Raw genomic sequence first — 57,671 nt, forward strand, 5'->3', positions numbered from 1 at the left:
CCTTCCATCTCGAACTTGATCAGGCGGTTCATTTCTACAGCGTATTCCATTGGTAATTCTTTCGTAAATGGTTCAATGAAGCCCATTACGATCATTTCAGTCGCTTCTTCTTCTGAAATACCACGGCTCATTAAATAGAATAATTGTTCTTCAGATACTTTCGAAACTTTCGCTTCATGTTCTAATGAAATATTGTCGTTTAAAATTTCATTATATGGAATTGTATCAGAAGTTGATTGATTATCCATAATTAATGTGTCACATTCGATATTTGAACGTGCGCCTTCAGCTTTGCGGCCGAAGTGAACGATTCCACGGTATGTTACTTTCCCACCGTGTTTTGAAATTGACTTAGATACGATTGTGGAAGAAGTGTTCGGTGCTAAATGCATCATTTTCGCACCTGCATCTTGGTGTTGACCTTTTCCGGCAATCGCAATTGATAATGTCATACCGCGTGCGCCTTCACCTTTTAATAGTACTGCTGGATACTTCATTGTCAACTTAGAACCGATATTTCCATCAATCCATTCCATCGTTGCATTTTCTTCACAAACTGCACGTTTTGTTACTAAGTTATATACGTTATTTGCCCAGTTTTGGATCGTTGTATAACGGCAATAAGCATTCTTTTTAATAATAATTTCTACAACCGCACTATGAAGTGAGTTTGTTGTGTAGACAGGAGCTGTACATCCTTCAACGTAATGAACATGTGCACCTTCGTCAACAATAATTAGTGTACGTTCAAATTGTCCCATATTTTCCGAATTAATACGGAAATATGCTTGAAGTGGTGTATCTACTTTTACACCCGGTGGGACATAAATGAATGATCCACCTGACCAAACTGCTGAGTTTAATGCAGCAAATTTATTATCTGTTGGCGGGATAACGGTTGCCCAATGTTCACGGAAGATATCTTCATTTTCTCTTAAAGCGGAATCCGTATCTTTAAATACAATTCCTAACTTTTCAAGATCTTCTTTCATATTGTGATAAACAACTTCTGATTCATACTGTGCAGATACCCCTGCTAAATATTTTTGTTCTGCTTCAGGAATTCCAAGTTTATCAAATGTATTTTTGATTTCTTCTGGAACCTCATCCCAAGAACGTCCTTGAGCTTCTGAAGGTTTAACATAATAAGTGATTTCATCGAAATCTAAACCATTCAAATCGCCGCCCCATTGAGGCATTGGCTTATTATAAAAATGCTCAAGTGATTTAAGTCGAAAATCTAACATCCATTGTGGTTCATTTTTCATTCGTGAGATTTCTTCGACGATTTCTCGTGTTAAACCTCTTTTTGAACGGAAAACGGAGACGTCCTTATCATGGAAGCCATATTTATAATCTCCGATTTCAGGCATTTTTTTTGCCATATCAATCATTCCTCCATCCTATTCGCTTTACATTTATGAAATCCAGTTATTGACTAGAGGATATTCTATTTATTAGTGTTTAGGAATTACTTGGAATCTAATCCCTTTTCCATCGCTTTCCATGCCAATGTTGCACATTTAATGCGAGCTGGGAATTTCGATACTCCTTGTAATGCTTCAATATCACCTAAATCTTCGTCTTCGTCATATTCCTTGCCTTGGATCATGTCGGAAAAAATATGTGAAAGCTTAACTGCGGTTTCTGCATCTTTTCCGATAATCGCCTGAGTCATCATCGACGCAGAGGCCATTGAGATTGAACATCCTTCTCCATCAAACTTCGCGTCGACAACTTTTCCATCCTCTACTTTCATCGTTAAATGAATACGATCTCCACAAGTTGGGTTATTCATATCAATGATGACACTGTTTTCATCAATATGCCCCTTATTTCGAGGGTTTTTATAATGATCCATAATTACTTGGCGATAGAGAGTATCTAGATTGTTAAAAGACATCGCTGAAATACTCCTTTGTTTTTAAAAGTCCAGCAACAAAACGGTCAATATCTTCTTCTGTATTGTACAGATAGAAGCTTGCTCTTGCAGTAGCTGAAACTTTTAACCATTTCATTAGTGGCTGTGCACAATGATGTCCTGCCCTCACGGCAATTCCTTCTGCATCAAGTACAGTAGCGACATCATGCGGGTGGACATCATCTAAATTAAAAGTGAGCACACCTGCACGTTTCGTTGCATCTTTCGGTCCATAAATGGTTACGCCATCAACAGTAGATAGCTTATTTAAAGCATATTCCGCTAAGGCGTGTTCATGATTTAAAATATTATCCATTCCAATTTCTTCAAGGAAATCGATTGCCGCACCTAACCCAATCGCACCTGCAATAATCGGTGTACCACCTTCAAACTTCCATGGAAGCTCTTTCCAAGTTGAATCATAAAGGTCGACAAAGTCAATCATTTCTCCACCAAATTCAACTGGCTCCATGTTTTCAAGAAGTTCACGTTTGCCATATAATACGCCAATTCCAGTAGGTGCACACATCTTATGACCTGAAAATGCGTAGAAATCACAATCAAGGTCTTGAACATCCACCTTCATATGTGGCGTACTTTGAGCACCGTCTACAACGATATATGCTCCATTTTCATGGGCAATTTTCGTAATTTCTTTAATTGGATTAATTGTACCAAGAACATTAGACACATACATTATGGCAACAATTTTTGTTTGGGAGGTTACTGTTTTACGTACATCCTCAAGCGTAATTGTTCCATCTTCCTGCATCGGGATATATTTCAATGTAGCCCCTTTGCGTTTGGCAAGTTGTTGCCATGGGATTAAATTACTATGATGTTCCATATAGGAGATGACTATTTCATCTCCCTCTTTAACATTATCACGGCCAAAGCTATTTGCAATGGTATTTATTGACGTTGTTGTACCGCGTGTAAAGATCACTTCACTTGTCGAAGAAGCATTAATGAATCGGCGAACCTTCTCTCTTGCACCTTCATATTTATCCGTGGCTCTTGTACCTAATGTATGAACACCGCGGTGAACATTAGAATTATCTTCTTTATAATAACTATCAATCGATTCAATGACAGAATAAGGCTTTTGAGATGTCGCAGCACTATCTAGGTATACAAGCGGATGTCCATTGACTTCTTGGTCAAGAATCGGAAATAATTTACGAATCTCTTTCGCATTCATTACTTAACTTTCCTTTCAATTACCTCTATAAGTGCACGTTTTACACCTTCGATAGGCAATTGATTTACTACAGGAGCAAGGAATCCATGAATGATTAAACGTTCTGCTTCTTTTTTCGAAATTCCACGGCTCATTAAATAATAAAGCTGTACTGGATCAACACGGCCAACAGATGCAGCATGTCCAGCCATTACATCATCTTCATCGATTAAAAGCATTGGATTGGCATCACCACGTGCTTTTTCACTTAACATTAAAACGCGTGATTCTTGTTCAGCATCTGATTTAGAAGCACCATGTTCGATTTTTCCGATTCCGTTAAAAATAGATGAAGCGGCATCTTTCATTACGCCATGTTTTAAAATAAAGCCTTCAGTGTTTTTACCAAAGTGAGTAATTTGTGTTGTAAAATTTTGTGTTTGACTACCACGGCCAACAACGACAGTTTTTGAGTGGGAAGTAGAACCATCTCCCATTAAATTCGTCGTGTTATTTGAGATTGTATCACCATCGTTCATCATGCCCAATGCCCATTCAATATTGGCATCACGATAAGCAACTCCGCGACGGTTTACATAGGTAGTTACACCTTCTGCTAAATTATCAACAGAACCATACTCAATTTTAGCATTGCCGTTTGCAATGATTTCAGTAATGATATTCGCAATTCCTTTAGCTTGTTCATTTGTTGAAATATAGTTTTCCACATAGGTTACTGAACTATTGTCGTCAGCAACAACAAGTACGTGGTTAAATAGTGGTGCCTCTGTATGATCATGTACATAAATTGTTTGGATTGGCTCAGCAACTTCTACATTTTTAGGAACGTATAGGAATACTCCACCGTTCATAAGTGCCGCATGTAATGCTGTTAATTTATGTTCATCAACTTTTACTGCATCTTTCATAAAATATTTTTGAACAAGATCAGCGTGTTGTTTTACAGCAGTTAAAATATCTGTAAAAATAACACCTTTATCTTTTAGCTCATCTGATAAAGTTAAAAATGCAGCAGTTTGATTATGTTGAATATATAAGTTTTTATTCGCATTTTCTAAATCAATTAAGGATTTTACCGCTTCAGGTAGTGAATCTAATGTTTGATAGGTATCACTTTCGATCGTATGCTGTGTAAATTGAGTAAAATTCCATCTAGTAATTCTTGTTTTATCAGGCTTAGGCATCGGAAGCTCTTCCGATTTAGCAAATGCTTGAATACGAAGCTCCGTAAACCAATCAGGTTCACCCTTTCCTTCTGAGAAGGAGCGAACATAAGCCTGATCTACTGAAAGATTTGTTTCTACAGTCATGTTAAGTCCTCCCAACTTTATGCTTCTTGCCCTACTCCTACTGTTTCGTCTTCAATTCCAAGTTCATGCTTAATCCAGTCATATCCTTCAGATTCCAAGCGAGCTGCCAATTCCGGACCGCCGGATTTAACGACACGACCTTGCATCATTACGTGAACATAGTCAGGAGTAATATAGTTTAATAAACGTTGATAGTGAGTAATGATTAAGCAACCAAAATCATTGCTACGCATTTCATTGATTCCTTTTGAAACAACTTTAAGTGCATCGATATCTAGACCTGAATCGATTTCGTCAAGAATTGCAATTTTTGGTTCGATCATCATTAATTGAAGAATTTCGTTACGCTTTTTCTCTCCGCCGGAGAAACCTTCATTAAGATAACGTTGTGCCATATTTGGATCCATTTCAAGCAATTCCATTTTTTTATCCATTTCACGAATGAATTTCATTAAAGAAATTTCATTGCCTTCTTCACGACGTGAATTGATGGAAGAACGTAAAAATTCAGCATTTGTTACACCGCTTATTTCACTTGGATATTGCATCGCTAAAAAGAGACCTGCACGTGCTCTTTCATCAACTTCCATCTCTAAAACATCTTTACCATCAAGTGTGATGCTGCCTTTTGTTACGATATATTTAGGATGGCCCATAATAGCAGATGATAATGTTGACTTACCAGTACCATTTGGACCCATAATTGCGTGAAATTCGCCGCCCTTAATCTCTAAGTTAACACCTTTTAAAATTTCTTTACCTTCGATCTCAACATGTAGATCTTTAATGATAAGTGTAGAACCTGCCATGATTATACCTCCGTTGTATATGAAAATTTCAAAACTCATTCTCAATTTATTCTCATTATAATCTTATAACAAATTAAAACTATAAGCAATAAGGAAAGTCCGCCCTTTGATTTTCTTTGAAAGTCCTCATTTAATCACTATAGTTTTACCTTTATATAGCAATTCATTCAAGTTGTTAATTCGTTAAAAAGATTATGTATTTGGTCATTGTATAGAAGGAAAAAACCAGTGTAGTCAACACTGGTTTCTCCTACTTTTATATTATAAATTACTTAACATTTTTCGTCCAAGGTCTGCTACCATTCGTTGGGATTTAATATACTCATTATCTCTTCTTCTTTCAACGAGCATCCTCACTTTATGCCTTCTTTTGTACACCTCATAGCCAACTCCATGTGCACCTTGTAATGCCTTTTCCATGTCATTTGTGTACTGTAACTCAAGAGAGTTAATAACGAATCATCCCTTCCATATTTGCTTTAAAACTTACGAATACAATCGTAACAAACATCAATAAAACAAACAAAAGGCATATGAAAGGTTTATTTACTTCATCAAACGTTTTAAGAGCTTGATGGCAAAATTATTTTACGTATACTTAAAAATCATTACGAATCCTTCATTATAGTAAAGAATGCTCCGGTATGATAAACCGAAGCATTCTTTTATGATTATTTATTTGAAATAGGATAAATGTGGAAGCGCCTTGGATAGCCCCCTTAACGTCAAATAAAAAGTTTTTATGCGATTTTGTATTCTCTGCATAACCATAATATAGATTCTACTAGTAACGAATACCGATATGATCCCCTTATTTGAACTTCACCATATTTAACCAATTGATATAGACGAATATCTCCATTTAAAAGTAATGGTAATGCTTGTTTAGAAACATGTATTTCTAAGTCAACTTTTTCATCTATATTTGATGTATAATTGCTTTGTACCTTTGAAAGATTCATAGCCCATATTCTATCTTCACATTTGAACGATATTGAAATTTGATGACTTGGAAGGAGTGTTTGTAAATGACTTCTTCTATTTATTTCAACTAATACCCGTTTGAATAATGTGTCCACACAGATCCCCACCCTATGCTTTTTACATTATTAATTCACGAAACAAACGATATATCCTTTAGCAATCGTTCAACAATGTTTTTAAAAATAAAAAAATAGATAGCTTATCTTGTCAAAACAAGGCACTATCTAGTTATTTCCCAAGAAATTTGTCGAGAAACAATTAAAATTTCTTTAACACATCATATAAATTCGTAACCGATTGAAATGCATATATTTTTTCCTTACATTCTCCATTTTGGAATATCAATAAGCAAGGAACACTTTCTATGGAATACTGTTCGGCAATTTCGGGCATATAATTTAAATCTGCTTTGCTATATTCAAATTCAGGAACGATTTTTTCTACTATCTCTAGCATTTTTCCTGCTACCTGGCATGTTCCGCAAAGTGGAGTGTAAAAATAAAGCGCAAGATTATCGGCATTCTCTGTATTTTGAATAACTTCTTTCTTTGTCCATTCTTTCATAAAAATATTTCATCCTTTATATAACAAACACCTTGGATCTAACCCCAAGGTGTTTTCATTTATTAATATTTATTAATCTTCTTTAATCATTTCTCCATATTGCTCAGCTGACATTAACTCGTCTAATTCAGCCGTATTACTTGGTTCAACAACAATCATCCATGCTTTTTCATATGGTGATTCATTGACAAATTCCGGGCTGTCACTTAATTCCTCATTTACGGCAACAACTTTCCCGCTAACCGGTGCATATAATTCAGAAACTGTTTTTACAGATTCGACGCTGCCGAATGGTTCGTTAGCTTTCACTTCGTCCCCTACTTCCGGTAGTTCAACGAAAACGATGTCGCCAAGCTCAGCTTGAGCAAATTCAGTAATTCCGATTCGCAAACTTTGCCCTTCTTCTTTCACCCATTCATGTTCTTCAGAATAACGTAATTCACTTGGTAAACTCATAGTAGAAATACCTCCAATGATTATTTTGAAAAAAATAGTTACATAACTCCAAACGCAAGTAGGCTAACTGGTGCTAAACTATAGCCATGTCTTTTCATACATCTCTTCATTAAAACCGACTGTCACTTTATCATGATCTGTTAGAATGGGGCGTTTAATGAGCATTCCATCTGAAGCAAGAAGGGCTAACAGCTCATCTTCGGATGCCGTTTTTATACGATCCTTCATTCCAAGTTCACGATATTTTTGCCCTGATGTGTTAAAAAACTTCTTCAACTCCAGGCCACTTTTTTTATAAAGTTCTTCTAATTCTTTTTGAGTCGGTGGATTTTCAGAAATATGTATGGCTTCAAAGGAAATATTATGTTCTTCTAACCACTTTTTTGCTTTTCGACATGTCCCGCATTTTGGGTACCAATAAAATGTTAATGCCATCATGATTCACCACCTACTAATCAAATATATGATTCGACACTAATTTTATTTTACCTTCTTATTTATTGAAATTCAAAGGTATTATTTTAACCGTACCTCATCATTTCCATTTCCTCTCCATTTTAAAAAACTCTTGTATATACCCATACGTCGAAACTGGGGACATTATGATTTGGTAGAAAAGAATAAAACAAATAAAACCAATTGTATTGTTTCTTATTTTTAAGTTTAATGGACGAAACACAAAGCGCTTTTGATATAGGTAAAGTACTCCAAAGCTTATTAAAGTTAACGGTAAAACGAGTAATGTCATTGGTCCGACAATCCAATAATGTCCAAACAATGCTAGAATTAATCCAGGTATCCAAAAAAGCGTGTAAGTGATATCTATAAAAGGCATGATCAAATTTACACCCGTTAAATATTTGGTATATAGTTGCGGTTGCTCCCAAGGTTTAATTGCTTGTAATCCTTCAATCATTCCTCTTGCCCATCTTGAACGTTGGCGAATAAATTGCAGCAAAGAAGTGGGAACATCGGTGAAAGCTACTGCAAGGGGTTCAAAATAAACTTTTCTCTTTTTTTCGAGTAATCTCCAAGTGACCACAATGTCTTCGCCAATGGCATTTGGCCATCCACCAATTTCTTTCAAATCCTTTATGCGATATATGCTAAACGCACCTTGTGCTACTAATGTTCCTTGGTATAAGCCTTGCAGTCTTTTAATTGAAGCTATCCCTAAGAAATAATCCCATTCTTGAATTTTCGTCCATAGATTCTCACGACTGTTTCGGACGAGTATTGAACCTGCAACAGCGGCGACATCATTTGGACTACTTTCTATTCTTGCGATAAGATTTCTTACCGCAGATGAATGGAGGATGGTATCTGCATCCAATGTGATGACAAAGTTGGTTTTCGCCCACTGTAATCCATAATTTAATGCATAAAATTTTCCGCGTCTCTTCTCATGTAACAATTTAATATTCAATTGTAATTCATCTATCGCTCTATTTACTTCAGCCACTGTTTGATCATTTGATGCATTATCGATTACAAGGATAGTAATCTTTCCATGATAATCTTGGTTCTTAATGTATTTTAACGTATTGTAAATTCTTTTTTCTTCGTTAAATGCTGCAATTAAAATAGTAACTGGTTCTGTTGGATTTTCATTTTTAAATTTGGGTTGTTTATCGAACAATAAACTGATAATTAGAAATGCATTTAAATATCCTGGAATATAAGAGATTCCGGAAATAATTGCTATTGCTATAGGATAAGTAACAATTTTTGCTAAATCATGAATCCAAGGAAAAGAAATAATTACAGAAAAAGCCATCCAAAGTAAAGCGATGAAATGGCTTACCCAAAATTTAAACTTGACGGTTATATAAATTTTTTGCTGGAGTTTATTGAGAAGATTCCACGAGTTGTGCATTTAAATGCCTCCAAATTGTAAACAACAACTTTATACAGTCATTAATTTTATCATGTGACATTTAATTTTAAAAAATCCCTGATGCGATATCAGGGATTTTCATGAATTTTATTAAAGGACAAAACGTTCAGCTTCAATAAGCTTCACAGATGCCTCACGTTTTTTAGCAATGACATTAATTGGTGTATGGCGAGTCAATTTTCGAAGTGCAGATAGCATCATTCGTAATGTATCACCATCTTCAATGGCAACAACTGATTCTTTTGCCAATTGTTCAATTTCATTGATTGATTCCTGACAGAAGATTTGTGTATAAAGAATTTTTTGCTGGCTCTTTTCAACACCTTCTTTAGCAATTGCTTTTTCTGTACGAAGAACGACAGATTCCATTGCATAGGCTAAAGAAATAATATCCGCCACATTAACAAGAACTTCTTGCTCTTGTTCAAGTTTCGTTCCGAATTTTTGTGCGCCAAGTCCAGCAACCATAAGCGCCACTTTTTTCGCACTGCGTGTTAAATATTTTTCTTGATCTAATGCGCCATCTCCAATTTCTTCCGGCATCATCATCATAAGTTCTTCCTGTAAGCTTTGCACTTTTTGAAGTAGTGGTAACTCGCCCTTCATTGCCTTTTTCATTAATGTTCCAGGTACGATTAAGCGGTTGATTTCATTTGTTCCTTCAAAAATACGGTTAATACGAGAATCGCGGTAAGCTCGTGAAATTTCATATTCATCCATAAATCCATAACCACCATGGATTTGGACACCTTCATCTACTACATAATCAAGAACTTCTGAGCCAAATACTTTGTTTAATGAACATTCAATTGCATATTCAGCAATAGAATTAGCAATCTCTTGACCATCTTTTACATCGACATGGCTCATTCTTTCGTCAAAAAGACCTACTGTACGGTATACAGAACTTTCAGCAGCATAAATTTTCGAAGCCATTGTTGCTAATTTTTCTTTTGTTAAATTGAATGCTGAAATCGGTGTTTTAAATTGTTTACGTTGATTTGCATATTTCACAGTAATTTCAAATGCGCTTTTTGAACCGCCAACTGTACCTACTCCCAATTTGTAGCGGCCAATATTTAAGATGTTAAATGCGATTTTATGCCCTTTACCAACCTCACCAAGTAAATTTTCAACAGGAACTTCTGCATCTTCTAAAATTAATGTACGTGTCGAAGAGCTCTTAATTCCCATTTTCTTTTCTTCTGCACCTGTTGATACTCCTGGGTATTCGCGTTCTACGATAAAGGCTGAAAATTTATCCCCATCGATTTTTGCGTATACAACAAATACATCCGCAAATCCAGCATTGGTAATCCATTGTTTTTCACCATTCAAAATATAATGTGTCCCTGCTTCATTTAATTTAGCAGTTGTTTTTGCACCTAACGCGTCTGAGCCTGAGCTTGGTTCTGTTAATGCATAGGCAGCTAGTTTTTCACCTGTTGCAAGCAGTGGCAAATATTTTTTCTTTTGTTCTTCATTACCGAATAACACGATCGGTAAGGATCCAATCCCTACATGTGCACCATGGGAAATGGAGAAACCGCCGACTTTGGCCATTTTTTCAGAAATTAATGCTGAGCTTACTTTATCTAATTCTAAACCGCCATATTCTTCAGGTACATCTGCACCTAACAACCCTAAATCACCTGCAGATTTTAATAGTTTAACAGAGCGGTCAAATTCATGCTTTTCCAAATATTCTACTTGTGGGACAACCTCATTATTTACATAATCCTCAGTTGTTTTTGCGATCATTTTTTGTTCGTCGGAATAATCCTCTGGAGTAAACATTTGCTCATAAGAAATATCCTCAATTAAAAAGCTTCCACCTTTAATTAATTTATCTGTTTGATTAGCCATTTTTACTTCCTCCTAAACGATGTTATTTTTCTAAATTAGTTCAAAAACACCTGCAGCACCCATGCCGCCGCCAATACACATAGTCACAACACCGAATTGCACATTGCGTCTTTTCATTTCATGAATCAACGATAATGTTAATTTTGTCCCTGTGCATCCTAGTGGATGTCCGAGGGCAATCGCGCCACCGTTTACATTGACAATTTCCTCATTCAAACCTAACTGGCGAATAACTTGAATTGATTGAGAAGCAAAAGCCTCATTCAATTCGAATAAACCAATATCAGCTAGTTCTAGTCCTGCAATTTTTAATGCTCTTGGAATCGCCTCAACTGGCCCAATTCCCATAATTTCGGGTGGTACACCGGCTACTGCAAATGAACGGAATTTAGCCATTGGCGTAAGTCCATGTGACACAGCTTTTTCACGATCCATTAATAACACAGCGGCTGCCCCGTCACTCGTTTGGGAAGAGTTGCCTGCCGTCACGGATCCTTTAAGATTAAATGCCGGTCTTAATTTTCCAAGTACTTCTACACTCGACTCAGGACGAACCCCTTCATCCTCGCTGAATACTACATGTTTCTCTACCAATTTATTATCTGCACCGACAGAACGAAGTGTGACATCTACCGGTACGATTTCATCGGCGAATTTCCCTTCAGCAATGGCTTTTGCGGCCTTTTGATGGCTTCTCACTGCAAATGCATCTTGATCTTCACGTGAAACGCCGAACTTCTGCGCAACTTGTTCAGCTGTATGCCCCATTCCCATATAATATTCGGGTGCCGTTTCTGCTAGAGTAGCATTCGGGCGGACAACATGGCCCATCATTGGTACTAGACTCATAGATTCCGCTCCACCTGCTAGTACTGTATCTGATGATCCAAGCATGATTCTTTCTGCACCGTAGGCGATTGATTGAAGACCTGATGAACAGTAACGGTTAACCGTTACCGCAGGTACCGTATTTGGAAGGCCTGCCAATGCACCAATATTACGCGCCATATTTAATCCTTGTTCTGCTTCCGGCATCGCACAGCCAATAATTAAATCATCTATATTCCCTTCATAATTCCCCGCACGTTTCAAAGTTTCTTTGACAACTAGTGCACCTAAATCGTCTGGTCTAACATTTGCGAGTGTCCCTTTGCTAGCTTTACCAACCGGTGTTCTAGCACCTGCTACGATTACTGCCTCACGCATTTGATTCCCCTCTTTCATTTAGCAATTCGTATCTAATCGTTAATTGATAGGCTTAGTTTCTTAATGGTTTTCCTTTTACAAGCATGTGTTGCATACGTTGTTGTGTTTTCGGTTCAGCAATTAAACTTAGGAAAGCTTCTCTTTCTAAGTCAAGTAAGTATTGTTCATCTACTTTTGAACCGTATGGCACTTTTCCGCCGGCAATGACATAGGCAATTTTCTTTGCAATTTTTAAATCATGCTCAGAAATATAACCTGATAAATACATTCCTTCTGCACCTAATAATAATGTCGCATAGCCGGTTTCACCTACGACTGGCACTTTTTGTCGGACAGGTGGTTTATACCCTTTTGCATCCAATGCAAGCACTGCCTGTTTTGCATCATATAATTGATGATCCGGATTCACACTTATGCCATCAGCATTACTTAGGAAATTATTAAGTCTTGCTTCTTCCCCGGAAGTAGATACTTTCGCCATCGCAATCGTTTCAAATACTTTATTTGCTACTTTTTGCAAGTCAAAATCAACACCATTTGGAATGTTTTTCAAGTGTTTAATATAAAGTTCTTTATTTCCCCCGCCACCCGGCAGCAATCCTACACCACACTCAACTAGTCCCATATACGTTTCCATTGTTGCTTGGATGTGTGCGGAAGGTAAACATACTTCAGCCCCTCCACCTAATGTCATTGCAAAAGGTGCGGTCACAACAGGTTTAGGGCTATATTTGATTTTCATCATTGCATTTTGGAATTGCCTAATTACCATATCCAGTTCAAAGAAGTTATCATCCTGTGCTTCCATTAGCATCAATGCTAGGTTTGCTCCGACACAGAAATTCTTCCCTTGGTTCCCAATCACTAAGCCTTTATAGTTTTTCGCCACTTCATCAACGGAAAAATTAATCATTTGAATAATATCTAAACCGATGGCATTATTTGGTGAATGGAATTCTAATAGCGCGACGCCATCTCCTAAATCAATTAAGCTTGCACCTGTATTTTTCTTAATAAGTTTCCCTTGATTTTTTAATTGCTTTAAATTAATTACTTTAGGATTTTGTTCAATCTTTTTATATTCTCCAGCGTGGTAAAAGTAGGTTCCATCATTTTCTTCCTTATAGAAGGCTGTAGTCCCTTTATTTAACATCTCCTCCACCCAAGCTGGGATTTCAATTCCTTCTTGCTTCATTTTTGCTACTGATTTTTCAACCCCGATTGTATCCCAAACTTCAAAAGGACCTTGTTTCCAACCAAATCCCCATTTCATCGCATTATCAATGGAGACAATATCATCCGCAATCACATTTACTAACTCGGCCGAGTAAATGAGCACAGGCGCGAAGATATTCCAAAGTAGTGAGCCTACTTTATCCTCTGCATAAACAAGCGCTTTCATTTTATTTGCTGAACCTTTAATTTGCTTCACCATTTCTAATGAAGGTGCTTTTAATTTTTTTCGTTCTCCGTATTCAAGTGTGTGTGGATCAAGTTCTAAAATCTCTTTTCCTTTTTTCAAATAAAAGCCTTGGCCGCTTTTACTTCCTAACCAACCATTTTCGAACATTTTCTTCATAAATTCAGGTACATCAAATACTTCTTTTTCTTTTCCTTCTACTTGTTCATATACATTGTTGGCCACATGAATGAATGTATCTAATCCGACGACATCTAGCGTTCTAAAGGTAGCACTTTTTGGACGACCGATTAGCGGGCCTGTTACAGAATCTACCTCACCAACGCTATACCCGCCTTTGAGCATTTCTTGAACAGTTACTAAAAGTCCGTATGTGCCGATACGGTTTCCGATGAAATTAGGTGTATCCTTTGCAACAACGACGCCTTTTCCAAGAACATCTTCACCAAATACTTTCATGAATTGTAAAACTTCCGGATCCGTATGTTTTGTCGGTATAATTTCAAGAAGCTTTAAATATCTTGGGGGATTGAAAAAATGGGTGCCAAGGAAATGCTTTTTGAAATCCTCTGAACGTCCCTCTACCATTGCTTCTACAGAAATTCCGGATGTGTTTGAACTGACAATGCTTCCTTGTTTACGATGTTGATCAACTTTTTCAAAAACATTCTTTTTTATTGCTAATTTCTCTACAACAACTTCTATAATCCAATCAACATCAGATAATTTCGTTAGATCATCTTCTAAATTACCAGCTTGTATGAGTGCAAGATTATCTTTTGTTGTTAAGGGTGCTGGCTTTTGCTTAAGTAATTTTTTTAATGCAACATCACTAAAACGATTACGAACAACTTTATCTTCTAATGTTAGCCCTTTTGCTTTTTCCTCGTCTGATAATTCTTTGGGCACGATATCCAATAGCAAGGTTGGAATCCCAATATTCGCTAAATGTGCAGCAATTCCAGATCCCATAACTCCGGAACCTAAGACGGCCGCTTTTTTAATGCTTTTACTCAATGCTATTTCCTCCTTCAATGCCTTCTTGAATGAATACTCATTCATTTTTCTTTTAAAAAAATATCTCATGAATGAGTTTACTATCTATAATATAAATGATTTTTTCAAAACTATCAATTACTAATCTCTAAAAATGATAAATTTTCTAAAAACAATTACGTTTCCACCTCTTTTATGACAATGGATAATATGTCTTAGATAGGAAAATCTATACTTATTATGGAGGTGAGTAAAATGGCACGACGTAAGAAAAATCCTTCGAAAGCTGGTGTGAGTGCTGCTAGTGTAAAAGGAAATGCAGGGCCGACGGTGGAAGCAGATGGCGGCGGGAAAGTGAATAGCCAAAATAATCAATATAAAAAATAATTCCGTTTGGAGGATGATGTAAGTATGCAACAGCAACCTTATAATCAGCAAAATCAACAGGTGTCAATGCCACAGCCGCCTGATATTTTGTCAACAAAAGATCTGTCTTATATCGATGATATGCTTTCCTGGAATTTACTTGCGATGAAAAAGGCGCACTTTGCAGCGATGCATTGCCAAGATGCTTCAGTAAAAAATGCTCTCGAAAAATGTGGCCAAATGCATCAAAATCATTACAATAAAATACTTAATCATTTACAAGCTCATCTACAAACACAGCCGGGAAGTCAACAAAACCAGCAATTTATGTAATAGGAGGACTAACGATGCCAAATCAGCAAAAAATCCAAAATCCGCAAACACCTGTACCGGAATCACCAAGAATGAGTGATCGCGATCTTGTGAATGATCTATTATCAATGGAAAAATATTTGACTGCTTCCTATAATAATGCGATGAATGAGGCAAGTCATGAAGCATTATATCAAGATTTACTATCCGTCTTTACCGAAACACAAAACGAGCAACGTGAGTTATTTAATTTAATGTTTCAAAACGGATGGTACAAACTTGAAGCGGCAGAACAACAAAAAGTTCAGCAATCCTTCCAGCAGCATCAAGGGTATTCAAATCAATTTCCGTATGGAAACCAAATGCAATAAACATCGAATGTGGGCACGATTTTTTCGTGCCCTTCGTTTTGAGTTTTTTGGGACAAAAATTTTTTTCTTTATCTATCTTGGGTTTCATTCCTTCTCTTTGACGACCAAGATTCACTTTTTTTATGCATCTTGGGCTTCATTCCTCCTCTTTGGCGACCAAGATTTACTTTCTTCATGCATCTTCGGCTTCATTCCTTCTCTTTGACGACCAAGATTTACTTTCTTCATGCATCTTGGGATTTATTCCTCCTCTTTGGCGACCAAGATTCACTTTCTTCGTGCATCTTGGGTTTCATTCCTTTTCTTTGGCGACCAAGATTTACTTTTTTCATGCATCTTCGGCTTCATTCCTTCGCTTTGACGACCAAGATTCACTTTCTCAACGTATCTTAGGCTTCATTCCTTCTCTATGTATCAGTTACTACTTTCATTCCCACATCAATTCCTTTATTCTAAAAAGAAGAAGGAACTTGGGGGTGGTGTCTTTGTTACAAGCCAATCTTGCAAAAAAAATTATTCAAGAAGTAAGAAAATTAATTAATGAAGAAATTGTGATTATGGACACGAATGGCTACATTATTGCCAGTACCAATAAAAAGAGAATCGGCTTTTTTCATGAAGGAGCTTTTCTTACCGTTCATAAAAAAGATCGATTAATTATAACAAAGGAAGATGAAACCCAATTAAAAGGTGTAAAGGCTGGGATTAATTTACCGATTTTCTTTGGTCAAAATGTAGTCGGTGTCATTGGCATAACGGGCAATCCCGAAAAAGTTTTTCCATATGCGGAGTTGTTACGAAAAATGACTGAACTCCTTATTCAAGAAAATTTCTATAAAGAAGAAATGAATCGCCAAAATCGTGCTATAGAAGCGTTTATTTTTGATTGGTTAGAATTAAGGGAATGGGATTCATCCTTTCACAATCGTGCCGATCTTTTAGGTATTAATTTAACTGTCCCTAGACAAGTGATTATGGTAAAAGTTAAAACGCAAACAAATATGATTAACTTTACTCCGAAATGGCTAACTATCGAAAAGAAAAATGATTTATTCATTCATTGGGGAAATGACCGTTTGCTATTGCTTCTTGATGCTACAGCCAATATGGACAAAAACAAACTGAAAAAAAACTTATATGATTGGAAAATTAAATTAGAACAAAACACCAATTGTTTATTAACCTTCGGAATCGGTCAAATTGTTCAACCGGAGGAATTGAAAAAGTCATTTTTAAAAGCCGAACGTGCTCTTCATTCAATTACCGGAGATCAGTGGGTTGCCTTTGATGATGAACTCACGCTCGAGATGATCATTGAAGATGTTCGAAGAGAAACGAAAAAAGAATTTATTCAACGGACGATTGCGCCACTTCTCCATGATTCAGAATTACTTCATACGTTAAGGACATTATTCGAATATAATCAATCATTAAAAGAAACGGCTGAACAATTACATATACATATTAATACATTGCATTATCGAATTAAAAAAATTGAGGAACTTACTAAGTTGAATCCTAAAATGTTAAAAGATCAAACGATCCTCTATTTAAGTATTCAAATTTTAGATCAATATACAAATTAATAAACATTTAAAACGTTTTCTTTGTTTGAAAATACATAGCGAGGTCATCTCGCTTTTTTTATACTATTATAAAGATGTTTTTTCACAAGGAGGATCATTATGTTATCACAAACCTTCAAAGAACGACTTCATCAAATCGTTGGCAAGGAAAATGTGGATGATTCAAAGGCTGGGAGATTAGTATATTCCTATGATGCTACACCACAATTTCAATCAATGCCAGATATCATCGCTTCCCCTAGAAACACGAAAGAAGTCTCTGATATTGTTAAGCTTTGCAGTGAGTTTAAAGTTCCTATCGTTCCTAGAGGTTCAGGAACTAACCTTTGTGCCGGTACATGCCCGACTGAAGGTGGACTCGTTTTATTATTTAAACATATGAACCAAATTTTGGAAATTGATGAAGAAAACTTAACGATTACCGTTCAACCTGGCATTATTACGCTGGATATGATTCATGCCGTTGAGGAAAAAGGGCTCTTCTACCCACCAGATCCAAGTTCAATGAAAATTTCTTCGATCGGCGGGAATATAAATGAAAACTCCGGTGGCTTGCGCGGTTTAAAATATGGTGTCACGCGGGATTATGTCCTTGCCTTAGAAATCGTGCTCCCGAATGGAGATATTATCCGAACCGGTGGTAAATTAGCGAAGGATGTTGCTGGCTATGATTTAACGAGGCTTTTTGTCGGATCTGAAGGAACACTCGGTATTATTACTGAAGCTACCTTAAAATTAATCCCAATGCCAGAAACGAAAAAAACGATGCTAGCATTATTTCAAGATTTAGAAGCTGCTGCACGTTCCGTCTCGAAAATTATCGCGAACAAAATTATTCCGACTACACTTGAATTTCTTGATCAGCCAACATTAATCGCTGTAGAGGATTTTGCAAAAATCGGTTTACCTACAAATGTGAAAGCAGTCCTATTAATCGAGCAAGATGGTAGTCCTGAAGTTGTGAATCGGGATATGGACAAAATGGCTGCGATTTGCTTGGAAGAAGATGCAGAGGCTGTTCAAGTTGCTAATTCGGAGGAAGAGGCAGATGCGTTAAGAACAGCAAGAAGGGTTGCACTTTCAGCTTTGGCGCGTTTAAAACCAACAACCATTTTAGAAGATGCGACAGTCCCACGTTCCGAAATTGCCAAAATGGTGCGTGCGATTAATGAAATTGCCGAAAAATATCGTGTAAATATTAGCACCTTTGGGCATGCAGGGGATGGTAACTTACACCCTACATGTTTAACTGATGTACGAAATAAAGAAGAAATTGAACGTGTCGAACAAGCATTTGCCGAGATTTTTGAAAAGGCAATCGAACTTGGCGGAACGATTACAGGTGAGCATGGTGTTGGAGTGATGAAAGCACCGTATCTCGAATGGAAACTAGGAAAAGAAGGAATTGCAGCGATGAAGGCGATTAAAGCTAGTTTTGATCCATTAAATATTATGAATCCCGGAAAGGTATTTGCCAAGGATAGCAGGAAACGCGTGGTGGTAACGAGATGACGACTATAGAAGAACAACGGAAAATTCAAGAAGTTTTCATGGAAAGAATGGATGAAGATGAATTATTAAATTGTATGAGATGCGGTTTTTGTCTTCCTTCTTGTCCAACCTATATTGAATCAGGATTCCAGGAAATACACTCTCCAAGAGGTCGAATTGCGCTAATGAAAGCAGTAAAAGATGGGATGATTGAACCCGATGAAGATGTAGAACGTTCTTTAAGTCTTTGCCTTGGTTGCCGAGCATGTGAGCCGGTTTGTCCATCTGGTGTAAAGTACGGCCATCTCCTAGAGGAGGCAAGAGATATTATCCAGCAAAATAAAAAGCAGAAACCGATTGTGCGTGCCGTTAGAAATACGGTATTTGAGGGTCTTTTTCCTCATCAAAACAGGATGCAATCGATAACCGGCCTATTAGGTTTTTATCAACGATCCGGTTTACAAAAAGTTACGAGAAAAATTGGGTTTATGAAGCTGTTTCCCGAAAGTTTAGCAACAATGGAAAAAGTTTTGCCAAAGGTACCGACAATGAAAGAAATGAAGAATCGTCCAGAGTACCTTCCTGCGGAGCAAACTCAGGCAAAAAGGGTTGCCTTCTTTACTGGGTGTCTCATGGATACGATGTTTTTAGAAACGAATAATGCAACCCTTAAATTATTGCAAAAGGCAGGTTGTGAAATCATCATTCCGAAAACGCAAGGTTGTTGTGGTGCGTTACATGGACATAGCGGTGAAAAGGAAAAATCAATAGAATTGGCTAAACGCAATATTGAAGCATTTGAACATACGAATGCCGATTATATCATTACAAACGCAGGTGGTTGCGGCGCATTTCTTATTGACTATGATCATTTATTAAAAAACGATCCTGAATGGTATCCACGTGCTAAGGCGTTTAAGGAGAAATTAAAAGATATTACTCAAATATTGGTAGAGTTGAATTTTCATAAAAATAACTCACTCAAATTAGCTGAACAAATCATTACCTATCAGGATTCTTGTCATTTGAGGAATGTTATGAAAACATCTGAGGCACCAAGAGTATTACTGCAATCAATTATTGGTCCAGATTATCGTGAAATGAAAGACTCCGATCGTTGTTGTGGATCGGCGGGAATTTATAATATCGTTGAATCAGAAATGTCTATGAAAATATTGGATTCAAAAATGAAGAATGCGAAGGCAACGAAGGCAACTACCATTGTGACCGCAAATCCTGGCTGCTTATTGCAGATGAAACTTGGAATAGAACGGGAAGGGTTGACGGAACAAGTTCGAGCGGTTCATATTGTCGACCTGTTAATGGAAGCCGTAACGAATTAACCACTGGTTTGATACCAGTGGTTATTTTTTTGCTTCACGATGTAAATCATTCATATGCTTGATTTCAAAAATTAATTTTTTCATTTCCTCTTTTCCATTTGGATATAATGCATTCCAGTGCTTTGCTAAGTCAGGCATAGATTTTGCAATGTATGTATAAAGTGCCCACATTTTAATCTTTTCAATTAATTCATCATTCGATTCACCAAGTAAAAGCTCCGTATATTTTTCTAATAATGCATCGAACTGATCTCGAAATGTCTGATCCATGACGATCACTCTTTTCTTTTTATATAGGAGGCATGTTACATCCATTTGGACAGGTTGAACATCTTTTTTTCTTTTTTTCTAAAAGATTGGAAAAACAACATGTTTTTCGTACGCGAATGGGTTCGATATTCTTTTCACGGATCACTTTTTCACTGTCAAAGCGAGAAAGTGGATTATTTTTATAAGGACCAAATAAAGCGGGACTCGCTTCATGGACGATAAAATGGAAATCATCCCTAAGCCTGTTATGAAGGGCATTATATTCTTCATTATTAAGAAGACTTTCATATAACCAAAAAATATAAATAGCGATATTCTCCCACATAACAAGATTTGAAAAGCGTGTTACATTCCTTAATGTTTCCAATAAAGGGTGGAAAAATCCTGAAAAAACTTCCGCTATGACCTCTTCTCTCCACAATGTCCGTACATTTTCCACATCTATAAAGGTATATTCTCCAAAGTAAAATTCCGGTAACCATAGTGGATCTCCCGGATTTTCAACTACTTTCAGTTCATCTATATCCACAACTAACCTTTTATTCCATACACTCATCGCATATAAATGAATGACCCCATAAAATGCCATTCGCTTCACAATCATGGAAGCCGTTATTTTATTTGTCGGGGACCCCATTTGCGCTCCAATTTTCACTAAATGAGCAGGGAGCTTTTCACTATCGAAAAAATCTTTACCGTTTATAAACGAATGCGTACTCTTTATTTCATCAATATATCGATAGTTTGAAAGCTCCGATGATAAACTAGATGGCATTAATCTCCCCGCCTTTTAATATGCAACGGCCTTTACCGTGTGGAATACATAATGGTGTACCAAAAAGTGGATCCATTGATACTTGACAATCCATATCGAAAACATCTCGAACCATTTGGCAACTAATCACGGATTCCGGCGTTCCTTGGGCATATACTTTCTTATCACGAATCGCAACAATATTATGTGCATATCTGCACGCTAAATTTAAATCATGCAGCACCATAACAATCGTTCTGTTTTCTTGTTCATTTAATTCAAATAATAAATCAAGAATTTCAATTTGATGAGTCATATCAAGATAGGTTGTCGGTTCATCTAGTAGAATAACCTCCGTATCTTGAGCAAGTGTCATGGCAATCCATGCTCTTTGTCGCTGTCCTCCCGATAGTTCATCGACAGGTCGATCTTTAAATTCAACCATACGAGTAGCTTTTAGAGCGCGCATGACAATTTCTTCGTCTTCATTCGACCATTGTTTAAGCCATGACTGGTATGGAAATCGTCCTTGTTTTACAAGTTGCAGCACTGTTAATCCTTCCGGGGCTATTGGTGTTTGCGGGAGAATTGATAAATTTTTCGCTACCTCTTTTGTCGGGAGCTTAGCAATCTCTTTCCCAGCTAATAAAACGGAACCTGATTCCGGTTTTAATAAACGTGCCATTGATCGTAATAAAGTCGATTTTCCACAGCCATTCCCACCAATGAAAACGGTAATTTCCCCTTTAGGAATACTCAAATTTAACTCATCTATAATAATCGAATCACCATAACCTAATGTTAATGATTTTGCTTGAATTGTTTCATTCATCATGCCCACTCCTTTTATGCAGACTTTGATTTAAATAATAAATAGATAAAATACGGTGCCCCAATCGCGGCAGTAAACACTCCAGCCGGCACTTCAAGCGGCGTAAATACGGTACGTCCGATTAAATCCGCCACCATGACCAAAATTCCGCCGATACAGGCTGATGCAGGCAATAAAACACCAAAGGAAGAACCGACAAGTCTTCTCGCAATATGTGGAGCCATTAAACCAACAAAGCCAATTCCCCCACCAAATGCAACAGCGGCACCAACTAAAGCCGTACTTAATAGTAAAAGAAAAAATCGTTGGCGTTGAACGTGACTTCCAACACCAGTCGCGAGTTCATCACCAAACTCTTGTACATTGATTTTTCGGGCGGATAAAAAGGAAATTAACGTCAGTATTAGCACCCATGGGACAATAACTTTAACATTCCCCCAGCTGGATCCGTTTACGGTACCTGTTAACCAAATATTCGCCTCACTTGCCCGATAAATAGGTCCAACTAACATTAATAATGTAGTGATAGCTTTCATCACAGCGGAAATTCCAATTCCTATTAATACTAATCTTATGGGAGAAACGCCATCTTTCCAAGCTAAAAAATATACCAGAAATGCCACGATTGTTGCCCCAAGGAAAGCTGCAATTGGCATCCAGCCTATACTCACTGTCAAACTATTATCTTTATTACTAAAAATGGCTAGAAAGGAAACAACGGCTGCACCTGCCCCACCAGTTATTCCGATAATATCCGGTGATGCTAATGGATTCCGGATAATTCCTTGTAAAATTCCCCCTGCCATTGCTAATGCAATACCTACAAACATTGCAACAAGAATTCTTGGTAACCGAAACTTTAATACAACTAACTGCTCAATGCTTGAACCACCTCCGAAAAATGTTTTAACAACATTTATCGGATTAATATTCATATCCCCTAAACCTGTACTTATAACGAGTGCAAGTAAAGTCACGATAAACAAAATCAAGATAGTCCAAGTTGCACGAAGATCAACTAAAAAGGAGATTTTCCCTTTAAAAAGACGAAGATTTTTGAATTGACTCATCGTCCATTAAACCCCCTTCTAGCAATATAAATAAAAAATGGAACCCCAATGATGGCCGTCATCACACCAACTGGCACCTCTTGAGGCATAATCACATATCTTGATGCAATGTCTGCCGCTACTAATAATACGCCACCTAAAATTCCGGATAATGGAAGCAACCAACGATGATCAATGCCAATTATTTTTCTGGCAATATGCGGAATAACAATTCCAACAAATCCAATTGGTCCAGCAACAGCAACTGCACTCCCTGCTAACAAAATAACGACTACCCCTGAACCAATCTTCACTAAGCCCGTCTTTAGACCTAATCCTTTCGCAACGTCCTCCCCCATCGATAATACATTCATTTTTTTTGCAAAAACCAATGCGATTATCCATCCAATAAGCATATAAGGGAAAACAGATGTTAAAATGTCTAATTTTCTATTTGCAACAGATCCAGCAAGCCAAAAAAGAACTTGCTCTAATGCAGCCTCATTTATAGACAATAGCCCTTGGGTAAATGAAGCAAATAGCGCAGCTATGGCTGCACCGGCTAGTGTTAATTTCATCGGAGTCAGTCCCTCATTGCCAACCGATCCAATAAGAAATACACCAATTGTCGCAATCGCTGCACCAGTAAATGATGCCCATGCAAATGCTTGCAGACTCGAAAAGTGAAACAAGGTAACAGCTAATACAACTGCAAAACTTGCTCCCGCGTTTAATCCGAGAATTTCTGGAGCAGCAAGCGGATTTTTTGTTAATGTTTGCATAATCACCCCGGACATTGCTAAGCATGCACCTACTGCTGCTGCAATCAGTGCCCTTGGCAACCGAACCGAAGTAATTATGACATGCTCATTTGAACCATTGAAATCCATAAAGGATTGAATTGCTGTTTTTATAGAAATCCCCGTATATCCAAAAACAATACTCATCCCAATTAACAGCAACAAAATAATAGTAGCGATGATCATTGCAAATAATTTTTGCCAATTTTTCTTTAGAACCATTTTCACTGTTCCTCTTCAATAATATCTACTATTTAGTGTAGAGAAAGATTCTCAGTTAGTCAATGACTTTGAAAATCATTTTCATTTAGTTATTGACAACTTTCTAACATCTGATAAGATTAGTATGTAATTGATAACGATTATCATTCATATAAACTGTGGAGGTACATACGATGAAAAAAATGCGTTTTTTTGTTTCGCTAGTAGCGATAATGGCCCTATTCGCCCTTGCTGCGTGCGGCAATAAAAATGAAGCTAGCAAAGAAACAAATAAGGATACAGAAAAAAATAGCGGATCCAGTTATACAGTGGAACATGCAATGGGAAAAACACCGATAAAAGGAACACCAAAACGTGTGGTTATTTTAACAAACGAAGGAACTGAAGCTCTTTTAGCGATGGGGGTAACGCCTGTTGGTGCGGTTCAATCATGGACAGGTGATCCATGGTATAAACATATCAGCGATCAAATGAAAGATGTTGAATTCGTGGGTACAGAAAGTGAAGTAAATGTAGAGGCAATTGCAAAACTACATCCAGATCTTATTATTGGAAATAAAATGCGCCAAGAAAAAATCTATAATCAACTAAGTGCAATCGCTCCAACTGTATTTGCCGAAACGTTGCGCGGCGATTGGAAAGAAAACTTTGAACTTTATGCAAAAGCATTAAATAAAGAAGAAAAAGGAAAAGAAGTTATTCAGCAATATGATCAACGAATTGCTGACTTAAAAGAAAAATTAGGCGATAAATTAAAAATGAAAGTTTCAATGGTTCGTTTTATGCCTGGTGATGTCCGTATTTATCATAAGGATACATTCTCCGGTGTTATTTTGGATGAGTTAGGATTTGCCCGTCCTGGCGACCAAAACAAAAATGACTTTGCCGAAAGAAACCTAACGAAAGAACGCATTCCGGCAATGGATGGGGATATACTTTTCTACTTCACATATGAGCCCGCAGGTGATGGTGAAGTTGCTGCTGTTGAAAAAGAATGGATCAATGATCCGCTATTTAAAAACTTAAAAGTTGCTAAAGCTGGAAATGTTCATAAAGTAAACGATGATATTTGGAATACGGCCGGTGGCGTACTTGCTGCTAATCTCATGTTAGATGATATTGAGAAAATCTTTCTTGGAAAATAAATATTACATGAAAAAACCCGCAAATTTGCGGGTTTTTTCATGTAATTGCAGGTTCAACCCGTTTCTGCCTCTTCTTAAATGAAACAACGGATAATAGTATCCCAAGTTCATATAGAGCCATTAATGGAGTCAGCACTAATATTTGACTTATAAAGTCCGGTGGTGTGATCAGTGCTGAAATGACTGCAAGCAAGATATACGCATATTTTCGAACTTGTTTTAATTTTACCGGAGTTAACATGCCAACAGATGTTAAAAAGACCATTACAATCGGCAATTCAAATAGAAATCCTAAAGACAATGTTGATGTTAGTAAAAAAAGAAAGTATTCTCTTGCAGTAATTAGAACATCAAACGATTTTTCTCCAAGATTCATGAGAAACTTAAATAATACAGGGAAAACGATAAAGTAGCCGAAGGCAATACCCGTCAAAAAACTGGCCGTGATAGCTGGCACATAAGTGAGTGTCACTTTACTTTCTGTCGGGGTTAAGCCAGGCTTTACAAATCTCCAAATTTGGTATCCGAGGAATGGGGTTGTTAGGCCCAATGCTAATGCACCTGAAACACCCGTGTAAAAGCGAATCACATCTAATGGTCCCATCAATACAATCTTGTAGCCATTAGCTAATAAAGGAAGAACTTTAGGCATAAAAACAAGAAAGGTCACAAACATAATAGCAAAGAAAAAAGCGGACCAAAGCAAAATCCTTCTTAGTTCCGTAAAATGGTCCAAAGCCGTTTCCTCTTTTTCCACTTCAAATGGGAGATCTTCTGACAATGCACTCATCTCCTTCTACTACATTTATTAGGAAACTCATCCTTTAGGAGGAGTTTCCTTAGTTGTTTTTTCTTCCGTTACCTCATCACTCATAATCGAATTCGCTGTCCGTTTAAATTCTGATAATGTTTTCCCAAAGGCTGATCCGATTTCCGGCAGCTTCTTTGGTCCAAATATAATTAATGTAATGACCAAAATAATGATTAGACCCGGAATACCAATATTTGATAACATCTCAACACTTCCCTTCTTAAACTAATGATCCACCTTTTTTGTGGTATTTTAAGATTCCTTCTGCTGCTCTGTAAGATAATGCACCAACTGTTCCAGTTGGGTTATAGCCGGAGTTATGAGCGAAAGCAGAGGCACCGACAACAAATAAATTATCCATATCCCACATTTGTAAATAATTATTTACTGCAGATGTATTTGGGTCAGCTCCCATAATGACACCCCCGGTATTATGTGTGGATTGGTAAGTTGTTATTTCATATGGACCTAACTCCTTTAATACATCAACATGGTTAGCTCCCATTTCCTTTAAAATATCCCCACATTTTCCCGCTAAAAATTTGGCTAGATTTTGATCCTGCTCTTCAAAGTCAAAAGTGATTCGAATTAACGGGTCTCCATATGCGTCCTTATAGGTTGGATCCAGATCGAGATAATGATGCTGGAAAGGCATGGAAGAGCCTTGTGAGCCTACTGATAAATATCTATTCGCATATTTTATCGATGTTTTTTTGAAATCCTTTCCCCATGTTGGTGTGCCTGAAGGAACAGCATTGTTTTGGATAGGACGCATTCCGGACTGATTATATTGGATCATTCCACCATGAATAAAGCCCAAATTTGAATGGTCAAAATTGTCTCCATTATAATCATCTATAGTTACACCTAAAGCACCAGCTCCTGCAAAGGTATTGAATTCTTTATCATCAAAAAATCCTACTGCTCCCCCCTTTGCTACTTGATAGGCATAGTTTTTTCCAATTACTCCTGTTCCGTTACTCGGATTATATGGGCTTCCGATATTTGACATTAACAATAATCTTACATTATTAAATACAAAACCTGTCAAAACTACTATATCTGCTGGTTGTTCAATGTCTTCTCCGGTGGTGACATCAGTATACATGACTCCTGTCGCTTTTTTTCCACTATGCAAAATTCTTCTAACATTGGAATGGGTTCTTATTTCAAATTTCCCTGTTTTTTTCGCCACTGGGATAACTGTTACAACTGGATCTGCTTTGGCTCCATACTCACAACCAAATCTTTCACAATATCCACAATATTGGCAAGCCGCTCTTGAAATACCGTCAGGATTTGTATATGACTCCGACAGGTTTGCTGAAGGAACAATATAAGGATGAAGCTTTAATTGCTTTGCCGCCTTTTCAAAATCATTCATTTGCGGAGATTTCTTCATAGGTGGGGTTGGGTATTTTGCAGAACGTTTTCCACCTAAAGGATTCTCTTCGCCGGAAATACCTGCTATTTTTTCAAAACGATCAAAGTAGGGTTCTAGTTCATCATATGTAATGCCCCAATCCTGAATTGTCATACCTTTTGGTATTTTGTTTTTTCCATACTTTTCAATTGTTTTACTACGGATTTCAAAATCATATGGTAGAAATCGAAATGTTTGTCCATTCCAATGTACCCCAGCTCCTCCTAAGCCATCACCTAGTAAAAAGGATCCATATTGTCTCATAGGAAGGGCTCTCGTTCTTTCATTCCCTCTAAATGTAATCGTTTCTTTTGATAGATCTTGCATTAACTCATATCTTAAGGCATACCTTAATTCATCATGAACCATATAGTAATCTTCCGTTTTTCTTTCTTTCCCTCTTTCCAAACCAACTACATTTAATCCCTTTTTAGTAAGCTCAGATGCAATAATCCCACCTGCCCAACCAACACCTATAATCACAACATCTACTTTTGGTAATTTTTTCACTCTAATATTCACCTCTTCTTTAATGCGCCAAATGGTCTCGCAGACTTTGTGGTGCTATTTTTTTGTAACCTTTTTCGATGATCTCAGAATAAGCCATTTGGTTGCCAGGATAATTCTTCATTTTCCAACCTGCCATATTCATATTTCCACCATATAATGGGTCACTATATACCCCTTCTAACGTACTACTTCTTAAAATATTAAAAAACCCACTCGGTGAAATCGTTGTTATATTCACCTTGTCCCCCTCAAAATCTTTAAGAATTGCATCTTGTTCATCCCCAGAAAGATCAGTAAATTTTTTCTTATATTTTTCCATACTATGGTTTTGCATTTCTTGTAATGCGATATCAAATATTTCTCTACGTTTTAATCTACCTTGATACCCCTGGACTTTTTCACCTTTATAAAACGGGGCTTGCATGTAATCTCTTGAATTAAATCCCCAATCGCCTGCAAGCTGATGATCGATAAAAAAGGCAACACCTAAAGCTTTTGCTCCGGGCCCATTCTCATCCTCGGGAAATATCCTTTCCGTCGCTGCTTGAACAATATTAAATTGTTCTTGAGTAAAGTGCATTAGTGCTTGGTTAAAATTTTCTGATTTTGTTGGAGAAGTTTCATTATTTTTGATTTCCTTCGTTTTGTTACCGAATGGTAATAGGCTTCCTACTGCTCCTCCTACTACAACACCTCCGACAACATAACCAGTGTTTCGAATAAACTTACGTCGGGATACTGATTCTGGAATCTCCTTTTTTGTTTCATCAACCATCTGGTCCACCTCCTGAATTCATCCATGTTAAAAAATTTAATTTAATAGTCGAAAAAGATTATTAATGACTAGCATGGGTTTTTTTTAATATGTTCCAAAAATATTTAAATATACACAAAACTACTACTCATAAATAATTAAAATTTGGGAACCTTATTTTTGAAATAATTTCTATTTAGGAGGTAAACAAAGTGAAAAAAACGCGAAGTAAATGGTTGGTTCCTTTTGTTGGAGTACTTCTTGTCTTAGCAGCTTGTACTAGTCAACAAGGTGCTAAAGATAGACAACAAGGAATAAGGAATACTCAACATCCTATGAATGTATCAACACATAATGACCAGGATGTGAATGTCATTCCAAGTACGGATCGTTCAAAAAAGTTAACAACCAATCAACATGGAGAGATTACAAGTGGTCCCGGATCCAATGTCTATAGCTTAATAGGAAGTTCGAGTTTACATGATGGTGGTATTTCTTCTCATTTAGAATCTCGTTTAGCTGGTGAAGGAATTCCAGGTATTAAAGTTTTTGTTCTCGATGACACTGTTATCTTAGCAAGAGCAAAACAGGAAAATACCTCCATTCACTATGATGACATGCAAAATCGAGTTTTAAGCGGAACAAATGGATCATCCGGTAAAGTTGAAAATAATAGCCGGAATGACATAGATAACAATGTTGATGATAACTTAGATCATGCTAAAAGAATCATGAATGATGCATTCGATGGCCATGTGCAAATCCTTACGATTACAAACGCAAATGCCCCCAAATTAATTGAAAGAATAAAGTCAAATTTAAAAGGCAAAGCCCCATCATATAATCAATTAACAAATGATATAAATACTCTTGTTCAAATGACGAAAGAAAAAAGCTGATTAATAACTATCAGCTTTTTTCTGTATTAACTTGATAATTCTTGCATCGTTTTACATATTCAACCGATATTTGGTAACAATATGTCACGTAGGTACTTCCAATCATTATCAATTATCAGTTTCCTACATTTATTGAATATATTATCGGGGGATTACTATGGATTTCTTTAAAAAAAGGAATGCGCTTAAACAACAAAAGAAAAAAGAAAAAGAATTACAAAAAAAAGAAACGCAGCAAAAAGAAGCGCCAAAACCTAAATCACAAGATGTAAAAGAAGCAAAATATATAAATAGTCGAACCGGAATGGAGTTTTCCTTAACTTTTGTCTCGACAGTAATAGATGAAGAAATCATTCAAAAGGATATATTGCCAGATTTACTAGAAGGCGATTTTGCAACGATCGGAGACATTTCAAAACTCCTTCCTGTTGCCGATGTAGAAATAACAACAGACATGTCAAAAGTAAATCAAAAAATATATAACGGCTATGTTTTATTACAAATCGAAACAGACGAAGGTAAATATGCGTTTATTTCTGCGCAAAAAGAAATTACAAGAGCTTTAAGTGCGCCTGAAATCGAATTTAGTGTAATTGGTCCGAAAGAGGCATTTGTTGAAGCGATTGATCAAAATTTAAACTTAATTAGAAAGCGTCTTCCAATACCGGAATTAATTATTGAGGAACTAACAGTAGGAAAATTATCAAAAACAAAAGTTGCCATTCTTTATATTGACCAAATTGTTGACATGACAAATGTTCAAACAATTAAACAGAGAATTGATGTACTAGATTTTGATATGATCAGCGATAGCTCATTCATAGAACAGCTTTTAGCGGATAATCATTCATCACCCTTTCCGCAATTTTTGGATACAGAACGACCCGACCGTGCTGCAAGCGTATTAGGTCAAGGTAAAGTTGTGTTAATCGTCGACGGGTCTCCCCATGCATTAATTGGTCCAACGACGTTTGTGGAATTTTTTGTATCCTTTGAGGATTATTATTTAAACTGGATTATCGCCACTTTTTTCAGATTACTGCGTGTTTTCTCAGTAACCTTTTCGATTTTAGTAACCCCCTTATATGTGGCAGCGTTGACCTATCATTATCAAATGGTGCCAAGGGCTGTAATGGCAACCCTTATTAGTTCCAGACAAGGGGTTCCGTTGCCGCCAATACTAGAAGCGTTAGTTCTGGAAATTACAATCGAGCTTTTACGGGAAGCAGGTGCAAGACTACCTACGAAAATTGGCCAAACAATCGGTATCGTGGGCGGGATCGTTATTGGAACTGCCTCCGTTGAAGCTGGTCTTACAAGTAATGTTTTATTAATCTTTGTTGCATTAGCCGCACTAGCTTCCTTTACGACGCCTGTTTATAAAATTGGTAATACGATTCGTTTCATTCGTTTTCCATTTTTAATTTTTGCACAGATGTGGGGATTACTCGGAATCGTCTTTTGTTTTTGCATATTATTAACACACTTAATTCGATTAACTTCTTTAGGAAGGCCCTATTTCGAACCGCTTTATCCACCAAGGATAAAGGATATTAAAGATACGATTATTCGTTTAGGCTTTAATAAAAATGCGAAACGTCCTCAATTTTTACGAACACAAGACACTGTTCGTTTTCCACCAAAGGACGCGAAACGAAAATTAGATATCGATGAATAAATAATTATTACTTATTTATTTTTCCCAACAAGCACACCACCAAAAAGACTACTTTCGGAGGTTTAACTATGCAGCCTGTACCTGAAAACCGAAAAATTTCTCCATCTCTCGTCTTTTTCGTTATCTCCTCCGTACAAATAGGTGTAGGTGCGTTAGGTTTTCAAAGAATTATTGCAAAAACAGCCGGATATGACGCTTGGATTTCCGTCATAATCGCAGGTCTAGCGACAAATATGATTATGTGGATTATGTATAAGATCGTCGAACTAGGAAAAGAGGACCTAGGGGAAAATCATCGATATGTGTTCGGAAAATGGATTGGGGGAATATTTAATACGTTTTTCATTTTTTATTTTATTTCTTTCATTATCATCGTCCTTCGTACTTATATCGAAATTGTTCAAGTTTGGATGTTTGCTGATCTGAATGTCTTTATGTTTGCATTATTTTTTCTCGTGCTTTGTATCTATGTTGTTAAAGGGGGCTTTCGAACTGTAGTTGGTATTGCTTTTTTTGGTGTTGTACTCCCTTCGTATTTAATTATTTTATTTGGGTTTACGATTCCATATGCTGATTTTCACCACTTTTTGCCAATATTCGATCATTCATTAAAAGACTTAATTATCGCCTCAAAACAAATGTCACTTACATATATGGGATATGAATCGTTCCTTATTTATTATCCCTTTATCAAAGACAAGCAAAAGTCAAAAAAATGGGCACATGCTGCATTGTTAGGAACAACTGCCCTCTATCTTTATACGACTCTCATTTCTTTTGGGTATTATAGTGAGGGACAACTTCAAAAAGACGTTTGGGCAACATTAACAACGTGGAAAATTGTTTATCTTCCCGTTGTAGAACGCTTCGAATATGTTGGAATTGCCAATTGGTGTTTAATCATTTTACCAAATGCTTGTCTCGCTTTATGGTGTGCCACTCGATTGCTTAAACAAACGTACCGGCTCCCCCAAAGAATTGGTGTTTATCTTGTGGGAGCTATTGCTGTATGCATTATTCCAATTTTTGATACACGCCAAGAAATAGATTTATTAAATTCTCTATTAGGTAATTTTGGATTCATTGTTAATTTTATTTACCTCCCATTATTGCTAATCCTTATATGGATGGTGAAGAAGGTGAAGAAGAAAATATGAAAAAATATTTATTCATTCTATTGGTTTTTCCACTACTAACCAGCTGTGTTGAGCACCAAGTAATTGACAAGTTGAACATCGAAACCGCACAAGGCTATGATTTAGCGGAAAATAATCACTTAAGAGGAACTCTTCTTTTTGTGAAATATTTGCCAGACAAAACGGTGCAAAATCGAACATTATCGGCCACCGCAAAAACGAGTCAAGATGTGCTTACTAATTTAGAAAGACGATCAAGTGATCCGCTTGTAACCGGCGGGGTCGGGGTCGTTTTATTCGGCGAGGAATTAGCTAAACATGGATTTGTCAAACTTGTTGATTCATTACAACGTGATCCTAATATTGGTTCACGACTATTTGTAGCGATTGCAGAGGGAAAAGCAGAGGATATGTTGAATGGGAATTATGGTTTTGAAGGGAATAGTGAGTATATTCACGATTTACTTACACATAATATGAAAAATCGCGATATTCCAAAGGTAAATCTCCATTTATTTGCCTCTTTTTACGCCGAAAAGGGACGGGATGCTTATTTACCTGTTCTCGAAAAAGTGAATGATACAGATTTAAATATATCCGGAATGGCGATTTTTAAAAGAAATAGAATAGTAAAAAAAGTAGATGAGAAAAATCTATTTCATTTTAAATTATTAGTTGATAAGCATAGTGAAGGAACAAAAACAGTAAAAATTGGGAAATATAATGCTGTCGTACGCAGTATTCATTCTAAAAATAAAATAAAGATAAAGAAAAACCCACTTGAAGCGATTGTATATATAAAAGTAAATGCGATCGTACGAGAATACTCCGGCAAAAAAGTGACAACTAAAGTTGTAAAAACGTTAGAAAAGCAAATGGAAGAGGATATTAAAAAGGAATGTCTCCATATGTTAAAAGATTTCCAAAGACATGGCATTGATCCTGTTGGTTTCGGAATTCGTGTTAAAAATAATACAAGAAACTTTAATTTCAATAAATGGGAAGATGAATATAAAACAATGAAAATAAAGATCAAGCCAAAGGTTACCATTTTGGAAAGCGGAACCGTACAATAGTCTAAAAAAAGCTTCCGGAGAAACAATAGTTTTCTCCGGAAGCTTTTTTACTTTTCTGTACCAAACATATATTTTTTATAATGATAGCGTATGGAAAAGATGAGACCAATAGCAAGCATATTTCCCATTAACGAACTTCCCCCATAACTAATAAATGGTAAAGGAATACCCGTTATTGGCAGTAGTCCAATCGTCATTCCGATATTTTCAAACACATGGAAAGTAATCATTGCGATCACCCCAGCACAAATATAGGAATAAAAGTTATTTTTAGTTTCTAAACTAGCTTTAGTAATATGGTAAATCAACATAAAAAATAAGCTGACAACAACACTTGCACCGATAAATCCAAAATTTTCACCAATCATACTAAATATAAAATCGGTCTGTCTCTCAGGTATATCTACTTCACTAATGTTAAATCCTTTGCCGAGTGTTTGTCCAGAACCTATGGCAAGTAGCGAATTGATTAATTGATATCCTGAATCACTTTTATATTTATACGGGTCAAGCCATGAATAAATACGATTAAATTGATAAGGTTTAACATGTAAATATTTTTCTAAAACTTGGGGCATCCAAATAACGAAATAAAGGATTATACCGGCTACTAAACCACCACCACCAAAAATCGGTAGCAGTAATTTCCAAGTAATCCCTGATACAAAGATGATTCCTAATAAAATCGAAACAACTACTAAAGCTGTTCCTAAATCAGGCTGTTGCATAATTAAGGCCAGTGGCAGTCCGGCAACTAAGCCTAGTTTAATTAACAACCAAAAATCCGTCTTGACTGTCTTAATAAGAAATTTATCATGATGATCCACAATCGTTCGTGCTAATGCGATTATAACGAAAACTTTCACGACTTCCGAAGGCTGAAAGGTTCCCATAAACGGCACGGTAAACCAACTTTTTTGCCCCTTTGTTACATGGGCAATACTTTCAGGAGCAATAATTAAAAATCCTAACAAAACAATTCCGAATGCGTAAAGATACCATGATAACTTTTTTAGTTGATCAGAATCAAAATGGATGGACACAGCAATAATACAAACGCCAACTACATACCAGATGACCTGTTTTACTAAGTAATTTTCATTTAATTGTCCAGCTTTTTGTGCACCGTAGATAGAGATTAAACTAACTAAGCACATTAGCATAAGTGTCAACACAAGGCCATAATCTATTTTTGAAGTTTTTCCTTTTTGCGAAGTCATACTATCCTCGTCTCCTAAGTAAATCTAAAAAAGTCATTAAAAACACATACTACCATTATACTGAATCATGTCAATGGGACAAAGAAACAATTTGTTCCAAGAATACTATTGTATATTATAATCTGCTTCCAGCCAACTAACATAAGCTAAATCATTGTATGAAATCGCAACTATCTATACAATACTAATAGTACAAAAAACATGGTCATATGGAGGTAATATTTATGGAAGAGATTAAGACTCTTGAAGATTTTGAAGCAGCTATATCAGGCTCTAATCCAGTCATCGTTAAGTTTTATGCTGGATGGTGTCCAGATTGTACACGACTAAATATGTTCATTGACGACATTATCAATGATTATGGACAATATAAATGGTATGAAATTAATCGAGATAACTTCCCTGAGCTAGCTGAAAAATATAATGTTATGGGAATCCCAAGTTTATTAATTTATCAAAACGGAGAAAAAACTCATCATCTTCATAGTGCTAATGCGAAAAGCCCTGAGCAGGTGAGAGAATTTCTAGATAGTGCCGGCTACTAAAGAGCAAAAGGGGTTGTCTGAAAAGCAAAGCATCAGACAACCCCCTTTTTTACTCCATCATTTCATTACATACAAACAGCTGCACCTACAATAATAAGCAGGATAAATAGGACTACGATTAACGCAAAATTAAATGGTGGTCGTGCAACAGGCTGGACCACATGATGTCGACACCACGGAGCTCCTCCAAAACCAAAACCCATCTTTATCTCCTCCTTTCCATTTTCGTTGAATAGAAATTTTTTTCCTAACAACGTCACTACCATCATATGTACATACACTTTTGTTGGAAAGGCATAAGTCTAAGAGAGATTGGAAGTATTTAAAATACCACTTTATTCGGAGAAATATTTCAAAAAACCCATCGAATTAGATGGGCCCGGATTAATTAATATTTCATGGATAACGCTTTTTGGACATTATTTGTATCATGTTCCAATAATGTGTGTAGATCGTATGCAGGATACAATCCTTTTCTATGCATATATTCAAATACCCTCGTATGCCACTTAATACTATTATTTAAATGTTTAGTAAAAATTGCTTTTAATTCAGGTGTAGCTGTTTCTGTAATTGCTGCGGCATATGTTTTAACTGATGTTTTCGCAGCACCTAATAAATTCCCGGCAAAGAATCCGGTTTCATCTTGACGTATTAGGTCCATTCTAGGTGAAGGAGCTTTTTTCACAAATGGAACAAGTTCTTTTAAGTTTTTTTCAATCGAACGAATGGATGATACGTACAAATCATTAAGTTCCGGATCTGTCACTTTTTTCACTGACTTTTTTAAATGCATTAAACAGTTTGCCTGTAAGGCCATTAATTCATGCAATTCAAGTGTTTCATGCCAAGCTAATTGTCTTGCCATCAGTATTCCCCTCCTATTTCAAATCGCTTATAGTTTATTCATAATAGGCGAAAGTGGAAGGTTATCCTTGGGAAAATGGGCTTAACGCTAGTCAATACGTTGTCAAATGCAATAATTTTTGCAAACGATACACACCATTTTGTAAAAAAATAAGTTTGCCTTGAAACTTAGATAACTCCAATGTATATTTGGCATCCCGATTTGTCCAAATTCGCTGAAAATAGCGGTCAACTTTACCAACTAATTTTGCTTCAATCGGTGCTGTTATCTTCACATCTGTCTCAAGATTATAATCGGCCAAGTTTCGTAAAGTGAGATTGGTGGAGCCACTAAAGATTTGGGCGTGCTTTCGTTTCTTTATATATATTAGCTTTGCATGATACTGTTCTTTACCCGTGTTATACCATCGAATATGAATCTTTCCTTTAGATTTCTTGTTTAGTTCCCTGGCAACAGGTCGATTCGGAAGGCCCGATTTTTTATTTCCAAAGGCATTTTCATTTGGATCCAAAATTAATTTAATATTTACTCCTCTATCAGCGGCTTTGAGCAAGGAATGGATTATTTTTCGATCCGCAATATAGAACATTCCCATCCATAATTCATCCCCTGGGTTTGTTTGATTGATAGCTTTTAAAATATGCTCAAATACTTTTCCCTCTGTTAATAGTTGGACTTCATATTCTCCTTTTTTTCCATCCTTTGATGAATAGGTCGGTAGCTTTGGTCCGTTTGAAAGTTCGACTGCTGCTTGTTCGGATAGTAGTAAATCTTGAATTATCGGTCCTTTGATTTCAATTGCATGATTAGAAAAATATGCACTAGCATCATGGGGATTGCCTGATAAAATAAATGCGGATTTTTCTGTCGCAAATGTTTTTCGATGATTGGCCTTAATATTTAATAATTCCAAGTACGATCGGATGGTCATATGCGGTGCGGTATCTGCCATCGCATTAGGTATCCACCCCTTCCCTGATTGACCAAATGGGCGAATGAACATTCTCCAAACAGCGGAGTATAGAGGAGTTGAGTCTCGTAAAGGATCTAAATTCGTCATCACTACCTCTATCCCATTTCGTTTCATTTCTTCTAGTTCCTTTGATTTATGTGATCCATAGTATGTATTGATATCATCGGTAATTACGATGATTCGCATATTTGGTTTTTCTCTTTTCTTACGAATGAGTCTTTGCGCCATGCTTTCGCTTAAAGGTGGGAAATTCAAATCATGATCATAGTAGCTATTAAAAAGGAAAAAATCGCAAACAATAAATTGCTGAGCTTGCTCAATGACTTCAAAGATTCGAGGGAAGATTTCTTGCTCTATTTGCAGATGCCCCTCTTTTTGGTAGGTTAAATCAGTTAAAAAGGAAATATCATCTTCTGAAACATGATGTATTTGCCCTTCATAGGAAATTCCTTTCGGAAGAGGTTTATATACGTGATAAAGAATGGTGCTAACGTAAACAAGAAAAAATAGGAATAAAAGAAAAAAAAGAACTTTCTTCTTTGTCACCGGTAGCCCTCCTCACCTCGGTCATTACCTTAGTTTTCCCGAAAATGAAACGGTTATAACATGTCCCCTAGTAGGGTTATTGGTTTACTATTAAACAAGATGGGTATTCTAACAGTAATAAAAAAACATGAAAGGTGAGCTACATATGCTTTGGACAATAATTGGAATTCTTATCGTGCTATGGATTTTAGGATTAATCGGACATGTTGCCGGTGGGCTCATTCATATACTTCTAGTTATAGCTGTTATTATTTTAATCATCAAGCTAGTTACGCGCTCCGGAAAATCATAATAAAGAAAAAGAAGGTAATTGAAGAACAGAAAAACAAGGCTGATCATCATGATCAGCCTTGTTTTATTTCAAAAATATTTCTTTTTCCAAAAAATGAATGCAGTTAAACTTGCTAAAAAGATGGCAAAAATAATTGCTGTTAAAAACGCATGTGGATATTCTTCTAAATGAAATGGTAAATGGACATTCATACCTAAAAAACTAGCAACCATTGTTGGAAAAGATAGAATAATTGTAATCGAGGTTAAAAATTTCATGACTACGTTCAAATTATTTGAAATGATGGAAGCGAAAGCATTCATCATACTGCTTAAAATTGAACTGTACGTTGCCGCCATTTCAATCGCCTGTGTATTCTCGATAATTACATCTTCTAATAAGTCCTTATCTTCTTCATACATTTTTATATAATTAATACGGAGAATTTTATCGAGCACCATTTTATTTGATTTCAATGATGTTGTAAAATAAACTAAACTTTTTTCTAATGCAAGTAAGGAATACAATTCCTTGTTTTTCATCGATGTTTGATGTAATTCCCGTTCAACATCGTCGGTTTTTTTGTTGATTTGCTTTAAATAGCGTAAATAATAGGATGAAATAACAAATAGGATTTGTAAGGCAAATCGTGTTTTTTTATACGTATAAAAGCCTTTAATTTTATTATTTTTAAAATCCATCAGTACTTGGGCATCTTTAAGTGAAATCGTGATGATACACTCGTTTGTTAAAATAATTCCAAGTGGCAAAGTTTCATAGACGGAATATCCTGATTCGTCTTTCAAAATATACGGGTAATCAATGATAATAAAGACATCTCCTTCTTCTTTTTCAATCCGAGATCGTTCTTCATCATCTAGTGCATCCCTAATGAAATCGACTGGTACATAAGCATGATTTGCCACGTATTGAATTTCTTCTTCATTTGGTGAAACTAAGTTAATCCAGCATCCTTTTGTGATTTCAGATACTGCTTCTAGCTTGTTCATTTCATTTGTTTTGTAGATTTCTAACATCATCTAACCTCCTCTTGGTGACGAGGAAGTCATCTTACCTTCAACAAGAATGTTGATATATTGACTTCCTCATATTCTATTGGCTCAGGACCATTTGGGTTATCCAAATATATCAACTCCCTTTATCAAAAGCGTAAGCGCCTTGATCAGCCCCGACAAGCAAATGTTCTTCAGCAATAAAAGTCCGCACTTTGACTTTTATTGCTGAAGGTTATTTGACCTCGAGGGGCTAGGCGCTGTAGCTAGACGAAAAAGTAATTTTTGTACCTTCTAATCTTAAACTCAAATGGCTGAAAGAACAATCCATTCGTGAAACATTTTATTTTTCTGAATTCTTTTCATATATAATGCTAAATTTAGTTACTTTGTGCTAGACATGGACGTAGATTTCCGCTACAGGGTGCTCGCTTTCCGCGGGCGGTTCGGGAGCCTCCTCGCTCGTACCTCGCTGTGGGGTCTCCCGTTTACCGTTTTTCCCGCAGGAGTCTCGCACCCTTCCGCTCCAATCTACTTTGTGTAAGGACTAAGATTGTACTTTAACATGGATTAAAAAGTAAAAAACTCAAGCATACGCGTGTGTATGCTTGAGTTGATATTCTTATTTATATAATTTTTTAGGAACCCTATCGAAAAGGTGTGATGGTTGGTATAGGCTGGTGATGATGAGGTGGTGCATGGCTCTTGTGCAAATTGTGTAGAGCAAGGTACGTTCTGATTCGTCGTTGTATTTATCGTCTGATGCATTTAAGACGATCACACTGTCGAATTCCAATCCTTTTGCTAAGTAGGATGGAAGAATGATCGGGCCTTCTGCTAATTCTTGATTTTTCAAGCCGATTAATGAGATGTCTATTTTGTCCTTTAACTGATGATATGCTTGCTCACAATCTTGCATCGTCTTACCGATAATGGCAATAGAACTTGATTGCAACGCTAATCTTTCAACTTGCCTAGCAATTTGATCCATAAGGTCTTCAAATGTACCCTCAATTACAATAGATGGGAGTTCACCTTCCCTCTCAAATAGCTCAATTGCCTCCCCATCCGGTAAAATCGCTTTAGTAAATGCTGTAATCGCAGCTGTTGATCGATAGCTTTTCGTCAAACGAATAATCTCAGCTTTTTCCTCACCGAATATTTTCATCGATGTTTGTATCGGAGAATCACTTCCGTTATTGAAAATCGATTGATTGATGTCACCAAGCATCGTGAACTTACTATACGGAAACATAAATTTCATATAGGCAAGTTGTGCAGGTGTGTAATCTTGAATCTCGTCGATAAACACATATTTCATTGAAGTTTCACTTTTTCTTCCGACAATTAAATCGTATAAATACATGTAAGGAACAGTATCTTCCATTTGGATATTTTTTCCATTTAGTGATTTGATCGTACTTCTTTGAATTTCCGCCCAATCATTTGCATGGATATCATAATTTTTAAGAGTAAGTAATTCCGGAACCTTTTTTAAAAAATCTACATACTGAGCTTTACGGTGAAAAAAACGATTCCTTTTTATTCCCGCCCGTATTTTTTTGAAATAATTATTTACAATTTGTTTAGCTAAAAACTCCTTTTCTTGATCGAAAGAATTGAAGTCATCTTCCCCTTTTTGAGAATGCTGAAATGCCTTTAAATAATCTTCCCTATCTAATAACTCCATTTCCTCTTCTACCCACTGTTTCTTTTCTTCCTCCCTAGCGATTTCTTTCAATCTTGTTAATAATTCCTTCTGAATAAGCGGGAAACGGTTTGGTAGGGAATAGGAACGATCATAAGAATAAAAGAGATTGGAAATTTCCTCCTTTGATATGAGTATCTTCCCACGGAAGCTGATGTCTTTAAAAAACAAACCAGAAGTAGCTAAATTGTCCACATAATCAGTGATCGCATGAACAAAGGACAAATCATTCTTTAATCGAATCGCCTTAGTTCTATAGTGATTATCTGCCGCGTTTAAACTTGTTTCAAATTGTTCGAATAAGCTTTCAACTGTTAGGTCTGGAATTCTCGATTGTGCAAATTCTAAAAACGTTGTTTGTTCCATATTATTTTCACCAAGCTCTGGAAGTACCTTTGAAATATATTGATTAAACAAACGGTTAGGTGAAAAAAGGATAATTTGATCTGAATGAAGCGAATCACGAAAACGATATAGGAGATAGGCGATTCTTTGCAATGCCGCGGACGTTTTTCCACTTCCTGCTGCACCTTGGACAAATAATAAACGGCTTTTAATATCACGGATTATTTTATTTTGCTCTTTTTGAATGGTCGCAACGATGTTTTTCATATGCGTATCCGCTCTATTTCCGAGCACTTCTTGAAGCATTTCATCGCCAATCGTTACCCCTGTATCGAATAATGACTCGATCTGTCCATCTTTTATGATAAATTGTCGTTTTAATAACATTTCACCTTGACGAGGACCTTCCGGGGTTTCATAAGAAACAGGTCCTGGGCTTCCATCATAATAAATACTTGAAATCGGCGCCCGCCAATCATAAACGAGATAATCATCACCATCAAGAAAAGATGCTATGCCAATATAAATATTTGCTTTTTCTTCACCTTGTTCTTTGAAATCCACACGTGCAAAATAAGGCGAGTATTCAAGCTTATTAAGAATAGAAATATTTTCTTCTACATGTCGATAACTTCGTTCACGTTCTGAAAGAAGTTCTGCCTGTTGCTTTATACTTGTAAAGGTTTCAATAACATCATCCGGTTCGTCAAGGTTAACTGTGACATCTTCCCAAAAGTTCTGCTTAATCTCATCCGCTTCCTCTTTCACAGTTTTCACTTGGGATACTAAAGATTTCTTCTTATCTTTCACCTTTCTAACTGTGTCATCTACCCTTTGTTGTTCTTGTAACCATTCGTTGTCTTGAATTGTCATAAGAAACCTCCTGAAAAAAAATCTAAAATAGTTGACATCGCTCTTTATTTGTGTTAATGTTAATATAGATAATTATACTTATTCTACAAATACAAATCGATCAATTTTCATTATAGCACTTTCTATGCTTGGTAGCCACCACTTTCTCCTTTTATTCGAAATACTCCAGTCTTTATGCCCACCTCATCTTTATATAACTGTTATCCTTACCCCTTGTTAACCGAAATCCTTTTATTATTTCATTTATTTATCCTACTTTATAAGTATCATCTAAAAATTGCGTGGAATAATAAAAATAGGGTAAACAAATGGAAGAAGGGGGCGAATTCTATATGAAACTTACACCTGAACAGCGGATTGAACTACATGGTTTCAATAATCTTACGAAATCCTTAAGCTTTAACATGTATGATATTTGCTTTACAAAAACGAAGGAAGAACGAGAAACATATATTGAGTATATCGATGAACAATATAACGCGGACAGATTAACGACGATTTTAAATGATGTATCAGATATCATCGGTGCCCATGTATTAAACACAGCAAAACAAGATTTTATCCCCCAAGGAGCAAGTGTAACCTTACTAGTTTCTGAAGGACCTGTTGTCGAAGTTCCTACTGAATCATATAGTGAGTCTCCCGGGCCACTTCCAGGATCAGTTGTATTACAATTAGATAAAAGCCATATTACTGTACATACGTACCCAGAATATCACCCAGATGAAGGAATTAGTACGTTTCGTGCGGATATTGATGTATCCACCTGTGGAGAAATTTCTCCGCTTAAAGCTCTCAATCACCTTATACATTCCTTTGATACAGATATAATGACTATAGATTACCGCGTAAGAGGATTTACTAGAAACAAAAAAGGACAGAAATTATTTATTGATCATGACATAAGCTCTATCCAAAATTACATTCCAGACAGCATCAAAAAAAATTACGATATGATAGATGTGAACGTTTATCCGGAGCATATTTTTCACACAAAATGTAAGATCAAAAAATTCGATTTAAATAATTATCTATTCGGGTATACAAAGGATGAACTTGCTGAAGGAGAAGAAGAGAAAATAACCGAAAGATTGAAAAAGGAAATGGATGAAATATTTTATGGCAGGAATATTTCGGAAAGTGAAAAGTAAACAATGGACTTTCCAATTATGGAAAGTCCATTGTTTTGTTAGATCCAATAAACCCTTGCTTCATATGGTTTTAATAAACATTGATTTGTTATTTCATGTTTCTCTACTTCATAGTTATTTAAAATCAAATTGTCATATTTTAATAAGATATTATCGTGAACATATTTTACAGACTGATCTGATAAATTAGTCAATACAAGCACTCTTTTATTACTTAATGTCCTTGTATAAGCAAAAATCTGCGGATCGTTTTCTAATATTAAATCATAAGTACCATACGTAAAAATTTTATTTTCTTTCTTTAAAGCAATCATTTTTTTATAAAAATGATAGACAGAATGTGGATCCTTTTGTTGTTTTTCTACATTTATTTCACGATAATTTGGATTTACTCCCATCCATGGTGTACCTGTTGTAAACCCGGCATGGATATCATCCGACCATTGCATCGGCGTCCTGGAATTATCTCGACTAGATGCCCAAATGACTTTCATGATTTTCTCATGGGGGATACCCGCTTCGGATTGAATTTTATACAAATTCTTCGTGGCGACATCATCATATTCATCAATCGTTGCATAGTTTACATTTGTCATACCAATTTCCTGTCCTTGATAAATAAATGGTGTGCCTTGCATTAGAAAGTACATGGCACCTAAAGCTGTCGCACTTTCATACCAATACTTTCCGTCGTTCCCCCATGTTGAGACGACACGTGCCTTATCATGGTTTTCAATAAACAATGCATTCCAACCATTGTTTTCAAGCCCCTTTTGCCATCTGCTTAAAACCTTTTTTAACTCTACAATATCAATATCTGTTTTACTTTCAGCATCCCATAAACCAAGGTGTTCAAATTGGAAGACCATATTAAATTTCCCATTGTCTTCCCCTACCCATCCATCGGCTTCATCTATCCCAACACCATTCGCTTCTCCGACGGTCATAATATCATATTTGGAAAAGGTTTCTCTTTTTAATTCTTCTAATAACGGTTGAATCCCCTTAACATTCATATGTTTATCAAAGGATGGAACATACTGTAGTCCTTTTGGATTAGGCATATCTTGAAGACCTTCTTCTTTTTTAATATGACTAATCGCATCCACCCGAAATCCGTCAATTCCCTTATCTAACCACCAATTAATCATCTCATAAAGTGCATTTCTCACGTCTTTATTTTCCCAATTTAAGTCGGGTTGTTTTGTAGAAAAAATATGGAGAAAATATTGGTCTGTCTTCTCATCATACTTCCAAGCAGAACCTCCGAAAATACTTTCCCAATTGTTCGGTTCTTTCCCGTTCTTCCCATCACGCCAAATATACCAATCACGCTTCGGGTTATTTCGTGAAGATCTTGATTCGATAAACCAAGGATGTTCGTCGCTTGTATGATTAATAACTAAATCGATGATTAATTTCATGTCACGTTTGTGGACTTCCTCTAACAATAAGTCAAAATCCGCCATGGTCCCAAACTCATCCATGATGTCCTGATAATCACTAATATCATAGCCATTATCATCATTCGGTGATTTATACATTGGACAGATCCATATGACATCAATTCCTAATTCCTTCAAATAATCTAATTTTGAAATAATCCCGTTTAAGTCACCGATTCCATCGCCATTTGAGTCTTTGAAACTCCTTGGATATATCTGGTAGGCAATTGCTTCTTTCCACCATGTTTGCTTCATAACCATTTCCTCGCTTTTCTTTTTTCATCATAAGGTGTAAACCGAAGCATTTTTAAATGAATAATTTATATACTCTTGCTTCAAAAGGTAATAATGTAATTTTTTCGATTGAGTCAGCAGGATTCACTTCATAATTCGAGATTAGTAGCTCTTTATTACTAAACTGAATTTCCTTAGGAAGTTCAAAAAAACTATTTTCTTTAGAAAAGTTTAATATAATCAACAACTTTTCTTCACCTAATGTACGGGTATAGGCAAAGATTTCATTATGATCCGGTAAGATTAAATCATATGTACCGTACACGATGATGTCATGTTGTTTTCTTAGTTGAATAAGCTTTTTGTAATAGTGAAAAATCGAATCCTCATCCGTTAGCTGCTGCTTTGCATTAATTTCCTTATAGTTTGGATTTACTTTTATCCATGGTGTTCCAGATGTAAACCCTCCATGATTCTCGTCATTCCATTGCATAGGAGTTCTTGCATTATCTCTCCCCTTCACATAGATGGATTCCATAATCTGCTGATGATCACTATCGCTTTCACCTATTTTTTCTTTATACATATTCAAAATCTCGATATCTTTATAGTCATCAATGGAGTCAAAGCGAACATTCGTCATTCCAAGCTCTTCACCTTGATAAATATATGGCGTCCCTTGTAGAAAATGAAGAAAAGTTGCAAGCATTTTTGCCGATTCTTTCCAATACTCTTTATCATCACCAAATCTTGATACCATTCTTGGTTGATCATGATTGTTTAAATAAAGACTATTCCAGCCAACACCTTCTAAACCTTTTTGCCATTTAGTAAATGAGGCTTTAAAATCGTGGAAATTCAGATCTTTTAAATCCCATTTTCCTTTAGGTCCCGAATCTAAGTCGACATGTTCAAATTGAAACACCATATTTAACTCATTACGGTTTTCCCCCGTGTATTGTTTTGCCATCTCAACATCTACACCAGGCATTTCACCGACTGTCATTATGTCATATTTTGCAAGGACTTCCTGATTCATTTCCTGTAAATATTCATGAATTTTCGGTCCATTCATATAAAAATTAGCACCTGAGACATATTTCTTCCCTAGTATTTTTTCACCATTCGGTAATCCGGGTACTTTTGAAATAAAGTTGATAACGTCCATTCTAAATCCATCAATGCCTTTATCTAGCCAAAATTTCATAGTTTCATATACTTCTTCACGAACTTTACGGTTTTCCCAATTTAAATCAGGTTGTTTTTTACTAAAAAGATGAAGGTAATATTCTTCTGTTTTTTCGTCATACTCCCACGCTGATCCACTAAAGACGGATTCCCAGTTATTCGGTTCTTGACCGTTTTTTCCCGGTCTCCAATAATAATAATCTCGATATGGATTGTCTTTAGAACTTCTTGCTTGTTTAAACCATTCATGTTCATCGGACGTATGATTAACAACTAAATCCATCATTAATTTCATTCCACGTTGATGCATTTCACTCAGTAATTCATCAAAATCAGCCATTGTTCCAAATTCATCCATAATTGCTCGATAATCACTAATATCATATCCATTGTCATCGTTAGGGGATTGATATACAGGAGAAAGCCAGATGACATCGATTCCTAATTCTTTTAAATAATCCAGTTTATTTGTTATCCCTTTTAGATCACCGATTCCATCGCCATTCGAGTCATTAAAGCTTCGCGGATAAATTTGATAAACGACACTTTCTTTCCACCAGCTTTTTTCCATTTGCTACCCACAACCTTTACTCGTTTTGTTCCTTTATAATTTTCGCACATGTTTTTCTTTCAATCATTTTAGCCGGAATTGTGATTCGCTTAGGTAAAGTTTCTGGATGATTTATTTTATCCAATAAACAATTTGCGGCTTCTAATCCTAATTGAAAAATATTGATATCTACGGATGATAATGGCGGTCTCATATACTGACAAAGCATAATATTGTTAAAGCTTACAAGCGAAATATCTTCTGGTACACGTATCGATAAATCTTCTGCAATACTCATTAATTTAATCGCAAGGAAATCATCCGTTAACACAATGGCCGTCGGAAGTTCTTTGCTGAAAAAATATTCAATAATCGCTTCCTTTTCATTTTCCTTCAACCATTTCTCATGGATGACATAGTCCTCCTTGATGGGGATTCCGGCTTCCTCCATCGCTTGTTTATACCCTTCCATCCGATCAATTGTAAAAACATCTTCTGTATTTACACCAATAAATGCAATCTTTTTATGCCCTTTATCAATAAGGTATTTTGTCACTTGCTTAGTGGCATATATATTGTCATTATCAACATACGTAATCCGCTCTGCATTATGAAACGGTCTTCCAATAACAGTGAACGGAAAATCTTCATCAAGTAAATATTTCATGATTTTATCATCCGTTTTCGAATAGAGAAGGATAATTCCATCAACTCGACGCCCTTGAACCATTTGAATAACTTCTTCAAAAATTTCTTCTTGAGTAGCACCTGTGGACAAATAGATTCCAAAGCGATTTTCACGTGCTATTAAACTGATTCCCCTCAGTACTTCCGGGAAGAAAGGGTTTTCTAACACTTGCGTAGCTGAATTCGGCATAATGATTCCAATTGTTTTCGTACTTTTCACGACTAAACTTCTCGCTTGGAAATTCGGATGGTATCCTAATTCGTCCATTGCTTCACGTACCCGCCTTTTTGTTTCTTCACTTATCCGCGGATTATCGGCAATGACTCTTGACACCGTAGAAGGTGACACTTGAGCAACTCTTGCTACATCTTTTATTGTTACTGCCATTGTTTATATCCCCCGTTAATCAAATATAAGTACTTCTATTGTAAACGGTAAGCGTTTAATAATTACGATTATTTTACCGAACCTTCTGAAATTCCTTTAATTATTTGCTTTTGCAAGAAGAAATAAACAATAATAACTGGAATAATTGCAATTGTTAAACCAGCCAATGCTAAATGCCATTGTTTCGTATATTCTCCAAAGAAGAAGAACATTTTTAAAGGAATCGTTTCCATCCCTTCTTTATTAATAACGAGTGATGGCAATAAATAGTCATTCCAAATCCAAATAATATTTAAAATCGCAACAGTAACCGTAATTGGTTTTAACATCGGAAAGATAATATACCAAAATACTTGAAAGCGATTCGCACCATCAATTGTAGCTGCCTCATCAAGAGATTTTGAAATTCCCGATAATGTACCGTGATATAAAAAGATTGAAAGACTCGATCCAAAACCTAAATACATAATGATAATTCCAATTCGATTGAGCATTTCCATTTTTCCAAATATAGAAACAAGCGGAATCATAACGGATTGAAACGGAATGAGCATCGCAGCAACAAAAAGTAAAAAGATTAAACCGCTTATTTTGCTTTTTCTACGTGATAGTGCATACGCTGCCATTGATGAAAAAATAACAATAATTACGACAGCAACAACGCTTATTAAAATCGAATTAAATAAGGTTTTTAAAAAATCTAACTGGTTAAATGCCTCAATATAATTATCAAAGGTAAATTTTTCAGGAAGTTTCAATGTATCAGTGAAAATTTCCCGTTTTGTTTTAAAAGAGTTTACGATCATTAAGTAAAACGGTGAAAGCCATAGGAGAGCTAAAATGATTCCTATCGTACCAATGATAAATGACTTTTTCTTTTTCCTGCTCACTACATTTCGACCTCCCGTTTCTTATTGACATACACTTGTGTTAGTGAAATTGCGGCAACGATAATAAAGAAAATAACTGCCTTGGATTGTGCATATGCCATCGCATTTTCTGTAAATGCTGTTTTGTAAATTTCCATCGCCACCATTTGCGTGGAGTGAAATGGTCCTCCTCCAGTTAATGATAGGTTTTGATCATATAATTTAAATGAGTTTGATAACGTTAAAAATAAACTTACTGTAAATGCCGGTGCAACAAGCGGGAATGTAATATGCATAAAGCGTTGAAAACTATTTGCACCATCGATTTCTGCCGCCTCTAGTAATTCTTGCGGAACACTTTCAAGGTAGGAAATGTAGATAACCATAATATATCCGGCCATTTGCCAGCTCATTAGAATAGCCAATGCCCAAAAACCGGTTGTTGAAGTTGAAAGCCAGCCTTGCAAAGATTCAATCCCTAATAAATCACCTATACTAGAAAAAACTTTAAGAAATATGAATTGCCAAATGAAACCTAGGATTAGTCCGCCAATAAGATTCGGCATAAAGAAAATAGTTCTTAGTAGATTACTTGTTTTCATTTTTTGCGTAACAATAAGTGCTAGAGCAAGCCCAAAAAAGTTAATCAAGAATACAGAGACAACTGTAAATTTCACAGTAAACCATAAGGAATCCAAAAATTCCTGATCTTTAAATAAGTTGATATAATTTTCAAAACCGATAAACTGAGGGGTTTCTATCCCATTCCAGTTTGTAAATGAGTAATACACTCCATAAATTAATGGTAAAATAACAACGATTGTTAGCGCGATTAGTGTAGGAGCTAAAAACAACCAGTACCATAAATTCCTCTTCTTCATCATTATTCCTCCTAGCAGTATAGAAAAGCGAAAGCGCCTTTTATAAGTCACCTTAATGAGTGGCTAACCGTAAAGCCACTCATTAAGATGACTTAGATTTAAAATAAGATAGAAAACAAAGCAACTCATGCTGCCTTGTTTTCTATTTTTTTAGTAAGCTATATTATTTTCTTGAAGATTCCCAAGCTGTTTTTGAATCTTTCACTAATTCATCCCAGCTCATTTCTCCACTTAAATATTTTTGGATGTTAACACCTAATTTTTCTTGTCCCCATCCAGTAGGATAGCCCATGAATACCCAAGGAATTGTTTTTCCATCTTGTGCATATTGGTAAACTGCTTTAGCAAGTGGATCAGAAATCTTGCTTGCATCAAAACCATCATAAGCAGGGATGAATTTGAAATCATTAATAACCGCTTCTTTACCAGCATCAGAAGTATATAGCCAATCTAAAAATTTCTTCGCTTCTTCTACTTCTTTCTTATCTTTATTTTTATTTACTGCCCAGTACATTGGCACGCCAACCGGAATCGCATCTTCTTTAAATCCTTCTACAGGGATTGGTAAAAGTCCGATGCCATTGTCCGCTAAATCTTGGTCAATACCAGCAATTGAACTATATACCCAGTTTCCTTGTTGAATCATTGCTACCTTACCAGTAGAGAATAATTCTTCTACCTGTTGAGAATAGTCAAGACTTACTGTTGGTTGTACTGAATATTTGTTTTCTAAATCAAGTACATTTTTGAATGCATCACCATATTTGAAATCAACTTTTTTCGCATTAAATGTATCAATGACATTTCCATTAAATTCTGGTGATAAGAACGTATTAGATAAATGTAAGCCCGTTACCCAAGTTTCTTTTCCCGGTAAGGCAAATACACCTTTTAATCCTAATTCTTTTTTCTTGCTATCTAATGTTTTTACTGCATCTTGCAATTTAGCAAAAGTAGTAATATCTTTCGGATTGATTCCCGCTTTTTCAAAAACTTTTGTATTATAAATGAAGCCATAACCTTCTTGGTTATATGGAAGTCCTAACACTTCATTTCCTTTTTTCACACCATCAAGTGTTCCTTTTAATGCAACTGAAGCTGCTTTTGTATCAGAAAGGTCTGCTAATTTCGCTTCCCAATCCTTTACATCTTGTGGTCCACCAACATTATAGATAGTTGGCTCATTACCAGACGCAAACTTAGATTTCAATGCAGCACCATAGTCTTCTCCGCCACCAACTGAAGTAATATTAATCTTTACGCCTTTATGTTCATCTTCGTATTTTTTTGCAACCTCTTTAAATTGATCTTTAAATTCCACTTTAAATTGAAAAATATCAACCACTACATCACCTTTAGATGAACTTCCACCACTAGATTTACCGGAAGAACATCCAACTAATCCAACACTTACTAAAAGCAAAAGTGCAAGCATGACTGGAAATAGCTTTTTCATTTTCATCAATGATACCCCCATTATTTGTTTTGACACTTATTCATGAAATGTCGTCTACTTAGGAAACCGTTTGCATTAAATCCGTTAAATAATGCGTTCTTTATCTTTAGTAGAATCAAAGCTATTAATCTTATATTAAACCGCTTTCATCCTTTACAAAAAAAGAAACGCAACAAATAATAGTATTGACTTAAGAGTTTCTAAGTAGTGCAAACGATTGCATGAACTTATGTCATTATATTAGCACAGGCATTTTTGATTTACAATAAAAAATTTTTTTCTCATAAAAAAAGTAAGGACTTTTTTCATAACAAGTCCTTACTCTTTTTCGTTCTGTTCGTCTGTTACTTTACATATTTTCGCTTTTTTTTACTATGTATATGAAAATTAATTAACATGAAAAATGATAAACCTACCCATACTATTGATGGGAGGGATAGCGATTTATGAAGCATTTTTTAGTTTCAATTTTTTTATTAATAGGGAGTACAAGCAATCTTCCTGATAATTTGACAATAACATATGAAGGGGACACGATTGCGAGTGTCAATCGAACGTATTTTGCAAATCCATTAATAAATCTTCCAATAGCTGATCATGATAAATTGGAAGCATTTATTCAACGTCTTGAAAAGTCCGTCTATGTACCGCCTGCTAATGCCAGCATTGATAAACATGGAAATATTATATCTGAAAAGGTAGGCTATACACTTGATCGCGAAATATTTAAACGATTATTTTATACATATTTTTTCACAAAAGATGCCTCAACTATTGAAGCTCCTATGAGAAAAGTATATCCTGCGGTTGATAGTGAGCTCCTTTCTCAAATAAGAGTGAAACGTATCGGTCAGTATGCTACCTATTTTAATTCTAGCAATAAGGAGCGTTCCCATAATATTGTACTGGCAAGCGAAGCTATTAATAACCAAGTTATATTTCCGGGAGAAACCTTTTCCTTTAACAAAACAGTTGGAAAAAGAACAAAGGAGAAAGGATATTTGCGTGCTCCAGTTATAGTAAGAGGAGAACTTTCTGAAGATATTGGCGGCGGCATCTGCCAAATCTCTTCTACGTTATATAATGCTGTTGATTCAGCGGGAATGACGATTACAGAACGTTATTCCCATAGCAAACGAGTCGCTTATGTGCCACCGGGGAGGGATGCTACCGTCAGCTGGTACGGACCCGATTTCCGGTTTACGAACAATTATCAACAACCCATACTGATCCGATCTCATGTATATGGCGGTACAGCTAGCATTGTTATCTATTCATCAGAGGATTTAAAAATCTCTCCAAGAAAAGTACCAAGTGCCTCATTTAAACTTCCGGAAAAAGAATCGATGGGATCTGAAGAAAATAGGGAAAATTAAACATTTGTGGATATCGGTTAGTTTTCAGTCACACCCATTAAAGCACCTCTCCCATTTAGGAAAGGTGCTCATTTACTTTAAGAATTATCTTACCGATATTGCGACTTTCCTCCATATATTGTTGAGCTTCTCTAGCTTTTTCTAATGGAAACATCGTATCAACGATCGGTCTAATTTCTTTACGTTCAAAATATGGAGTCACATTTTCAATAAATTCTTTTGTTAATTGTGCTTTATATTCATCACTTCTTGGTGTTAGTAGCGTACCTGTTAATTGGATATACTTTGACATTAACCCCATTAAATTAACCTTTTCAATTTCACTGCCACCAAGAATTCCTATTAAAACCCAACGTCCACCTTTTTTAATACTTTCAAAGTTCTTTTGCCAATACTCGGCACCAATAAAGTCTAAAATTACATCAACACCCAACCCATTAGTGGCTTTTTGAACCTCTTCTTCAAATGACTGCTCTTTATAATTTATTACTACATCGGCACCAAGCTCTTTGCAAAAATCTAGTTTTCTTTTTGAACCTGCAGTAACAATTACTTTCGCATCGCAAAGCTTTTTTGCGAGTTGAATAGCTGCAGTTCCAACTCCACTCGCACCTGCATGAATCAAAACCGATTCTTGTTTTTGAAGCTTGCCGATCCAAAATAATGTTTGATACGCCGTCAAAAATACTTCCGGGATAGCTGCAGCTTCTTCAAATGTGAAATTCTCAGGTATTTTCATTGCTCGATTAATAGGCATAGTTGCGTATTCTGCATAACCCCCGCCATTAACGAGCCCCATCACCCGATCTCCAACAGAAAAGGAACTCTTTCCATTGATTTCAACAATCGTTCCCGCGACCTCAACACCGAGGATTGGATTTGTTAAATAACCACTTTTCCCTTCTCTCGTAACTATATCTGTTCGATTGATTGCCGCTGTATGTACTTTGATGAGCAGCTCTCCTTCTTTTGCCTTTGGAATAGGGTGCTCGACAAGTTCCAACTGATTGGTGCCATTTTGATTTACGATTACAGCTTTCATGTTTACTCCTCCAGTATATGAAATATCTAAATAGTATCCTTTCTATTAATGTAGAATGCCATTAAATCCTCATCATAATACTTTCCGTCAAATTTAAGAGCATTTCGTTCGACCCCATACACCTTAAATCCTAAAGACTCATACAATTTTTTCGCTGGTTTATTCTCTGATACTACCGTTAGATTTAATTGCTCTACTCCATTACACTTTTTTGCCATTTTTATTAATTCGAGTAGGAGTGATTTTCCAATATTCTTTCCTCTTGCTTCGGGTGCAACAAACATTCCGAAAATATTCGCTTTATGTATTGTTTTTGGGCTAGTTTCGCGCATAAACGTCACCATTCCGACTATTCCCCTGTCATCGAATGCCCCTAGCACAAATTTATTATTTGTTGGCTTTATGCGATCTTCAATCATTTGTTGTGTGAACTTACTTTCCCTCTCATAAGTGGAGCCAAATGCTTCAGGATTATTTTTCAATGCTTTTAATCGTAATTCCTGGTAAACTACCGCATCGGACTCCGTTAACACGCGGATATTCATTTGCTTCCCCTCGCTTCCATACTCTTACTTTAAATATAAAAGCGACTCACTATAAAGTAAAGTAGAGTCGCTTTTGTATTCTTTTACAAAATAACTTTGAATTAATTAACCGGATGACACTTGGGATTTCACCTTCATATCGTAGGTGCAGAAAATTTTCCCGTATAGCAATGCAAAACTACATTGTAATCCGGATGCTATATAAAAAGGCAGGGCCAATGAACCTAGTCCGAAAAGATAACCGGTAATATACGGTCCGATTGATATCGGCAGACGCATGGAAAAGATATTGATACTTGATGCGAAACCACGGCGCATGTCCCGGGTCAAGCTCACACTTAGTGCTTGCTGTGCACCCTGTGTTCCTCGATTTAATGCTGTTCGCATGATATACATGGCGGAAACGAGTGTATAGGAAGAAAGAATTGGCATTAAAATTAAAAGCAGACTGGCGATAAAACGAATTATTACAATCGATCGAATGGTCCCATGTTGGTGGGATAATCTTGCTTGCATAATCGAAGTCATACCTGTCGCCAAAAAGGTGACTGCAAGTGTGCCGCCAATCTGAGTATTACTCGCTCCAAACTTCACTGAAAACCAATAAGCCATCATTGGTCCTGTTAATCCGATTGCAATTCCATTTAGGATATTAATAGCAGCCAACTTTATGACCGCAACATTTTCTTCGTATAAGATTTTCTTTTCTTGATTCCTTACTCCCTCTTCTATTACTTGTTTTCTTTCAACTTTATCTTCCCGAATTGTAAAAATGATCATTGCATTAATAAGTGAAGTAAGGAAGATAAAACAAAATATTAGACGATAAAAGGATATACCTTGAAAATAACTTTCCCATAAGGGCATAATCCCAGCTAACATTGCTCCCGCTGCCATTCCAAAAAAACTAACTGCATTATTCAGACTGTATACTTTGCCGCGTTCTTTTGTTGGGATAAAGGATGCAAGCCAAGCTTGCTCAGCCGGGGCACACGGACTGGGGGAACCAGCATCCGCCTTCCCGAAACCGGAAAGTGTGATAGCGATAAACAGGAAAATTGGATTTGTCGTCAAGATCCCAATCACCGCACACCCGGCTGTTAATAATTCGGAAAAAAGCAGAAACGGCTTTCTTCCCAATCGGTCACTGTAAATCCCAATGAAAGGTGCAAGTCCAACACCAAGTAAGCCCCCAGATGCAAGCACACTTCCTATTGCCACAGTACTCCAACCCAATTCATCAAGATATAAAGCCAAATCAACAACTAGCATGCCTTGTCCAATGCTGCGTAAAAGATTGACAAGCATAAGTTGTCTAACCGATGAATGAATTTGTCCAATTAACGTGCCCACGATCATCACTTCATTTCATAAATTGAGTCTCTTTAAAAGGGTTCCATTCCAAAATATAATTTATACACAACTAATTGGAAAGAAGTGATGTCCTTTATAAACACAACAAAGTATTCTATGTCATAACATGTTTAAAAAGAATTGGTTTGAAGCAGGATAAAGATAACTACTTACCCCAATCGAGGATTAGAGAGGAATTGAAATAAAAATGGCAATACGGATAAACAAATGGAAGGAATTTATCCAAAATTTAAAACGTAATATCTATATTCTCTATCTAGCTTATCGCCATCCGGAAACCCCATGGTATGCAAAAGCTTTTTCAGTATGTATTGTTGCTTATGCATTAAGTCCTATAGATTTTATTCCAGATGTGATTCCAGTATTAGGTTATTTAGATGAAGCCATTTTACTTCCATTAGGAATTTTAGGAGCATTCTCTTTAATACCAAAACATATTTTACAAGAGTGTCGGGTGACAGCCAGCAGTACACCAAAAAAGTTACGAAAAAATTGGCCGGCAGCCATTGTCATCGTACTTATTTGGTTTAGCCTTACGACATCTATTCTCTTTAAATATTTTTTAAAATAAAAGATATTCAAATTGCCCTTGCTTTAAGTCAATTCATTAGACGTTAAAATCGAGTTTGATAAATAAGCGGAAAAATTTCTCTTAATTAAGAAATAGCACCGAAAACACCTTAAATAGCCGGAAAAATTCCGACTATTAACTCAAAAAACGCGAAAATGAGTAATTTTGCTTTGCTTAACCGGAAATTCTCCGCTTAAATCCCCCGAACTGAGCTCTATTCTGCTGTATAACCGGAAAATTTCCGCTTATTTTAACTATCCTTCGTTGCTAAAAAAAAGAGGAAGCGCCTTGCTTAGCAAAAAAAGAGTGCTTAAGGGTATGTATGGGGCCCTTAAGCACAAATTTGCAATAATTTTTATTTTTTTAACGCGGGCTTATCTTGAAAATGCCTTCGATAGATTATTGGTGATGATTGTGTTGAAGATACGCTATTCGCATCCTGTATTGCCGCTTCGATCAATTGATGATCCGGAGCCCACATGCACGTTGGGTCGGTCGCATAGGCATCCCCCGTTAGGGCAAAAGCTTGACAACGGCAGCCCCCTCCATCTTCGTGTCGCAAATCGCATGAACGGCAAGGGTCAGGCATCCATTCATCACCACGGAAACTGTTAAAGGACATAGAATCATACCAAATATCTTTTAATGATGCATGTCGAATATTTTCAAAGGATAAATCTTTAATCATCCCGGCCGTTGGGCAAGGAAGAACAACCCCATTCGGTGCTACTGTTAGGCCAATTGCCCCCCAGCCACCCATACAAGGTTTAGGTGTCGATGAATAATAATCAGGAATAACCCAAATAATTTCCATTTTTCTTTTAAGACGCACTTTAGCGGCTTCATAAACTTCACGTGCCCGCTCGACTTGATCCCGGCTCGGTAACAGCCGTTTACGATTGAGCAAAGCCCAGTTATAATACTGAGTATTTGCCAGTTCTAATCGTTCAGCTCCCATTTCTTCGGCAAGTGAAATAATATCATTTAAATTTTCTAGATTCATTTGATGCAGTACAACATTTAGCGATAAATGCAATTGGGCTTCTTTTACCGCCTGAACAGCTTCTCGTTTCTTTTCAAATGCTTTATATCCGCCGATTTTGTCCGACAGTTTTGCTTCCCCAGCCTGGAAACTCACCTGCACATTTTCTAAACCTGCCTCCTTGAACTGAGTGGCTTTTTCCATTGTTAATCCAATGCCGCTTGTAATGAGATTGCTATACATTTCTAATGAATGTGCTCGGCTTATTAAGACTTCCAAGTCGTCACGTAGGAGCGGTTCTCCGCCGGAAAAATGAACCTCTACCACTCCTAAATCAGCGGCCTCGGACAATACGCGATTCCATTCTTCGGTTGAAAGTTCAGACTCCTTTGAAGTCATTTCAATCGGATTTGAACAATACGGACAATGTAATGGACAGCGGTGAGTTAACTCAGCGAGCAGTGAATATGGGGGTTCTACTTCATTATTGCTCCTTATAATCGACTGTTTCATTTGTAGAAATCACCACCCATCCTTGTTCCACCATCTCCTGCAGAAACTCAGAAATATCTTCCTTTATCGTATTCAAGTCAGGCTTCACATCGTTCCCCTTTGCTTCCGCATCTTTCAATAGCGAAGCCCTTAACTTTTCACTCATACTACTTACCGTTTGACTACCATCACAGAGTGTAAGTATGGAGGCAGCCGTTTCATTCAAAATGACTACCCTTTCCGGTAATAAAAGAAGATGTTTCCCTCTAACCTTATCAAATTTCAAACGTGCTTTTGCTGCAAGTTTCGGAGAGCTTCTAAGTAAAATTGACTTCACCACCTATTCTTTCTTATTCTGAATATGCTGCACAAGGAAAGGCTTTTTCTATGGCATCAAGCTGTGCCCACAATACATCACACTTAAAACGTAATGCATTAACAGCCCGCCTTTGAGCTTCAGGCGTTTGGCAATAATTCAATACAAGTTTGAGAGCTACATCCGAATCACGAGGCGCTTGCGTTAAGCGACTTTGAAAATAGTCAAATCCTTTACTGTCGATCCAAGGATATTGCTGCTCTAGTACTTTAATACGCTTAGCTATTAAAGTAGGTGAAAACAA

The 57,671-nt window shown here is 36.4% G+C and carries 57 protein-coding genes (1 of these 57 running past the window's edge); 16 read left to right on the plus strand and 41 right to left on the minus strand.

All coding sequences use genetic code 11. From position 1 onward, the window contains the following. The 14 genes from sufB to B5V89_RS00075 form a co-directional block, all read right to left on the minus strand. On the minus strand, positions 1–1,385 hold a 1,385-nt coding region (gene sufB, locus B5V89_RS00015), incomplete at its 3' end, for a Fe-S cluster assembly protein SufB (protein WP_108069880.1). 86 nt (positions 1,386–1,471) lie between these two features. Continuing rightward, complete coding sequence (gene sufU, locus B5V89_RS00020) at positions 1,472–1,903, minus strand: Fe-S cluster assembly sulfur transfer protein SufU (RefSeq protein ID WP_066229213.1); 432 nt, start codon at positions 1,901–1,903, stop codon at positions 1,472–1,474. Continuing rightward, positions 1,893–3,122, minus strand: coding sequence for a cysteine desulfurase (locus tag B5V89_RS00025; RefSeq protein ID WP_066229216.1), 1,230 nt, complete (start codon positions 3,120–3,122; stop codon positions 1,893–1,895). Before B5V89_RS00025 ends, sufU begins: the two co-directional genes overlap by 11 nt. Beyond that, positions 3,122–4,432, minus strand: coding sequence for a Fe-S cluster assembly protein SufD (gene sufD, locus B5V89_RS00030; protein WP_108069882.1), 1,311 nt, complete (start codon positions 4,430–4,432; stop codon positions 3,122–3,124). The genes B5V89_RS00025 and sufD overlap by 1 nt, the downstream gene beginning before the upstream one ends. A 17-nt stretch (positions 4,433–4,449) precedes the next feature. After that, on the minus strand, positions 4,450–5,241 hold the full coding sequence (sufC, locus tag B5V89_RS00035) for a Fe-S cluster assembly ATPase SufC (protein ID WP_108069884.1): 792 nt from the start codon (positions 5,239–5,241) through the stop codon (positions 4,450–4,452). 261 nt (positions 5,242–5,502) lie between these two features. Continuing rightward, positions 5,503–5,661, minus strand: a complete 159-nt coding sequence (locus B5V89_RS19980; RefSeq protein WP_181294575.1) for a YuzK family famiily protein — start codon at positions 5,659–5,661, stop codon at positions 5,503–5,505. 320 nt (positions 5,662–5,981) lie between these two features. Next, positions 5,982–6,320, minus strand: coding sequence for a hypothetical protein (locus B5V89_RS00040; protein ID WP_108069886.1), 339 nt, complete (start codon positions 6,318–6,320; stop codon positions 5,982–5,984). Positions 6,321–6,483: 163 nt separating this feature from the next. Next, a complete protein-coding gene (locus tag B5V89_RS00045; RefSeq protein WP_108069888.1) occupies positions 6,484–6,789 on the minus strand; it encodes a thioredoxin family protein in 306 nt (101 codons plus the stop codon). 72 nt (positions 6,790–6,861) lie between these two features. Continuing rightward, on the minus strand, positions 6,862–7,245 hold the full coding sequence (gene gcvH / locus B5V89_RS00050; RefSeq protein ID WP_108069890.1) for a glycine cleavage system protein GcvH: 384 nt from the start codon (positions 7,243–7,245) through the stop codon (positions 6,862–6,864). 78 nt (positions 7,246–7,323) lie between these two features. Next, positions 7,324–7,680 (minus strand): arsenate reductase family protein, encoded by a 357-nt coding sequence (locus B5V89_RS00055; RefSeq protein WP_066229346.1) that lies wholly within the window; start codon positions 7,678–7,680, stop codon positions 7,324–7,326. 100 nt (positions 7,681–7,780) lie between these two features. Continuing rightward, positions 7,781–9,121 (minus strand): glycosyltransferase family 2 protein, encoded by a 1,341-nt coding sequence (locus B5V89_RS00060; protein WP_108069892.1) that lies wholly within the window; start codon positions 9,119–9,121, stop codon positions 7,781–7,783. Positions 9,122–9,232: 111 nt separating this feature from the next. Continuing rightward, positions 9,233–11,008, minus strand: coding sequence for an acyl-CoA dehydrogenase family protein (locus B5V89_RS00065; RefSeq protein WP_107921123.1), 1,776 nt, complete (start codon positions 11,006–11,008; stop codon positions 9,233–9,235). A gap of 30 nt (positions 11,009–11,038) precedes the next feature. Then, positions 11,039–12,214, minus strand: a complete 1,176-nt coding sequence (locus B5V89_RS00070) for an acetyl-CoA C-acetyltransferase (protein ID WP_108069894.1) — start codon at positions 12,212–12,214, stop codon at positions 11,039–11,041. Between the two features lie 52 nt (positions 12,215–12,266). Further along, complete coding sequence (locus B5V89_RS00075; protein ID WP_108069896.1) at positions 12,267–14,651, minus strand: 3-hydroxyacyl-CoA dehydrogenase/enoyl-CoA hydratase family protein; 2,385 nt, start codon at positions 14,649–14,651, stop codon at positions 12,267–12,269. A 234-nt stretch (positions 14,652–14,885) separates the two neighbouring features. On the opposite strand from B5V89_RS00075, the gene B5V89_RS00080 reads away from it, so the two are divergent. The 6 genes from B5V89_RS00080 to B5V89_RS00105 all read left to right on the plus strand — a co-directional run bounded on the left by B5V89_RS00080 (position 14,886) and on the right by B5V89_RS00105 (position 20,099). Then, complete coding sequence (locus tag B5V89_RS00080; RefSeq protein WP_084347510.1) at positions 14,886–15,017, plus strand: YuzL family protein; 132 nt, start codon at positions 14,886–14,888, stop codon at positions 15,015–15,017. A 24-nt stretch (positions 15,018–15,041) separates the two neighbouring features. Next, a complete protein-coding gene (locus B5V89_RS00085) occupies positions 15,042–15,329 on the plus strand; it encodes a hypothetical protein (RefSeq protein WP_066229248.1) in 288 nt (95 codons plus the stop codon). 14 nt (positions 15,330–15,343) lie between these two features. Then, complete coding sequence (locus B5V89_RS00090) at positions 15,344–15,679, plus strand: spore coat protein (protein ID WP_108069898.1); 336 nt, start codon at positions 15,344–15,346, stop codon at positions 15,677–15,679. Between the two features lie 485 nt (positions 15,680–16,164). Then, complete coding sequence (locus B5V89_RS00095; protein WP_108069900.1) at positions 16,165–17,265, plus strand: CdaR family transcriptional regulator; 1,101 nt, start codon at positions 16,165–16,167, stop codon at positions 17,263–17,265. A 99-nt stretch (positions 17,266–17,364) separates the two neighbouring features. Continuing rightward, positions 17,365–18,777, plus strand: a complete 1,413-nt coding sequence (gene glcD / locus B5V89_RS00100) for a glycolate oxidase subunit GlcD (RefSeq protein WP_108069902.1) — start codon at positions 17,365–17,367, stop codon at positions 18,775–18,777. Next, complete coding sequence (locus B5V89_RS00105; RefSeq protein ID WP_108069904.1) at positions 18,774–20,099, plus strand: (Fe-S)-binding protein; 1,326 nt, start codon at positions 18,774–18,776, stop codon at positions 20,097–20,099. Before glcD ends, B5V89_RS00105 begins: the two co-directional genes overlap by 4 nt. Before the next feature lie 21 nt (positions 20,100–20,120). Here B5V89_RS00105 and B5V89_RS00110 read toward each other — a convergent pair whose 3' ends face one another. Genes B5V89_RS00110 through B5V89_RS00130 form a run of 5 tightly spaced genes read right to left on the minus strand, consistent with a single transcriptional unit; the run spans position 20,121 to position 24,026 of the window. Continuing rightward, positions 20,121–20,369, minus strand: coding sequence for a DUF2573 family protein (locus tag B5V89_RS00110; RefSeq protein WP_108069906.1), 249 nt, complete (start codon positions 20,367–20,369; stop codon positions 20,121–20,123). A 19-nt stretch (positions 20,370–20,388) separates the two neighbouring features. Then, positions 20,389–21,144: an IucA/IucC family C-terminal-domain containing protein gene (locus B5V89_RS00115; protein WP_107921230.1), complete on the minus strand. Its 756-nt coding sequence runs from the start codon at positions 21,142–21,144 to the stop codon at positions 20,389–20,391. After that, entirely contained in the window at positions 21,134–21,958 is an 825-nt protein-coding gene (locus tag B5V89_RS00120; RefSeq protein ID WP_373454653.1) for an ABC transporter ATP-binding protein, read from the minus strand. The genes B5V89_RS00115 and B5V89_RS00120 overlap by 11 nt, the downstream gene beginning before the upstream one ends. A gap of 11 nt (positions 21,959–21,969) precedes the next feature. Then, positions 21,970–23,025, minus strand: coding sequence for a FecCD family ABC transporter permease (locus tag B5V89_RS00125; RefSeq protein ID WP_107921228.1), 1,056 nt, complete (start codon positions 23,023–23,025; stop codon positions 21,970–21,972). Next, positions 23,022–24,026 (minus strand): FecCD family ABC transporter permease, encoded by a 1,005-nt coding sequence (locus tag B5V89_RS00130; protein WP_108069908.1) that lies wholly within the window; start codon positions 24,024–24,026, stop codon positions 23,022–23,024. The genes B5V89_RS00125 and B5V89_RS00130 overlap by 4 nt, the downstream gene beginning before the upstream one ends. A 173-nt stretch (positions 24,027–24,199) precedes the next feature. Here B5V89_RS00130 and B5V89_RS00135 point away from each other — a divergent pair, with 173 nt between their 5' ends. Further along, on the plus strand, positions 24,200–25,171 hold the full coding sequence (locus B5V89_RS00135) for an ABC transporter substrate-binding protein (RefSeq protein WP_108069910.1): 972 nt from the start codon (positions 24,200–24,202) through the stop codon (positions 25,169–25,171). 37 nt (positions 25,172–25,208) lie between these two features. On the opposite strand, the gene tatC is transcribed toward B5V89_RS00135, so the two are convergent. The 4 genes from tatC to B5V89_RS00155 are packed head-to-tail and all read right to left on the minus strand — an operon-like array spanning position 25,209 to position 28,690. Further along, positions 25,209–25,952, minus strand: coding sequence for a twin-arginine translocase subunit TatC (tatC, locus tag B5V89_RS00140; RefSeq protein WP_244913420.1), 744 nt, complete (start codon positions 25,950–25,952; stop codon positions 25,209–25,211). 36 nt (positions 25,953–25,988) lie between these two features. Then, entirely contained in the window at positions 25,989–26,186 is a 198-nt protein-coding gene (gene tatA, locus B5V89_RS00145; protein ID WP_108069914.1) for a twin-arginine translocase TatA/TatE family subunit, read from the minus strand. A gap of 16 nt (positions 26,187–26,202) precedes the next feature. Continuing rightward, the gene (locus tag B5V89_RS00150) at positions 26,203–27,915 is read right to left on the minus strand and encodes a GMC family oxidoreductase (protein ID WP_108069916.1); all 1,713 of its coding nucleotides are present in this window, start codon (positions 27,913–27,915) and stop codon (positions 26,203–26,205) included. Positions 27,916–27,934: 19 nt separating this feature from the next. Beyond that, a complete protein-coding gene (locus tag B5V89_RS00155) occupies positions 27,935–28,690 on the minus strand; it encodes a gluconate 2-dehydrogenase subunit 3 family protein (protein WP_108069919.1) in 756 nt (251 codons plus the stop codon). A 191-nt stretch (positions 28,691–28,881) separates the two neighbouring features. Between B5V89_RS00155 and B5V89_RS00160 the strand changes: the two genes are divergently transcribed. The 4 genes from B5V89_RS00160 (at position 28,882) to B5V89_RS00175 (ending at position 33,458) form a co-directional block, all read left to right on the plus strand. After that, on the plus strand, positions 28,882–29,568 hold the full coding sequence (locus tag B5V89_RS00160) for a hypothetical protein (RefSeq protein WP_108069921.1): 687 nt from the start codon (positions 28,882–28,884) through the stop codon (positions 29,566–29,568). Between the two features lie 157 nt (positions 29,569–29,725). Further along, a complete protein-coding gene (locus B5V89_RS00165) occupies positions 29,726–31,246 on the plus strand; it encodes a spore germination protein (RefSeq protein ID WP_108069923.1) in 1,521 nt (506 codons plus the stop codon). Between the two features lie 68 nt (positions 31,247–31,314). Further along, positions 31,315–32,403, plus strand: coding sequence for a GerAB/ArcD/ProY family transporter (locus B5V89_RS00170; RefSeq protein WP_108069925.1), 1,089 nt, complete (start codon positions 31,315–31,317; stop codon positions 32,401–32,403). Continuing rightward, entirely contained in the window at positions 32,400–33,458 is a 1,059-nt protein-coding gene (locus B5V89_RS00175; protein WP_181294576.1) for a Ger(x)C family spore germination protein, read from the plus strand. The genes B5V89_RS00170 and B5V89_RS00175 overlap by 4 nt, the downstream gene beginning before the upstream one ends. Before the next feature lie 47 nt (positions 33,459–33,505). Here the strand turns inward: B5V89_RS00175 and B5V89_RS00180 are convergent, their stop codons facing one another. Further along, positions 33,506–34,678, minus strand: coding sequence for an FtsW/RodA/SpoVE family cell cycle protein (locus B5V89_RS00180; protein ID WP_108069929.1), 1,173 nt, complete (start codon positions 34,676–34,678; stop codon positions 33,506–33,508). 224 nt (positions 34,679–34,902) lie between these two features. Between B5V89_RS00180 and B5V89_RS00185 the strand changes: the two genes are divergently transcribed. After that, positions 34,903–35,223, plus strand: coding sequence for a thioredoxin family protein (locus tag B5V89_RS00185; protein WP_108069931.1), 321 nt, complete (start codon positions 34,903–34,905; stop codon positions 35,221–35,223). Between the two features lie 65 nt (positions 35,224–35,288). Here B5V89_RS00185 and B5V89_RS00190 read toward each other — a convergent pair whose 3' ends face one another. The 3 genes from B5V89_RS00190 to B5V89_RS00200 all read right to left on the minus strand — a co-directional run bounded on the left by B5V89_RS00190 (position 35,289) and on the right by B5V89_RS00200 (position 37,610). Beyond that, positions 35,289–35,426 carry a YjcZ family sporulation protein gene (locus tag B5V89_RS00190; protein WP_235598286.1) on the minus strand — a complete coding sequence of 46 codons (138 nt, stop codon included), beginning with the start codon at positions 35,424–35,426 and terminating at the stop codon, positions 35,289–35,291. A gap of 185 nt (positions 35,427–35,611) precedes the next feature. Continuing rightward, positions 35,612–36,097 carry a spore coat protein gene (locus B5V89_RS00195; RefSeq protein WP_373454624.1) on the minus strand — a complete coding sequence of 162 codons (486 nt, stop codon included), beginning with the start codon at positions 36,095–36,097 and terminating at the stop codon, positions 35,612–35,614. Between the two features lie 85 nt (positions 36,098–36,182). Next, positions 36,183–37,610, minus strand: coding sequence for a phospholipase D family protein (locus B5V89_RS00200; RefSeq protein WP_108069933.1), 1,428 nt, complete (start codon positions 37,608–37,610; stop codon positions 36,183–36,185). A gap of 145 nt (positions 37,611–37,755) precedes the next feature. Here B5V89_RS00200 and B5V89_RS00205 point away from each other — a divergent pair, with 145 nt between their 5' ends. Continuing rightward, complete coding sequence (locus tag B5V89_RS00205; RefSeq protein WP_107920058.1) at positions 37,756–37,902, plus strand: lmo0937 family membrane protein; 147 nt, start codon at positions 37,756–37,758, stop codon at positions 37,900–37,902. Between the two features lie 68 nt (positions 37,903–37,970). On the opposite strand, the gene B5V89_RS00210 is transcribed toward B5V89_RS00205, so the two are convergent. Both B5V89_RS00210 and helD read right to left on the minus strand, forming a co-directional pair. Further along, positions 37,971–38,918: a magnesium transporter CorA family protein gene (locus B5V89_RS00210; protein ID WP_066229291.1), complete on the minus strand. Its 948-nt coding sequence runs from the start codon at positions 38,916–38,918 to the stop codon at positions 37,971–37,973. Positions 38,919–39,516: 598 nt separating this feature from the next. After that, positions 39,517–41,820: an RNA polymerase recycling motor HelD gene (gene helD, locus B5V89_RS00215; RefSeq protein ID WP_108069934.1), complete on the minus strand. Its 2,304-nt coding sequence runs from the start codon at positions 41,818–41,820 to the stop codon at positions 39,517–39,519. A gap of 332 nt (positions 41,821–42,152) precedes the next feature. Between helD and speD the strand changes: the two genes are divergently transcribed. Beyond that, positions 42,153–42,971: an adenosylmethionine decarboxylase gene (gene speD, locus B5V89_RS00220; RefSeq protein WP_108069936.1), complete on the plus strand. Its 819-nt coding sequence runs from the start codon at positions 42,153–42,155 to the stop codon at positions 42,969–42,971. A gap of 38 nt (positions 42,972–43,009) precedes the next feature. Here the strand turns inward: speD and B5V89_RS00225 are convergent, their stop codons facing one another. The 6 genes from B5V89_RS00225 to B5V89_RS00250 all read right to left on the minus strand — a co-directional run bounded on the left by B5V89_RS00225 (position 43,010) and on the right by B5V89_RS00250 (position 50,675). Next, the gene (locus B5V89_RS00225; protein ID WP_142406504.1) at positions 43,010–44,671 is read right to left on the minus strand and encodes a glycoside hydrolase family 13 protein; all 1,662 of its coding nucleotides are present in this window, start codon (positions 44,669–44,671) and stop codon (positions 43,010–43,012) included. A gap of 52 nt (positions 44,672–44,723) precedes the next feature. Further along, the gene (locus B5V89_RS00230; RefSeq protein WP_107920061.1) at positions 44,724–46,409 is read right to left on the minus strand and encodes a glycoside hydrolase family 13 protein; all 1,686 of its coding nucleotides are present in this window, start codon (positions 46,407–46,409) and stop codon (positions 44,724–44,726) included. Positions 46,410–46,425: 16 nt separating this feature from the next. Further along, entirely contained in the window at positions 46,426–47,463 is a 1,038-nt protein-coding gene (locus tag B5V89_RS00235; RefSeq protein WP_108069941.1) for a LacI family DNA-binding transcriptional regulator, read from the minus strand. Between the two features lie 68 nt (positions 47,464–47,531). Further along, the gene (locus tag B5V89_RS00240) at positions 47,532–48,353 is read right to left on the minus strand and encodes a carbohydrate ABC transporter permease (RefSeq protein ID WP_108069943.1); all 822 of its coding nucleotides are present in this window, start codon (positions 48,351–48,353) and stop codon (positions 47,532–47,534) included. Then, complete coding sequence (locus B5V89_RS00245) at positions 48,353–49,213, minus strand: carbohydrate ABC transporter permease (RefSeq protein WP_066229312.1); 861 nt, start codon at positions 49,211–49,213, stop codon at positions 48,353–48,355. Before B5V89_RS00245 ends, B5V89_RS00240 begins: the two co-directional genes overlap by 1 nt. Positions 49,214–49,376: 163 nt before the next feature. Further along, positions 49,377–50,675 (minus strand): ABC transporter substrate-binding protein, encoded by a 1,299-nt coding sequence (locus tag B5V89_RS00250; RefSeq protein ID WP_107920063.1) that lies wholly within the window; start codon positions 50,673–50,675, stop codon positions 49,377–49,379. Positions 50,676–51,115: 440 nt separating this feature from the next. Here B5V89_RS00250 and B5V89_RS00255 point away from each other — a divergent pair, with 440 nt between their 5' ends. Beyond that, positions 51,116–52,045 carry a VanW family protein gene (locus B5V89_RS00255; RefSeq protein ID WP_108069945.1) on the plus strand — a complete coding sequence of 310 codons (930 nt, stop codon included), beginning with the start codon at positions 51,116–51,118 and terminating at the stop codon, positions 52,043–52,045. 55 nt (positions 52,046–52,100) lie between these two features. On the opposite strand, the gene B5V89_RS00260 is transcribed toward B5V89_RS00255, so the two are convergent. The 3 genes from B5V89_RS00260 to B5V89_RS00270 form a co-directional block, all read right to left on the minus strand. After that, entirely contained in the window at positions 52,101–53,087 is a 987-nt protein-coding gene (locus tag B5V89_RS00260; protein WP_108069947.1) for an NAD(P)H-quinone oxidoreductase, read from the minus strand. 26 nt (positions 53,088–53,113) lie between these two features. Beyond that, a complete protein-coding gene (locus B5V89_RS00265; protein WP_066229318.1) occupies positions 53,114–53,632 on the minus strand; it encodes a GNAT family N-acetyltransferase in 519 nt (172 codons plus the stop codon). A 105-nt stretch (positions 53,633–53,737) separates the two neighbouring features. Further along, positions 53,738–54,985 (minus strand): MFS transporter, encoded by a 1,248-nt coding sequence (locus B5V89_RS00270; protein WP_181294577.1) that lies wholly within the window; start codon positions 54,983–54,985, stop codon positions 53,738–53,740. A 208-nt stretch (positions 54,986–55,193) separates the two neighbouring features. On the opposite strand from B5V89_RS00270, the gene B5V89_RS00275 reads away from it, so the two are divergent. After that, entirely contained in the window at positions 55,194–55,577 is a 384-nt protein-coding gene (locus B5V89_RS00275) for a YkvA family protein (RefSeq protein ID WP_108069951.1), read from the plus strand. A gap of 355 nt (positions 55,578–55,932) precedes the next feature. On the opposite strand, the gene pqqE is transcribed toward B5V89_RS00275, so the two are convergent. The 3 genes in view from pqqE to pqqC are tightly spaced (at most 13 nt apart) and all read right to left on the minus strand, a layout consistent with a single transcriptional unit that may run on beyond the window. Then, entirely contained in the window at positions 55,933–57,072 is a 1,140-nt protein-coding gene (gene pqqE / locus B5V89_RS00280) for a pyrroloquinoline quinone biosynthesis protein PqqE (RefSeq protein WP_108069953.1), read from the minus strand. After that, positions 57,044–57,388: a pyrroloquinoline quinone biosynthesis peptide chaperone PqqD gene (gene pqqD, locus B5V89_RS00285; RefSeq protein ID WP_066229331.1), complete on the minus strand. Its 345-nt coding sequence runs from the start codon at positions 57,386–57,388 to the stop codon at positions 57,044–57,046. Before pqqD ends, pqqE begins: the two co-directional genes overlap by 29 nt. Positions 57,389–57,401: 13 nt before the next feature. Continuing rightward, on the minus strand, positions 57,402–57,671 hold the 3' portion of the coding sequence (pqqC, locus tag B5V89_RS00290) for a pyrroloquinoline-quinone synthase PqqC (RefSeq protein WP_235598287.1). The gene runs 489 nt beyond the window's last position; 270 of the gene's 759 nt are visible here — the last part of the coding sequence; its start codon lies beyond the right edge, outside the window; the stop codon is at positions 57,402–57,404.

The sequence above is a fragment of the Heyndrickxia sporothermodurans genome, from assembly GCF_003055045.1.
GTDB classification, from domain to species: Bacteria; Bacillota; Bacilli; order Bacillales; family Bacillaceae_C; genus Heyndrickxia; species Heyndrickxia sporothermodurans.

Excerpts from the sequence above, each read along its gene's own strand:
- B5V89_RS19980 (WP_181294575.1), bottom strand. The coding sequence starts at position 5,661 with ATGGAAAAGGCATTACAAGGTGCACATGGAGTTGGCTATGAGGTGTAC.
- B5V89_RS00250 (WP_107920063.1), bottom strand. The coding sequence starts at position 50,675 with ATGAAAATGAAAAAGCTATTTCCAGTCATGCTTGCACTTTTGCTTTTA.
- B5V89_RS00125 (WP_107921228.1), bottom strand. The coding sequence starts at position 23,025 with ATGAGTCAATTCAAAAATCTTCGTCTTTTTAAAGGGAAAATCTCCTTT.
- B5V89_RS00165 (WP_108069923.1), top strand. The coding sequence starts at position 29,726 with ATGGATTTCTTTAAAAAAAGGAATGCGCTTAAACAACAAAAGAAAAAA.
- B5V89_RS00255 (WP_108069945.1), top strand. The coding sequence starts at position 51,116 with ATGAAGCATTTTTTAGTTTCAATTTTTTTATTAATAGGGAGTACAAGC.
- B5V89_RS00070 (WP_108069894.1), bottom strand. The coding sequence starts at position 12,214 with ATGCGTGAGGCAGTAATCGTAGCAGGTGCTAGAACACCGGTTGGTAAA.
- sufD (WP_108069882.1), bottom strand. The coding sequence starts at position 4,432 with ATGACTGTAGAAACAAATCTTTCAGTAGATCAGGCTTATGTTCGCTCC.
- B5V89_RS00205 (WP_107920058.1), top strand. The coding sequence starts at position 37,756 with ATGCTTTGGACAATAATTGGAATTCTTATCGTGCTATGGATTTTAGGA.
- B5V89_RS00120 (WP_373454653.1), bottom strand. The coding sequence starts at position 21,958 with ATGATGAATGAAACAATTCAAGCAAAATCATTAACATTAGGTTATGGT.
- B5V89_RS00090 (WP_108069898.1), top strand. The coding sequence starts at position 15,344 with ATGCCAAATCAGCAAAAAATCCAAAATCCGCAAACACCTGTACCGGAA.
- B5V89_RS00180 (WP_108069929.1), bottom strand. The coding sequence starts at position 34,678 with ATGACTTCGCAAAAAGGAAAAACTTCAAAAATAGATTATGGCCTTGTG.
- B5V89_RS00175 (WP_181294576.1), top strand. The coding sequence starts at position 32,400 with ATGAAAAAATATTTATTCATTCTATTGGTTTTTCCACTACTAACCAGC.
- B5V89_RS00225 (WP_142406504.1), bottom strand. The coding sequence starts at position 44,671 with ATGAAGCAAACATGGTGGAAAGAAGCAATTGCCTACCAGATATATCCA.
- sufU (WP_066229213.1), bottom strand. The coding sequence starts at position 1,903 with ATGTCTTTTAACAATCTAGATACTCTCTATCGCCAAGTAATTATGGAT.
- B5V89_RS00130 (WP_108069908.1), bottom strand. The coding sequence starts at position 24,026 with ATGGTTCTAAAGAAAAATTGGCAAAAATTATTTGCAATGATCATCGCT.
- gcvH (WP_108069890.1), bottom strand. The coding sequence starts at position 7,245 with ATGAGTTTACCAAGTGAATTACGTTATTCTGAAGAACATGAATGGGTG.
- B5V89_RS00115 (WP_107921230.1), bottom strand. The coding sequence starts at position 21,144 with ATGCCATCTAGTTTATCATCGGAGCTTTCAAACTATCGATATATTGAT.
- B5V89_RS00080 (WP_084347510.1), top strand. The coding sequence starts at position 14,886 with ATGGCACGACGTAAGAAAAATCCTTCGAAAGCTGGTGTGAGTGCTGCT.
- B5V89_RS00135 (WP_108069910.1), top strand. The coding sequence starts at position 24,200 with ATGAAAAAAATGCGTTTTTTTGTTTCGCTAGTAGCGATAATGGCCCTA.
- B5V89_RS00025 (WP_066229216.1), bottom strand. The coding sequence starts at position 3,122 with ATGAATGCGAAAGAGATTCGTAAATTATTTCCGATTCTTGACCAAGAA.
- glcD (WP_108069902.1), top strand. The coding sequence starts at position 17,365 with ATGTTATCACAAACCTTCAAAGAACGACTTCATCAAATCGTTGGCAAG.
- B5V89_RS00260 (WP_108069947.1), bottom strand. The coding sequence starts at position 53,087 with ATGAAAGCTGTAATCGTAAATCAAAATGGCACCAATCAGTTGGAACTT.
- tatA (WP_108069914.1), bottom strand. The coding sequence starts at position 26,186 with ATGTTATCAAATATTGGTATTCCGGGTCTAATCATTATTTTGGTCATT.
- B5V89_RS00060 (WP_108069892.1), bottom strand. The coding sequence starts at position 9,121 with ATGCACAACTCGTGGAATCTTCTCAATAAACTCCAGCAAAAAATTTAT.
- sufC (WP_108069884.1), bottom strand. The coding sequence starts at position 5,241 with ATGGCAGGTTCTACACTTATCATTAAAGATCTACATGTTGAGATCGAA.
- B5V89_RS00085 (WP_066229248.1), top strand. The coding sequence starts at position 15,042 with ATGCAACAGCAACCTTATAATCAGCAAAATCAACAGGTGTCAATGCCA.
- B5V89_RS00185 (WP_108069931.1), top strand. The coding sequence starts at position 34,903 with ATGGAAGAGATTAAGACTCTTGAAGATTTTGAAGCAGCTATATCAGGC.
- B5V89_RS00230 (WP_107920061.1), bottom strand. The coding sequence starts at position 46,409 with ATGGAAAAAAGCTGGTGGAAAGAAAGTGTCGTTTATCAAATTTATCCG.
- pqqE (WP_108069953.1), bottom strand. The coding sequence starts at position 57,072 with ATGAAACAGTCGATTATAAGGAGCAATAATGAAGTAGAACCCCCATAT.
- B5V89_RS00235 (WP_108069941.1), bottom strand. The coding sequence starts at position 47,463 with ATGGCAGTAACAATAAAAGATGTAGCAAGAGTTGCTCAAGTGTCACCT.
- speD (WP_108069936.1), top strand. The coding sequence starts at position 42,153 with ATGAAACTTACACCTGAACAGCGGATTGAACTACATGGTTTCAATAAT.
- B5V89_RS00245 (WP_066229312.1), bottom strand. The coding sequence starts at position 49,213 with ATGAAGAAGAGGAATTTATGGTACTGGTTGTTTTTAGCTCCTACACTA.
- B5V89_RS00065 (WP_107921123.1), bottom strand. The coding sequence starts at position 11,008 with ATGGCTAATCAAACAGATAAATTAATTAAAGGTGGAAGCTTTTTAATT.
- B5V89_RS00170 (WP_108069925.1), top strand. The coding sequence starts at position 31,315 with ATGCAGCCTGTACCTGAAAACCGAAAAATTTCTCCATCTCTCGTCTTT.
- B5V89_RS00210 (WP_066229291.1), bottom strand. The coding sequence starts at position 38,918 with ATGTTAGAAATCTACAAAACAAATGAAATGAACAAGCTAGAAGCAGTA.
- B5V89_RS00275 (WP_108069951.1), top strand. The coding sequence starts at position 55,194 with ATGGCAATACGGATAAACAAATGGAAGGAATTTATCCAAAATTTAAAA.
- B5V89_RS00110 (WP_108069906.1), bottom strand. The coding sequence starts at position 20,369 with ATGGATCAGACATTTCGAGATCAGTTCGATGCATTATTAGAAAAATAT.
- B5V89_RS00105 (WP_108069904.1), top strand. The coding sequence starts at position 18,774 with ATGACGACTATAGAAGAACAACGGAAAATTCAAGAAGTTTTCATGGAA.
- B5V89_RS00155 (WP_108069919.1), bottom strand. The coding sequence starts at position 28,690 with ATGGTTGATGAAACAAAAAAGGAGATTCCAGAATCAGTATCCCGACGT.
- helD (WP_108069934.1), bottom strand. The coding sequence starts at position 41,820 with ATGACAATTCAAGACAACGAATGGTTACAAGAACAACAAAGGGTAGAT.
- B5V89_RS00045 (WP_108069888.1), bottom strand. The coding sequence starts at position 6,789 with ATGAAAGAATGGACAAAGAAAGAAGTTATTCAAAATACAGAGAATGCC.
- B5V89_RS00055 (WP_066229346.1), bottom strand. The coding sequence starts at position 7,680 with ATGGCATTAACATTTTATTGGTACCCAAAATGCGGGACATGTCGAAAA.
- B5V89_RS00265 (WP_066229318.1), bottom strand. The coding sequence starts at position 53,632 with ATGAATATCCGCGTGTTAACGGAGTCCGATGCGGTAGTTTACCAGGAA.
- B5V89_RS00190 (WP_235598286.1), bottom strand. The coding sequence starts at position 35,426 with ATGGGTTTTGGTTTTGGAGGAGCTCCGTGGTGTCGACATCATGTGGTC.